Annotated in this window: 58 protein-coding genes and 1 pseudogene (2 of these 59 running past the window's edge); 27 read left to right on the top strand and 32 right to left on the bottom strand. The window is 73.8% G+C overall.

The window, feature by feature from the left end; all coding sequences use genetic code 11:
- From E4P39_RS22860 to E4P39_RS06560, 6 genes are all read left to right on the top strand, one after another.
- On the top strand, positions 1-605 hold the 3' portion of the coding sequence (locus E4P39_RS22860) for a DUF881 domain-containing protein (RefSeq protein WP_245159677.1). The gene continues 58 nt to the left of window position 1, outside the view; the window shows 605 of its 663 coding nt (coding positions 59-663); the start codon falls outside the window, past its left edge; it ends in the stop codon at positions 603-605.
- 64 nt (positions 606-669) lie between these two features.
- On the top strand, positions 670-1,092 hold the full coding sequence (gene gcvH / locus E4P39_RS06580) for a glycine cleavage system protein GcvH (RefSeq protein ID WP_135135578.1): 423 nt from the start codon (positions 670-672) through the stop codon (positions 1,090-1,092).
- 258 nt (positions 1,093-1,350) lie between these two features.
- Positions 1,351-1,869 (top strand): FHA domain-containing protein, encoded by a 519-nt coding sequence (locus tag E4P39_RS06575; RefSeq protein WP_209306402.1) that lies wholly within the window; start codon positions 1,351-1,353, stop codon positions 1,867-1,869.
- Between the two features lie 67 nt (positions 1,870-1,936).
- On the top strand, positions 1,937-2,680 hold the full coding sequence (locus E4P39_RS06570) for a MerR family transcriptional regulator (RefSeq protein ID WP_135135577.1): 744 nt from the start codon (positions 1,937-1,939) through the stop codon (positions 2,678-2,680).
- 117 nt (positions 2,681-2,797) lie between these two features.
- Positions 2,798-3,286 (top strand): bifunctional nuclease family protein, encoded by a 489-nt coding sequence (locus E4P39_RS06565; RefSeq protein WP_135135576.1) that lies wholly within the window; start codon positions 2,798-2,800, stop codon positions 3,284-3,286.
- Between the two features lie 342 nt (positions 3,287-3,628).
- The gene (locus tag E4P39_RS06560) at positions 3,629-4,117 is read left to right on the top strand and encodes a MerR family transcriptional regulator (RefSeq protein ID WP_245159684.1); all 489 of its coding nucleotides are present in this window, start codon (positions 3,629-3,631) and stop codon (positions 4,115-4,117) included.
- Here the strand turns inward: E4P39_RS06560 and E4P39_RS06555 are convergent.
- On the bottom strand, positions 4,059-4,706 hold the full coding sequence (locus E4P39_RS06555; protein WP_167761651.1) for a VOC family protein: 648 nt from the start codon (positions 4,704-4,706) through the stop codon (positions 4,059-4,061). The two genes, E4P39_RS06560 and E4P39_RS06555, sit on opposite strands and share 59 nt — an antisense overlap.
- Positions 4,707-5,087: 381 nt before the next feature.
- Here E4P39_RS06555 and E4P39_RS23175 point away from each other — a divergent pair.
- The 4 genes and pseudogenes from E4P39_RS23175 to E4P39_RS06540 all read left to right on the top strand — a co-directional run.
- Positions 5,088-5,375, top strand: a pseudogene (locus E4P39_RS23175) (cupin domain-containing protein); the annotation flags it as partial.
- A complete protein-coding gene (locus E4P39_RS23170; RefSeq protein ID WP_280790822.1) occupies positions 5,358-5,765 on the top strand; it encodes an AraC family transcriptional regulator in 408 nt (135 codons plus the stop codon). The pseudogene E4P39_RS23175 and the gene E4P39_RS23170, both read left to right, overlap by 18 nt.
- A gap of 10 nt (positions 5,766-5,775) precedes the next feature.
- Complete coding sequence (gcvP, locus tag E4P39_RS06545) at positions 5,776-8,772, top strand: aminomethyl-transferring glycine dehydrogenase (RefSeq protein WP_135135573.1); 2,997 nt, start codon at positions 5,776-5,778, stop codon at positions 8,770-8,772.
- 40 nt (positions 8,773-8,812) lie between these two features.
- Positions 8,813-9,403, top strand: a complete 591-nt coding sequence (locus E4P39_RS06540; RefSeq protein ID WP_135135572.1) for a DinB family protein — start codon at positions 8,813-8,815, stop codon at positions 9,401-9,403.
- Positions 9,404-9,412: 9 nt separating this feature from the next.
- On the opposite strand, the gene E4P39_RS06535 is transcribed toward E4P39_RS06540, so the two are convergent.
- The gene (locus E4P39_RS06535) at positions 9,413-9,616 is read right to left on the bottom strand and encodes a DUF5999 family protein (RefSeq protein WP_135135571.1); all 204 of its coding nucleotides are present in this window, start codon (positions 9,614-9,616) and stop codon (positions 9,413-9,415) included.
- A gap of 170 nt (positions 9,617-9,786) precedes the next feature.
- Positions 9,787-10,749 (bottom strand): type I pantothenate kinase, encoded by a 963-nt coding sequence (gene coaA, locus E4P39_RS06530; protein WP_135135570.1) that lies wholly within the window; start codon positions 10,747-10,749, stop codon positions 9,787-9,789.
- Between the two features lie 114 nt (positions 10,750-10,863).
- Between coaA and E4P39_RS06525 the strand changes: the two genes are divergently transcribed.
- On the top strand, positions 10,864-11,676 hold the full coding sequence (locus tag E4P39_RS06525; protein ID WP_135135569.1) for a GNAT family N-acetyltransferase: 813 nt from the start codon (positions 10,864-10,866) through the stop codon (positions 11,674-11,676).
- A 31-nt stretch (positions 11,677-11,707) separates the two neighbouring features.
- On the opposite strand, the gene E4P39_RS06520 is transcribed toward E4P39_RS06525, so the two are convergent.
- Both E4P39_RS06520 and E4P39_RS06515 read right to left on the bottom strand, forming a co-directional pair.
- On the bottom strand, positions 11,708-12,613 hold the full coding sequence (locus E4P39_RS06520) for a serine hydrolase (protein ID WP_135135568.1): 906 nt from the start codon (positions 12,611-12,613) through the stop codon (positions 11,708-11,710).
- A gap of 97 nt (positions 12,614-12,710) precedes the next feature.
- Complete coding sequence (locus tag E4P39_RS06515) at positions 12,711-13,256, bottom strand: YbhB/YbcL family Raf kinase inhibitor-like protein (protein ID WP_135135567.1); 546 nt, start codon at positions 13,254-13,256, stop codon at positions 12,711-12,713.
- Between the two features lie 162 nt (positions 13,257-13,418).
- On the opposite strand from E4P39_RS06515, the gene E4P39_RS06510 reads away from it, so the two are divergent.
- Together E4P39_RS06510 and E4P39_RS06505 are read left to right on the top strand one after the other, a co-directional pair.
- Complete coding sequence (locus tag E4P39_RS06510) at positions 13,419-14,165, top strand: beta-phosphoglucomutase family hydrolase (RefSeq protein ID WP_135135566.1); 747 nt, start codon at positions 13,419-13,421, stop codon at positions 14,163-14,165.
- Positions 14,162-16,522 (top strand): glycosyl hydrolase family 65 protein, encoded by a 2,361-nt coding sequence (locus E4P39_RS06505; protein WP_135135565.1) that lies wholly within the window; start codon positions 14,162-14,164, stop codon positions 16,520-16,522. The genes E4P39_RS06510 and E4P39_RS06505 overlap by 4 nt, the downstream gene beginning before the upstream one ends.
- 3 nt (positions 16,523-16,525) lie before the next feature.
- Here the strand turns inward: E4P39_RS06505 and E4P39_RS06500 are convergent, their stop codons facing one another.
- Positions 16,526-17,230, bottom strand: a complete 705-nt coding sequence (locus E4P39_RS06500) for a M50 family metallopeptidase (protein ID WP_209306384.1) — start codon at positions 17,228-17,230, stop codon at positions 16,526-16,528.
- Positions 17,231-17,417: 187 nt separating this feature from the next.
- On the opposite strand from E4P39_RS06500, the gene E4P39_RS06495 reads away from it, so the two are divergent.
- Positions 17,418-18,059, top strand: a complete 642-nt coding sequence (locus E4P39_RS06495) for a LysE family translocator (RefSeq protein WP_135135563.1) — start codon at positions 17,418-17,420, stop codon at positions 18,057-18,059.
- Positions 18,060-18,065: 6 nt separating this feature from the next.
- Here E4P39_RS06495 and E4P39_RS06490 read toward each other — a convergent pair whose 3' ends face one another.
- Together E4P39_RS06490 and E4P39_RS06485 are read right to left on the bottom strand one after the other, a co-directional pair.
- Positions 18,066-18,260: a hypothetical protein gene (locus E4P39_RS06490; protein ID WP_135135562.1), complete on the bottom strand. Its 195-nt coding sequence runs from the start codon at positions 18,258-18,260 to the stop codon at positions 18,066-18,068.
- A gap of 139 nt (positions 18,261-18,399) precedes the next feature.
- The gene (locus E4P39_RS06485; RefSeq protein WP_135135561.1) at positions 18,400-18,762 is read right to left on the bottom strand and encodes a VOC family protein; all 363 of its coding nucleotides are present in this window, start codon (positions 18,760-18,762) and stop codon (positions 18,400-18,402) included.
- A gap of 667 nt (positions 18,763-19,429) precedes the next feature.
- Here E4P39_RS06485 and E4P39_RS06480 point away from each other — a divergent pair.
- On the top strand, positions 19,430-19,651 hold the full coding sequence (locus tag E4P39_RS06480; RefSeq protein WP_135135560.1) for a hypothetical protein: 222 nt from the start codon (positions 19,430-19,432) through the stop codon (positions 19,649-19,651).
- A gap of 11 nt (positions 19,652-19,662) precedes the next feature.
- On the opposite strand, the gene E4P39_RS06475 is transcribed toward E4P39_RS06480, so the two are convergent.
- The gene (locus E4P39_RS06475) at positions 19,663-20,067 is read right to left on the bottom strand and encodes a hypothetical protein (protein ID WP_245159676.1); all 405 of its coding nucleotides are present in this window, start codon (positions 20,065-20,067) and stop codon (positions 19,663-19,665) included.
- A gap of 72 nt (positions 20,068-20,139) precedes the next feature.
- On the opposite strand from E4P39_RS06475, the gene E4P39_RS06470 reads away from it, so the two are divergent.
- From E4P39_RS06470 to E4P39_RS06445, 6 genes are all read left to right on the top strand, one after another.
- Entirely contained in the window at positions 20,140-21,333 is a 1,194-nt protein-coding gene (locus E4P39_RS06470) for an aminotransferase class I/II-fold pyridoxal phosphate-dependent enzyme (RefSeq protein WP_135135559.1), read from the top strand.
- Between the two features lie 55 nt (positions 21,334-21,388).
- Positions 21,389-22,165, top strand: coding sequence for a glycerophosphodiester phosphodiesterase (locus E4P39_RS06465; RefSeq protein ID WP_209306383.1), 777 nt, complete (start codon positions 21,389-21,391; stop codon positions 22,163-22,165).
- On the top strand, positions 22,150-23,040 hold the full coding sequence (locus E4P39_RS06460; protein WP_245159675.1) for a lysophospholipid acyltransferase family protein: 891 nt from the start codon (positions 22,150-22,152) through the stop codon (positions 23,038-23,040). The genes E4P39_RS06465 and E4P39_RS06460 overlap by 16 nt, the downstream gene beginning before the upstream one ends.
- Positions 23,041-23,122: 82 nt before the next feature.
- A complete protein-coding gene (locus E4P39_RS06455; RefSeq protein WP_135135557.1) occupies positions 23,123-24,499 on the top strand; it encodes an MFS transporter in 1,377 nt (458 codons plus the stop codon).
- Entirely contained in the window at positions 24,496-25,239 is a 744-nt protein-coding gene (locus E4P39_RS06450) for a thymidine kinase (RefSeq protein ID WP_245159674.1), read from the top strand. The genes E4P39_RS06455 and E4P39_RS06450 overlap by 4 nt, the downstream gene beginning before the upstream one ends.
- Positions 25,240-25,420: 181 nt before the next feature.
- Positions 25,421-25,765: an RNA polymerase-binding protein RbpA gene (locus tag E4P39_RS06445; RefSeq protein ID WP_135135556.1), complete on the top strand. Its 345-nt coding sequence runs from the start codon at positions 25,421-25,423 to the stop codon at positions 25,763-25,765.
- Between the two features lie 139 nt (positions 25,766-25,904).
- On the opposite strand, the gene E4P39_RS06440 is transcribed toward E4P39_RS06445, so the two are convergent.
- The 3 genes from E4P39_RS06440 to lnt all read right to left on the bottom strand — a co-directional run bounded on the left by E4P39_RS06440 (position 25,905) and on the right by lnt (position 28,878).
- On the bottom strand, positions 25,905-26,429 hold the full coding sequence (locus E4P39_RS06440) for an FxsA family protein (protein WP_135135555.1): 525 nt from the start codon (positions 26,427-26,429) through the stop codon (positions 25,905-25,907).
- Positions 26,430-26,491: 62 nt separating this feature from the next.
- Positions 26,492-27,265 (bottom strand): polyprenol monophosphomannose synthase, encoded by a 774-nt coding sequence (locus E4P39_RS06435; protein WP_135135554.1) that lies wholly within the window; start codon positions 27,263-27,265, stop codon positions 26,492-26,494.
- A complete protein-coding gene (lnt, locus tag E4P39_RS06430) occupies positions 27,262-28,878 on the bottom strand; it encodes an apolipoprotein N-acyltransferase (RefSeq protein WP_135135553.1) in 1,617 nt (538 codons plus the stop codon). Before lnt ends, E4P39_RS06435 begins: the two co-directional genes overlap by 4 nt.
- Before the next feature lie 740 nt (positions 28,879-29,618).
- Between lnt and E4P39_RS22205 the strand changes: the two genes are divergently transcribed.
- The gene (locus tag E4P39_RS22205; RefSeq protein ID WP_167761650.1) at positions 29,619-29,765 is read left to right on the top strand and encodes a hypothetical protein; all 147 of its coding nucleotides are present in this window, start codon (positions 29,619-29,621) and stop codon (positions 29,763-29,765) included.
- Positions 29,766-29,852: 87 nt separating this feature from the next.
- Here the strand turns inward: E4P39_RS22205 and E4P39_RS06425 are convergent, their stop codons facing one another.
- The 5 genes from E4P39_RS06425 to E4P39_RS06405 all read right to left on the bottom strand — a co-directional run bounded on the left by E4P39_RS06425 (position 29,853) and on the right by E4P39_RS06405 (position 35,180).
- Positions 29,853-30,242 carry a hotdog domain-containing protein gene (locus tag E4P39_RS06425; RefSeq protein ID WP_135135552.1) on the bottom strand — a complete coding sequence of 130 codons (390 nt, stop codon included), beginning with the start codon at positions 30,240-30,242 and terminating at the stop codon, positions 29,853-29,855.
- Positions 30,239-30,979 carry an OAM dimerization domain-containing protein gene (locus E4P39_RS06420; protein ID WP_135135551.1) on the bottom strand — a complete coding sequence of 247 codons (741 nt, stop codon included), beginning with the start codon at positions 30,977-30,979 and terminating at the stop codon, positions 30,239-30,241. Before E4P39_RS06420 ends, E4P39_RS06425 begins: the two co-directional genes overlap by 4 nt.
- A complete protein-coding gene (locus tag E4P39_RS06415; RefSeq protein WP_135135550.1) occupies positions 30,972-32,567 on the bottom strand; it encodes a lysine 5,6-aminomutase subunit alpha in 1,596 nt (531 codons plus the stop codon). The genes E4P39_RS06420 and E4P39_RS06415 overlap by 8 nt, the downstream gene beginning before the upstream one ends.
- Before the next feature lie 85 nt (positions 32,568-32,652).
- On the bottom strand, positions 32,653-34,155 hold the full coding sequence (locus tag E4P39_RS06410; RefSeq protein ID WP_135135549.1) for an amidohydrolase family protein: 1,503 nt from the start codon (positions 34,153-34,155) through the stop codon (positions 32,653-32,655).
- Positions 34,149-35,180, bottom strand: coding sequence for an L-erythro-3,5-diaminohexanoate dehydrogenase (locus E4P39_RS06405; protein WP_245159673.1), 1,032 nt, complete (start codon positions 35,178-35,180; stop codon positions 34,149-34,151). The genes E4P39_RS06410 and E4P39_RS06405 overlap by 7 nt, the downstream gene beginning before the upstream one ends.
- Before the next feature lie 125 nt (positions 35,181-35,305).
- On the opposite strand from E4P39_RS06405, the gene E4P39_RS06400 reads away from it, so the two are divergent.
- On the top strand, positions 35,306-36,727 hold the full coding sequence (locus tag E4P39_RS06400; RefSeq protein ID WP_245159672.1) for a lysine 2,3-aminomutase: 1,422 nt from the start codon (positions 35,306-35,308) through the stop codon (positions 36,725-36,727).
- Between the two features lie 66 nt (positions 36,728-36,793).
- A complete protein-coding gene (locus E4P39_RS06395) occupies positions 36,794-37,678 on the top strand; it encodes an alpha/beta hydrolase (protein ID WP_245159671.1) in 885 nt (294 codons plus the stop codon).
- A gap of 3 nt (positions 37,679-37,681) precedes the next feature.
- Here E4P39_RS06395 and E4P39_RS06390 read toward each other — a convergent pair whose 3' ends face one another.
- Together E4P39_RS06390 and E4P39_RS06385 are read right to left on the bottom strand one after the other, a co-directional pair.
- Positions 37,682-38,545, bottom strand: coding sequence for a lysophospholipid acyltransferase family protein (locus tag E4P39_RS06390; protein ID WP_135135546.1), 864 nt, complete (start codon positions 38,543-38,545; stop codon positions 37,682-37,684).
- Between the two features lie 10 nt (positions 38,546-38,555).
- Entirely contained in the window at positions 38,556-39,731 is a 1,176-nt protein-coding gene (locus E4P39_RS06385; RefSeq protein WP_135135545.1) for a glutamate--cysteine ligase, read from the bottom strand.
- Positions 39,732-40,004: 273 nt separating this feature from the next.
- Between E4P39_RS06385 and E4P39_RS06380 the strand changes: the two genes are divergently transcribed.
- The gene (locus E4P39_RS06380; RefSeq protein WP_135135544.1) at positions 40,005-40,850 is read left to right on the top strand and encodes a hypothetical protein; all 846 of its coding nucleotides are present in this window, start codon (positions 40,005-40,007) and stop codon (positions 40,848-40,850) included.
- Between the two features lie 108 nt (positions 40,851-40,958).
- Here E4P39_RS06380 and arr read toward each other — a convergent pair whose 3' ends face one another.
- The 4 genes from arr to E4P39_RS06360 form a co-directional block, all read right to left on the bottom strand.
- A complete protein-coding gene (arr, locus tag E4P39_RS06375; RefSeq protein WP_135135543.1) occupies positions 40,959-41,444 on the bottom strand; it encodes an NAD(+)--rifampin ADP-ribosyltransferase in 486 nt (161 codons plus the stop codon).
- A 156-nt stretch (positions 41,445-41,600) separates the two neighbouring features.
- On the bottom strand, positions 41,601-42,737 hold the full coding sequence (locus E4P39_RS06370; RefSeq protein WP_135135542.1) for an Rv2578c family radical SAM protein: 1,137 nt from the start codon (positions 42,735-42,737) through the stop codon (positions 41,601-41,603).
- Positions 42,738-42,786: 49 nt separating this feature from the next.
- A complete protein-coding gene (locus E4P39_RS06365; protein WP_135135541.1) occupies positions 42,787-43,269 on the bottom strand; it encodes a winged helix-turn-helix transcriptional regulator in 483 nt (160 codons plus the stop codon).
- A complete protein-coding gene (locus tag E4P39_RS06360) occupies positions 43,244-44,392 on the bottom strand; it encodes a Xaa-Pro peptidase family protein (protein WP_245159669.1) in 1,149 nt (382 codons plus the stop codon). The genes E4P39_RS06365 and E4P39_RS06360 overlap by 26 nt, the downstream gene beginning before the upstream one ends.
- A gap of 76 nt (positions 44,393-44,468) precedes the next feature.
- On the opposite strand from E4P39_RS06360, the gene E4P39_RS06355 reads away from it, so the two are divergent.
- Positions 44,469-45,386 carry a 5'-3' exonuclease gene (locus E4P39_RS06355; RefSeq protein ID WP_135135655.1) on the top strand — a complete coding sequence of 306 codons (918 nt, stop codon included), beginning with the start codon at positions 44,469-44,471 and terminating at the stop codon, positions 45,384-45,386.
- Here the strand turns inward: E4P39_RS06355 and E4P39_RS06350 are convergent, their stop codons facing one another.
- From E4P39_RS06350 to E4P39_RS06315, 8 genes are all read right to left on the bottom strand, one after another.
- Positions 45,387-46,172 carry a DUF4333 domain-containing protein gene (locus E4P39_RS06350; protein WP_135135540.1) on the bottom strand — a complete coding sequence of 262 codons (786 nt, stop codon included), beginning with the start codon at positions 46,170-46,172 and terminating at the stop codon, positions 45,387-45,389.
- A gap of 97 nt (positions 46,173-46,269) precedes the next feature.
- A complete protein-coding gene (locus E4P39_RS06345) occupies positions 46,270-49,110 on the bottom strand; it encodes a DEAD/DEAH box helicase (protein WP_135135539.1) in 2,841 nt (946 codons plus the stop codon).
- A gap of 186 nt (positions 49,111-49,296) precedes the next feature.
- Positions 49,297-50,184: a diacylglycerol kinase family protein gene (locus tag E4P39_RS06340; protein ID WP_135135538.1), complete on the bottom strand. Its 888-nt coding sequence runs from the start codon at positions 50,182-50,184 to the stop codon at positions 49,297-49,299.
- 6 nt (positions 50,185-50,190) lie between these two features.
- Entirely contained in the window at positions 50,191-51,108 is a 918-nt protein-coding gene (gene tatC / locus E4P39_RS06335) for a twin-arginine translocase subunit TatC (protein ID WP_245159668.1), read from the bottom strand.
- 25 nt (positions 51,109-51,133) lie between these two features.
- Complete coding sequence (tatA, locus tag E4P39_RS06330; RefSeq protein ID WP_135135537.1) at positions 51,134-51,460, bottom strand: Sec-independent protein translocase subunit TatA; 327 nt, start codon at positions 51,458-51,460, stop codon at positions 51,134-51,136.
- An 83-nt stretch (positions 51,461-51,543) separates the two neighbouring features.
- A complete protein-coding gene (locus tag E4P39_RS06325; RefSeq protein WP_245159667.1) occupies positions 51,544-51,747 on the bottom strand; it encodes a hypothetical protein in 204 nt (67 codons plus the stop codon).
- Positions 51,748-51,756: 9 nt separating this feature from the next.
- On the bottom strand, positions 51,757-52,746 hold the full coding sequence (locus E4P39_RS06320; RefSeq protein WP_209306382.1) for a WYL domain-containing protein: 990 nt from the start codon (positions 52,744-52,746) through the stop codon (positions 51,757-51,759).
- Positions 52,743-53,720, bottom strand: a complete 978-nt coding sequence (locus E4P39_RS06315) for a WYL domain-containing protein (protein WP_135135536.1) — start codon at positions 53,718-53,720, stop codon at positions 52,743-52,745. The genes E4P39_RS06320 and E4P39_RS06315 overlap by 4 nt, the downstream gene beginning before the upstream one ends.
- Positions 53,721-53,798: 78 nt before the next feature.
- Here E4P39_RS06315 and E4P39_RS06310 point away from each other — a divergent pair, with 78 nt between their 5' ends.
- Positions 53,799-54,968: a DUF3866 family protein gene (locus tag E4P39_RS06310; protein ID WP_135135535.1), complete on the top strand. Its 1,170-nt coding sequence runs from the start codon at positions 53,799-53,801 to the stop codon at positions 54,966-54,968.
- Positions 54,969-55,080: 112 nt separating this feature from the next.
- Here the strand turns inward: E4P39_RS06310 and pafA are convergent, their stop codons facing one another.
- Positions 55,081-55,512 carry the final stretch of a Pup--protein ligase gene (gene pafA, locus E4P39_RS06305; protein WP_135135534.1) on the bottom strand. Its footprint extends 927 nt past the window's final position, so only the last 432 of its 1,359 coding nucleotides appear in the window; the start codon falls outside the window, past its right edge; it ends in the stop codon at positions 55,081-55,083.

Below are 55,512 nucleotides of genomic sequence, written 5' to 3'. Positions count from 1 at the left end.
CCGTGGGCGACGACCCCCAGCTGGCCGGCGCGCGGGAGGAGGACCTGGTCCGCATCCTCGACGAGCTCGACGCCCAGGAGGAACGACTCCGCGAGCAGGTCGCCGAGCAGCGCAGCGCGCTCGAGCAGCTCACCAACTCCGACAGCCGCGCCGCGACCGCCCTGGAGGCGGCACGGGAACGGGCGCAGGCGATCGGGATCCTCAACGGGACGCTCCCGGCCCAGGGACCGGGCCTGGAGATGGTCATCCGCGACCCGGACGACGAGGTGCGGGTGGCTGACCTTCTCGACGCGATCCAGGAGCTGCGCGGGGCCGGCGCGGAGACGATGCAGATCGACGACGTCCGGGTCGGCGTCTCGACGGCGGTGACCGGCGACCCGGGCGGTCTCATGGTCGACGGCCGTCCCATCACCGCCCCGTACGAGATCCTCGTGATCGGCGACCCGCAGAACATGGAGACCGCGATGAACATCCCCGGGGGAGTGGTGCAGCACATCAACAACCGGGGCGGTTCCGTCACGATCACGCAGTCCGAGGAGGTCGTCGTGGGCGCGTTGCGGCCGCTCGACACGCCTCAATACGCTTCGCCGCAGACCGACGACTGAGCTCGCGCTCAGACCGCACGGCGCCCACCTGACCGACCCACCGCTCCGGGGAGACGATCGCCGCATGGCCACGCCTAACGACCGCCGCTACACCGAGCAGCACGAGTGGGCCCTCGTGCAGGGCGAGGAGGGTGCGGGGGCCGCCGCGAACGCGGGAGTCATCGTGCGGGTGGGCATCACCGACCACGCGCAGGACGCCCTCGGCGACATCGTCTTCGTCCAGCTTCCGGAGGTCGGGGAGGAGGTCGGGCCCGGCAACCCGATCGGCGAGGTGGAGTCGACCAAGTCGGTCTCCGACGTCTACGCCCCGGTCGCGGGCACCGTCTCGGCCGTCAACACCGTCCTGGCCGACGCCCCCGAGACCATCAACGCCGACCCCTACGGCGACGGGTGGCTCGTGGAGATCAGCGTCGCCGGGGAGAACGGGGACCCGACCGGGGCGCTGCTCGACGCCGCCGCCTACGAAGCGCTGGTCGACGCGTCCTGAGGGGGCTGCCGATGGGTTGCCCGCGCAGGTCGATCACTATGATCGCCCGGGGACACGGAGAGTCCGGCGACCAGCCGGACAGCCACCGGTCCGCACCCTGAACGTCCGGTTGACCCTCGGGTCGACCTGCTGGTTCCATGACCACGGCCCGCCGCCCCCGCGGTAGCCGACCCGCGGCAGCCACCCGGCCGCCGTCCGCCGGCCGCCCGCGGCCCGACCAGGACCGCGGCGGTGCCCCTCGCACTGGAGGAGACAGACGTGCACTGCACTCGATGTGGACACGAGAACCCCGAGGGCAGTCGCTTCTGCGCGCAGTGCGGCTCGGCGCTCTCCCAGGAGCGGGTCGGCGAGTCGACCAGCGTGATCCCCAAGGTCGGGGGGGAGGACACCAGCGACCAGCCCGAGATCGCCGAGGCCGCGGCGGACGCCCACGCCGGCGCCGTCGAGTCGCTGCCCGCCGGGTCGGCGCTGCTCGTCGTCAAGCGCGGGCCCAACGCCGGCAGCCGTTTCCTGCTCGACCAGGACGTCACGACCGCCGGTCGGCACCCCGACAGCGACATCTTCCTCGACGACGTGACGGTCAGCCGCCGGCACGTCGAGTTCCACCGCGAGGGCGGTGGCTTCTCGGTCCACGACGTCGGCAGCCTCAACGGCACGTACGTCAACCGGGAGCCCGTCGACGTCGCCACGCTGGCCGGCGGCGACGAGGTGCAGATCGGCAAGTTCCGCCTCGTCTACCTCACCGGTCCGCGCACCGGCGAGCCGGCCGCTCGCTAGTGACCGCGCCGGCGAGCTCACGCATGTGGGGGCAGGCCGGCCGGCCGGCCGCCGGCGAGCAGAGGACGTGACGGCGGTGCCCGAGCGCACGAGCGCGCTCGGGGACGCCGCCGATCAGCGCACGCCCCGCCTGACCATCGGCGAGGTGCTGGGCGTTCTTCGTGACGACTTCCCCGACGTGACGATCAGCAAGATCCGCTATCTCGAGTCCGAGGACCTGGTCCATCCCCAGCGGACGCCGTCGGGGTACCGGAAGTTCTCGCGTGCCGACGTGAGCCGGCTGCGCTACGTCCTGGCCGCCCAGCGCGACCAGTACCTGCCCCTGCGCGTCATCAAGGACCACCTGGACGCACTGGATCGCGGCGAGCCGCTGCCCGCGGGCACCGGTGCCACGGCACCCGCCCCGCCGGCGTCGACCGACGACGCGGGGACGACGGTCGGGCCGCCCCTCACCGCCGAGCAGTTCGCCCGGGCGGCCGGCCTCGAGCCCGGGCAGCTGGCCGACTGCGTGCAGTTCGGCCTGCTGACGACGGACGCCGACGGCCGCCACCCGGTGAGCGACCTGCCCGTGGCCCGCGCCGCGGCGGGGCTGGCCCGGCACGGCATCGAGCCGCGGCACCTGCGCGTCTACCGCACCGGTGTCGAACGGGAGGCCGGCCTGGTCGAGCAGCTCGTCGCCCCCGTGCTGCGGGCCCGGTCGGAGGAGGCCCGCACCCGCGCCACCGAGAAGCTCCGCGAGCTCGCGACGCTGTCGGCGCAGCTGCACACGGCGCTGCTGGAGGCACGGCTCCAGGAACTCCTGCGTCCCTGACTCCGGCGTACCGTGATCGGTGCGCAGATCAAGACACCCGACGTTCCCGAGCCGTCCACCAGCCGCCTGACCTGACCGACCAGCCCGTCCCCCCGGGCCTGCTGAGGGAGCCGCACCGTGCAGGAGCTTCGAGTCGTCGGCGTCCGGGTCGAGCTGCCCGGCAACCAGCCGATCCTGCTGCTCAAGGAGACGCAGGGGGAGCGGTACCTGCCCATCTGGATCGGCGCCGTCGAGGCGGCCGCCATCGCGTTCGAGCAGCAGGGCGTCCGGCCGGCCCGGCCCATGACCCACGACCTGCTCCGTGAGGTGGTCCGGGCCCTCGGTGCCACCCTCGAGGCCGTCAACATCACCGAGATGCGGGACGGCATCTACATCGCCGAACTCGTCTTCGGCGACGACCGGATCGTCAGCGCGCGGCCGTCCGACGCCGTCGCACTGGCCGTGCGCACCGGTGCACCGATCTACGGCGCGGACGACCTGCTCGACGAGGTGGGCATCGAGATCCCGGACGAGCAGGAGGACGAGGTCGAGAAGTTCCGGGAGTTCCTCGACCAGATCTCGCCCGAGGACTTCGGCGCCGGGTCGGGCTCCGGCGGTCCCACCTGACACAGGCGCCCCGTTTCGGGCAACTTGTGACCATCGGCAGCACGGTGGGTGTTCTCCACTCGAAATGATGAGCGTGGCGACACGCCGACCCGCTCAGTTGACCGACCCCCTGGCCCGGCTTACGGTCGGCGAACAACAACGGTGTGACACCTGAGGTTCAGTGGGTGCAATGCCCACCGGTTGCAAGGCCCATCAGGTGCGAGGCCGTCGACCCGGACCGCGCGAGCGGGGCGGGACCAGAGGAGGACGCTGGACGTGAGCGACCAGAACGACGGGTCCCAGGGTCAGCTCTTCAGTGACGCCGCTGTCGGGGCTCCCGCGTACGACGAGGTCGACACCGACCTGGTCGGCTACCGCGGTCCCACGGCCTGTGCTGCTGCAGGGATCACCTACCGCCAGCTCGACTACTGGGCCCGTACCGGCCTGGTCGCGCCGTCCGTGCGCACCGCGACGGGGTCCGGCACACAGCGGCTGTACTCGTTCCGCGACATCCTCGTGCTCAAGGTCGTCAAGCGGCTCCTGGACACCGGCGTCTCCCTGCAGAACATCCGCAAGGCCGTCGACCACCTGCGCACCCGCGGCATCAAGGAACTGTCCAACATCACGCTGTTCTCCGACGGCGCCACCGTCTACGAGTGCACGTCGGCGGAAGAGGTCGTCGACCTGCTCGCCGGCGGCCAGGGCGTCTTCGGCATCGCCGTCTCCGGCGCACTCCGTGAGCTGTCCGGCGAGCTCGCCGAGCTCCCGGCCGAGCGTCTCGACGGTGGTCCCGTCAGCTCGGCGGACGACGAGCTGTCGAAGCGCCGCCGCGCCCGCGCCGTCGGCGCCTGAGCAGTCGCACACTGCTCGGTCGACCGAGGGACAGGGCGGAGCGCTGGCTCCGTGTCGCCTGGCCCCGGGTCCTCATACTTTCGGGCGGCAGGACCGACCGCGGGTGCTCGTAGAACTCCACGCCGTCCGGCGTCCAGCGCACGCCCAGGAACAACCTGGGCCCGGCGGCGTCGTGGACCATGCGCACGGCGATGCCGTCGGGGTCCAGGAACTCCGTCCAGCTGCCGTCGGCGTGCCGCCCTTCGGTCCAGCGCATCCCCATCGCGTCGGCGCGGGCCCTCACCCGGGCGGCCGCGGAGGCATCAGCCGCCTCGACGACGATCGGGTGCTCGCCCCGTAGATCGGCGTCCCCGGCCGTCGTCGAGCGCAGCCGCAGGGCGACCAGGAACCGGGCGTTCCAGTCGGCCAGCGCGCATCCGGTGTCACCCTCACCGTCCCCGAACTCCCGCACGTACTGCAGTCCCAGCAGGTCGCGGTACCAGGCCGCGCTGCGCGCCAGATCGGTCACCGGGATCGTGACCTGCACGAGCCCGACGAGGTCGCCGGACCGTACGGCCGGGAGGGATGGGCCCTGCTCGAGAGCGGTCATGGGACGTCCTTCGGCTCGGAGGCGCTGATGCCCATGGACGCTAGGAACCGCTCGGCGGATGATCCATCCGCATCCGTCCCGACTTCTTCCTCGTTCGTCCAGGGGCGACCGTGCCCGGGGAAGCGCCATGGACCTGCTCAGCGCGGTGCTGAAGGAACTGCGGCTGGACAGCGCCGCCTACCGCGTCCTCGCACTGCGTGCGCCGTGGCGGCTGCGCTTCGACGGCGGACTGCGTGGCGTGCACGTCGTCGTGGAGGGCCGTTGCGTGCTGGAGCTGGACGACGACGGGGCCGGCCGTGAACTCCACGCCGGCGACCTGGTCGTCCTCCCGCGTGCGGACTCCCACATCCTCCGTTCCGCCGGACCCGCACGAGGCCGCGAGCTGTCGTCGATCGGCTGGCCCGGGCGGCCACGGGCACCCGGGTCGAGGTCGGGGACGTCGGCGAGCCGACCCTCATCGTCTGCGGCGCCTTCTTCCTCGGCGACGAGGGCCATCCCGCGGTCGCCGGCTTCCCGCGCTGCATCCACGTGCCGGGCAGCCGGGGGAGCAGCCCGCCGTGGCTGTCCGGGCTGACCGGGGCGCTCACCGCCGAGGCCACGGAGGCGGGGCCGGGGAGCGACGTCGTCATGGCGCGTCTGTCCGATGCCCTCGTGACGCGCGCGCTGCGACACCACGCCGAGACGGCCGGCGAGCCCGGCTGGTTGCGGGCGCTGGGCGACCCGGCGCTCGCTGCGGTGCTGACCGCGGTCCACGCGGACCTGGCGGCGCCGTGGACGCTGCCGTCGCTGGCGCGGCTGGCGGGACTCTCGCGGGCGGCGTTCGCGGCTCGGTTCTCGGCGACGATCGGACAGCCACCGATGCAGTACGTCCACGGCTGCCGGATACGGCGGGCCATGACGCTGCTGGGTGGCGGGAACGCGACCGCCGCCGTCGTGGCGTCCCGTGTGGGCTACGGCTCGGAGTCCGCCTTCTCCGCGGCGTTCGTCCGCTATGCCGGTGTGCCGCCGGGCGAGTACCGGCGCCGCGCACGGTCCGGCCGGGAGGTGGGCCGCTGGTAGCGTCGCAGCAATGGTCGACCGTGCCGGATCCCTTCCGTCGCTCCGTTCCCTGCAGCCCGCCGGCTCCTTCGCCGCGCGTCACATCGGCCCCCGGGGCGACGAGACCGCCGAGATGCTCGCCGCGGTCGGGTTCGACACCCTCGAGGCCCTCGTCGACGCCTGCGTCCCCGAGGGCGTCCGCGACCGCACGCCGCTGGCGCTGCCGCCGGCCATGGACGAGGCCGCCGTCCTGGCGCTGCTGCGGGAGCGGGCGGACGCCAACGACGTCTACACCTCGATGATCGGGTTGGGGTACCATGGCACGTTCACCCCGCCGGTCATCCAGCGCACGGTGCTCGAGAACCCGGCCTGGTACACCGCCTACACGCCGTACCAGCCCGAGATCAGCCAGGGCCGGCTCGAGGCCCTGATCAACTTCCAGACGGCGGTCGCCGACCTCACCGGGCTGTCGGTGGCCGGCGCCTCCATGCTCGACGAGTCGACCGCCGCCGCCGAGGCGATGACCCTGGTCCGCCGGGCCGGGCGGGCGAGCGCTGACGCGGTGTTCGTCGTCGACGCCGACACGCTGCCGCAGACCCTGGCGGTGCTGCAGACGCGCGCGGAGCCGCTCGGCATCCGGCTGCACGTCACCGATCTCTCGGCGGGCTGGCCGGCCGACCTGCCCGAGGCCGGCGCGTTCGGCGTCCTGCTGTCCTACCCGGGCGCGAGCGGCGCCGTCCGGGACCACCGGGCCCTGGCGGCCGCGGCGCACGAGGCAGGGGCCTCGGTCGTCGTCGCCGCCGACCTGCTGGCGCTGACCCTGCTGGAGGCGCCGGGGGAGTGGGGGGCCGACGTCGCGTGCGGCACCACCCAGCGCTTCGGCGTCCCCATGGGGTACGGCGGTCCGCACGCCGGATACCTCTCGGTCCGGGAGGGGCTGGCCCGCCAGCTGCCCGGCCGGCTCGTGGGCGTCTCGATGGACGCCGACGGCGACGTCGCCTACCGGCTCGCCCTGCAGACGCGCGAGCAGCACATCCGCCGGGAGAAGGCGACCAGCAACATCTGCACCGCGCAGGTGCTGCTCGCCGTCATGGCCGGTGCCTACGCGGTGTACCACGGTCCGGAGGGGCTCGCGGCGATCGCCGCCCGCGTCCACCGGAGCGCCACCGCCCTGGCCGGATGGCTGCGCGACGGCGGGCTCGAACTGGCGCACGAGCACTTCTTCGACACCCTCACGGTGTCCGTGCCCGGCCGCGCGGCCGACGTGGTCGCGGCCGCCGCGGAGCGCCGGATCAACCTGCGGCTGGTCGACGCGGACACCGTCGCGGTGGCCTGTGACGAGACGACGTCGGTCGAGACCCTCCGCACCGTCGCCCATGCCTTCGGCGTGTCGTCGGACGACGCGCTGCTGGACGACGACGGCGCGGACGCGCTGCCGGCCGACCTCCGCCGGCGCACGCCGTACCTGACGCACCCGGTCTTCTCGGCGCACCGCTCCGAGACCGCGATGCTGCGCTACCTGCGGTCGCTCTCGGACAAGGACCTGGCGCTGGACCGCACGATGATCCCGCTCGGCTCCTGCACGATGAAGCTGAACGCCGCGACCGAGATGGCCGCGATCACCTGGCCCGAGTTCGCGAACCTGCACCCGTTCGCGCCGGTCGAGCAGGCGCGCGGGTACCGCCGGCTCATCGACGAGTTGTGCGAGGCGCTGGCGGAGGTCACCGGTTACGCCAAGGTCAGCGTGCAGCCCAACGCCGGCTCCCAGGGCGAGTTCGCGGGGCTGCTGGCGATCCGCGGCTACCACCGCTCCCGCGGCGACGAGCAGCGCGACGTCTGCCTGATCCCGAGCTCGGCGCACGGCACCAATGCGGCCAGCGCGGTCATGGCCGGGATGCGCGTGGTCGTCGTCGCCTGCGACGAGGCCGGCAACGTCGACCTCGCCGACCTGCGGGCCAAGGCCGAGAAGCACGCCGAGCGGCTGGCCGCGATCATGCTCACCTATCCCTCGACGCACGGGGTGTTCGAGGTCGACGTCCAGGAGATCTGCGCCGCGGTGCACGACGCGGGCGGCCAGGTGTACGTCGACGGAGCCAACCTCAACGCGATGGTCGGCCTGGCCAAGCCGGGGCGCTTCGGCTCCGACGTCAGCCACCTCAACCTGCACAAGACCTTCTGCATCCCGCACGGCGGCGGTGGCCCGGGCGTCGGGCCGATCGGCGTCGCCGAGCACCTGGTCCCGTTCCTGCCGGGGCACCCGCTGGTGGACACCGGCGCCACGGGGCCGGCTGTGTCGGGAGCCCCCTGGGGATCGGCCGGGATCCTGCCCATCTCCTGGGCCTACGTCCGGCTGATGGGCCCGGACGGCCTGCTGCAGGCCACGGAGCACGCGATCCTGGGCGCCAACTACCTGGCTGCGCGGCTGCGGGAGCACTACCCGGTGCTCTACACCGGGGCGGACGGCCTGGTGGCCCACGAGTGCATCCTCGACATCCGGCCGCTGACCAAGGCGACCGGCGTGACCAACGACGACATCGCCAAGCGGTTGATCGACTTCGGCTTCCACGCGCCGACGATGAGCTTCCCGGTCGCCGGGACGCTCATGGTGGAGCCGACCGAGAGCGAGGACAAGGCGGAGCTGGACCGCTTCGTCGAGGCGATGGGAACCATCCGCGAGGAGATCGAGAAGGTCGGGAGCGGCGAGTACGACCGGACCGACAACCCGCTGCGGAACGCGCCGCACACCCTGGCGATGCTCGCGGGGGAGTGGGACCGGCCCTATCCCCGGACGACGGCGGTCTACCCGGTGCGCGGACTGGTCGGCAGGGGCTACCTCAGCCCGGTGCGGCGGATCGACCAGGCCTACGGCGACCGCAACCTGGTGTGCTCCTGCCCGCCGCCGGAGGCATTCGCCGAGCACGACTTCACGCCGCACGAGCCCGCGGAGAACGGGTCCACGCCGGCGCGCGGCGCCGGGGCACCGGACGACCTCGGGACGGCGCCGGACGTGGTGGGCGCGCAGGCCTGACGGCACGGACGTGTCCGCCGGTGCTGGCAGGGAGGGCACCATGAGCGAGCCAGGAGCGAAGGCGGACCTGCGGCGCTATCTCCAGCAGGGCCGCGACGCCCTGCTCTGGAAGCTCGAGGGGCTGTCCGAGTACGACGTCCGCCGCCCGCTGACGCCGACGGGCACGAACCTGCTCGGGCTGGTCAAGCACCTGGCCTACGTCGAGATGGGGTACTTCGGAGAGACGTTCGGCCGGCCGGTCGACGGGCCGCAGCCCTGGCTCGTCGAGGACGTCGAGGACAACGCGGACCTGTGGGCCACCGCGGGGGAGTCCCGCGAGCAGATCGTCGCGCTGTACCGCCGGGCCTGGGCCCACGCTGACGCGACGATCGAGGCTCTCCCGCTGGACGCGGTCGGCCGGGTCTCCTGGTGGCCTCCGGACCGCCGGGAGCTGACCCTGCACCGCGCCCTCGTGCACGTGACCGCCGAGACCCACCGGCACGCCGGGCACGCCGACATCGTCCGCGAGCTCATCGACGGCGCCGTCGGCATGCGGAAGGACAACGACAACCTGCCACCGGGCGACGAGGCGTGGTGGGCGGGCCACCGGGAGCGGGTGGAGCGAGCGGCCAGGCAGGCCGCCGGGAACTGACGGGAGCGGTCAGCCGGCGACGAGCTCCGGGGCCAGCCAGGTGTGGTGGTCGCCCACGGCCCGGCCGTCGGGCAGCAGCTCGCCGTCGTCGTCGAACAGCACGACGCCGTTGCACAGCAGTCGCCAGCCCTGCTCCGGGTGGCTGCTGATCACCGTGGCGAGGTCACGCGCCTCGCTGGCGGCGTCGGGGCAGGTCTTCGGGTGGTGGCACATGGCAGTTCTCTCCGTGCGTCAGCGGCGTTCTGCCGGGATTACGTAACGTGCTTGTCTGATTACCAGTTCGGCAACTGTGCGCCTCGGCTGAAGCGTGAGCGAGTGACGCCGCTCACCAGATCACCCGGACGGGTCGTCAGTTCCTGCCAAGTGCCCGCGTGGGGCCGTGGTCAGAGCTTCCGCAGCAGCACCCGGCGGACGGAGTGGTCGGCGGCCTTCTGCAGTACCAGCCGCGCCCGGGAGCGGGTCGGGGCGATGTTGCTGCGCAGGTTGGGCCCGTTGACCGAGGCCCAGATGTCCAGAGCGGTGGCCCGCGCCTCGTCGTCGGTGAGGCCGGCGAAGCGGTGGAAGTAGGCGGTCGCGTCCTGGAACGCCGTCCGCCGGAGTGCCTGGAAGCGCTCGACGTACCAGCTCTGGATGTCGGCCTCCGCGGCGTCGACGTAGACGGAGAAGTCGAAGAAGTCGGAGAGGAAGACCTCCGGTGCCGTCCCGTCCGCCCGGCGCCCGGCCTGGAGGACGTTGAGGCCCTCGAGCACGAGGATGTCGGGTCGGTCGACGGCCTGCCGGACGTCCGGGACGACGTCGTAGGACTGGTGGTCGTAGACCGGGGCGAAGACCTCTTCGCGGCCGGACTTCACATCGGCGAGGAAGCGCGCCAGGGCCCGTCGGTCGTAGCTCTCCGGAAAGCCCTTGCGGCCGAGCAGTCCACGGGCCTCGAGCACCGCGTTCGGGTGCAGGAAGCCGTCGGTGGTCACCAGGTCGACCCGCGGCGAGCCGGCCGAGGCGGCGAGCAGCGTCTGCAGCAGGCGGGCGGTCGTGCTCTTGCCGACGGCGACGCTGCCGGCGACGGCGATGACGAAGGGCACCTTGGCCGTCGTGTTGCCGAGGAACTCGCTCTGCGCCGCCCACAGGCGGCGGCTCGCCGTGACGTGCAGGCCCAGCAGCTCCGCCAGGGGCAGGTAGACCGTCGCCACCTCGTCGAGGTCGATGCGGTCGCCCAGGGAGGCCAGTCCGCGCAGCTCCTCCTCGTCCAGCGGCAGCCGCGTCCCTTCGGCGAGCGCGCGCCAGGAGGCGCGGTCGAACACCGCGTAGGGCGAGATGGAGCTGCGGGCACCGGCCGTCACACCGACCATCGTGCCGTTCGCGTGGGAAGGGCCCCGCCCTCGGGTCACCCGCCCGGGTGGGGGAGGGGGCCCCGACGGGTGCAGCCGAGGCTTCCTGACACCTCCCGCGTCTAGGGTGCCGGTGTGCCGACCCGTCCGGGGCTGCTCGAGTGCATCGAGCGCTACTACGCCGCCGCGCCGCTCCCTGATGCGCGGATCGAGGTCGTGGGCGCTCTCGACGTGCCGATCGGCGACCCGGCCTGGCCCTATTCCGCCCGCCCCCGCGCCGGCGGCGGGCGGGTGACCGAGGACGACGTCCGGGCGGCCCTGGCCCTGCAGGAAAATGGCGGGGTGCCGGTCGCCCTGGAGTGGGTGCCGGAGTGCTCGCCGGAGGCGGCGGCCGCCGCCCGTGCCGCGGGGCTGACCGTGGAGGAGTTGCCCCTCCTCGTCGCCGTCGACCCGCTGGAGCTGCTGTTCCCCGCCGGTGTGCGGCTCTACGTGGTGGGTGCCGACGACCCCGAGCTGCCGCACTACCAGCGCGTCGCGGCCACCGCGTTCGCCCATCCCGGCGGGCGCGCCGATGTCCGGGACGTGCCACTCGACACCTCTCCCGACGCGCGTGCCCGGACCGCGGCCCTGCGCGAGCGGATCGCGGCCGGCCGCACGGTGATGATGGTCGCCGTCGAGGACGGTCAACCGGTCGCCGTCGGCTCCCACCAGCCCGTCGACATCGGCGGCAGCGAGATCAGCGAGGTGGTCGGGGTGGCCACGTCGCCGCGGCTGCGCGGCCGCGGCCTGGGTGCCGGCATGGCCTCCGCGCTCGTGGCGCACGCCCGGGAGACCGCGGACATGGTCTTCCTCGCGGCCGGCGACGACGACGTCGCGCGGGTGTACGAGCGGGTCGGCTTCGCCCGGCTCGCCACGGCCGCCGTCGCGGACCGCCGCCCCGCCGACTGAGGGCCAGGCTCCGTCGTCGGGAGCTCGGTCGTCAGGGCTGATGCGGGAGCGGGATGGCCGCCGCGGCCGTCGTCAGCGCTGATGTCGCCTCGGCGTAGCCGACGGACCGCGGCACCTCGCTGAGCAGGACCACGATGCGGCCGCCGACGACGGCGACGGAGTGCAGGTGCCGGTTGCCGCTGACGCAGCACATCCAGCCCTGCTTCACGGCGGGCAGACCCGGGGCGGTGCCGAACAGGCCGAAGCTCTGGTCGAAGCCGTCGGCGGCCACGGGGGTCGCGGTGCGCATCCAGACCATGAGCGTCCCGGCGTCCGCGGGGTGGGCGACCGCCGGGAGCCGGGCGAGGAACTGGGCGAGGTCACGCGCCGTCGTCGTCGACTGCCCCCATTGGCCCGGGACGGCGGGGGGTGCGGTGCCGGTCAGTCCGTAGCGGGCCGCCACGGCGGTCACCGCGCCCGCCCCGCCGAAGCGCACCCAGAGGGAGGAGGCGGCCGGGTCGTCGGAGTGCCGGATCATCGCCTGCAACTGCCGGAGGTCGGCGGGACCGAGCGTGAGCTCCCCGATCCGTGCCCGGTGCAGGATGTCCTCGGCCAGGAAGAGCTTGACCATCGAGGCGGCCGGGAACGGGCGAGCCGCCGCGTCGCCGTTGTCCGCCGTGTCGCCGTTGTCCGCCGCGTATTGGGCGGAGCGCGCCTCGGCCGCCGCGGACGACGACGACCCCGCGACCGGGGTGTACTGGTGGGCCACGGCCACCCCCAGAATGCCGATGCCCGGGTATGCCGACGTGACCGCCGCTACCAGTTCCGAGCCGGGCGGGCCCTGGGCGCCGGCCCGCCCGGCGGGCACGAGCACCGCGCCGGCCAGGAGAAGGGCGAGCACGACCGACGGCAGCCGTGCACGTCTGGCGTGCTGGGCTGGGCAGCCGACCGGGGCCATGTCCCCATGGTGCGCCCCGGACGCAACCGTGCTGCAGCTTTCATGGAACCGTTGTGTGTCGATTCCGTTGCGCGCTCGCGCGGTGGCAGAGGAGTTGTCAGCTCTCCTCGTAGGTCGCGACCAGCGTGGCGCGCGCCAGCGTGTGGAAGAACAGGTTGAACCCGAGGACGGCGGGCGTGGTGTCCGCGGTGACGTCGAGGGTGTCGGTGTCGACGGCGTGCACGACCACGAAGTACCGGTGCGGGCCGTGCCCGGACGGTGGCGCCGCACCCACGTAGCCGGCGAAGCCGCCGTCGTTGCGCAGCTGGAGCGCCCCCGTGGGCAGGTTCTCGCCGCCCTGGGCGCCGGCACCCGCCGGCAGCTCGGTGACCGAGGCCGGGATGTTCGCCACGGCCCAGTGCCAGAAACCGCTCGCGGTCGGGGCGTCGGGGTCGTACACCGTCACGGCGAAGCTCCTGGTGCCCTCGGGGAACCCCGACCAGGACAGCTGAGGGGAGCGGTCCTCGCCGCCGGCGCCCATCACCCCGCTCACCTGCGGCAGCGGCAGGACCGCCCCGTCGGACACGTCACTGCTGGTGACCGTGAAGCTCGGTACCTGGGGCAGGAAGTCGTACGGGTCGGGCGGCGTCGGCCGGTCGCGCATGGCGGTTCTCTCCTCGGTCCGGGGGCATTCTTCCCGGAGCGACCCTAGGCAGGTGTGCCCGTGGCCGCCCGTCGACCGTGCGACGAAGGTGCACAGCGAGTCGATACGCGACTGCAGCCGTTCCGACACGTGCGGGCGGCTCCCCGCCGGTAGCGTCGCACCGTGCCAGCTCCCGGGCCTTTCGGCCTACCGGACTCGATCCGCGCCTGCCTCTTCGACCTCGACGGTGTGCTCACCCGCACGGCGACCGTGCACTTCGCAGCCTGGAAGCGCACGTTCGACGAGTTCCTCCGTGCCCACGCGGCAGGGACGGCAGAGTTCAGCCAGGCCGACTACAACGCCTACGTGGACGGCCGGCACCGGGCCGACGGTGTCCGGGGCTTCCTCGCCAGCCGCAGCATCGTGCTGCCGGAGGGTGCCCCGGGTGACCCCGCCGACGCCGCCACCGTGCAGGCCATCGCCACCCGCAAGAACGAGCTCGTGCTGCGCGAGCTGGAGGAGCACGGCGTCGAGGTCTACGAGGGATCGGTCCGCTACCTGCGGGCGGTCAAGGAGGCCGGCCTGGCCACCGCCGTGGTGACCGCGTCGGCGAACGGCGCGCAGGTCATCGCCGCCGGCGGTTTCGCCGACCTCATCGACGTCCGCGTGGACGGCATCACCGCGGCCCGGGACCACCTGCGCGGCAAGCCGGAGCCGGACACGTTCCTCGCCGGCGCGCGGGCCCTGGGCGTCGAGCCTGCCGAGGCAGTGGTCTACGAGGACGCGCTGTCCGGCGTGGCCGCGGGCCGGGCGGGCAGGTTCGGGTTCGTGGTCGGGGTGGACCGGGTCGGGCAGGCCGCACAGCTCGCCGAGATGGGTGCCGACGTCGTCGTCCAGGACCTCTCCGAGCTGCTCGGGAACGGCTCATGACGGAGGGGCGGGCGACCTTCCCGATCGAGCCGTGGTCGCTGACCGAGATCGGCCTGGACCACGCCTCGCTCGGCGTCCACGAGTCGGTGTTCGCGCTGGCCAACGGGCACATCGGCATGCGCGGATCGTTCGAGGAGGGCGAGCCGGTCGTCGTCCCTGGGACCTACCTCAACGGGTTCTTCGAGGAGCGGCCCCTGCCGCATGCCGAGACCGGCTACGGGTTCCCGGAGATGGGGCAGACGGTCGTCAACGTGACCGACGCCAAGCTGATCCGGCTGCTGGTCAAGGACTCCCCGCTCGACCTCAACTACGGGGAGGTCGTCGAGCACCGCCGGACGCTCGATCTGCGCGGAGGCGTCCTCCGGCGGACGACGGAATGGCAGTCGCCGGGCGGCCGCACGGTGCGCGTGACGAGCACCCGGCTGGTCTCGCTCGTCCGCCGGTCCATCGCCGCGATCCAGTACCAGGTCGAGGTGACCGACGACCTCGGCGATCTCTACGTGGCCCTGCAGTCGGATCTGCTGGCCAACGAGGCCGGTCACGGCAGCGGTGGTGACGATCCGCGGGCTGCGGCGGCGCTCGCCAAGCCCCTGCAGTGCGAGCAGGCCGTCGCCCGCGGGCGGCGGGCCGTGCTGGTGCACCGGACCAGGCGCAGCCGGCTGCGCGTCGCCGCCGGCATGGACCACGTGCTCGAGATCCCCGACACGAGCACCGAGGACATCGAGGCCAGCGGCGACCTGGCCCGGTACACGCTGGCGGCGCGGATCCCGCCCGGGGGCGTGCTCAGGCTGACCAAGTTCATCGCCTACGGCTGGTCCTCGCGGCGGTCGGACGCCGCGGTCCGCGACCAGGTGGAGGCCTCGCTGGCGACGGCCAAGCTGGCCGGCTGGGACCGGCTGGTCCGGGAGCAGCGCGAACTGCTCGACCAGCACTGGGACGAGTGCGACGTCGAGATCGAGGGGGACGACGAGCTCCAGCAGGCGGTGCGGGTGGGGATGTTCCACGTCCTGCAGGCCGGGCTGCGCGGGGAGCGCCAGCCGATCCCGGCGAAGGGGCTGACCGGCCCCGGGTACGACGGGCACACCTTCTGGGACACCGAGACCTACGTGCTGCCGGTGCTCACCTACACCGCACCGCACGCCGTCCGTGACGCGCTGCGGTGGCGGCACTCGATCCTGGACATGGCCCGGGAGCGGGCGCGTGTGCTGGGACTGAACGGGGCGGCGTTCCCCTGGCGGACCATCCGCGGCGAGGAGACGTCGGGCTACTGGCCGGCGGGCACGGCCGCCTTCCACATCAACGCCGACATCGCCGACGCCGTCGTCCGGTACTACAACGCGACCCTCGACGACGACTTCGACCGCGACTTCGGGGCCGAGCTGCTGGTCGAGACGGCGCGACTGTGGGCCTCGCTCGGGCACTTCGATCCCGAGCACGGCTTCCGCATCGACGGCGTGACCGGGCCGGACGAGTACACCGCGGTCGTGGACAACAACGTCTACACGAATCTCATGGCCCAGCGGAACCTGCGTGAGGCGGCCGAGGCGGTGCGGCGGCAGCCCGAGGTGGGTGGCCGGCTGGCGGTCACCGCGGACGAGGTCGAGGTCTGGCTGCGTGCGGCGGCGCTCATGGCGGTGCCCTACGACACCCAGCGCGGGGTGCACATGCAGTCCGACGCCTTCACCCACCACGAGGAGTGGGACTTCGGGAACACGCCGCCGGAGCGCTATCCGCTCCTGCTGCACTATCCCTACTTCGACATCTACCGCAAGCAGGTCGTCAAGCAGGCGGACCTGGTGATGGCGCTGCACTTGCGTGGCGACGCGTTCACCCTCGAGGAGAAGATCGCCAACTTCGCCTACTACGAGGCCCGGACGACCCGCGACTCCTCGCTGTCCGCGACCCAGCAGGCCGTCGTCGCGGCGGAGACCGGGCACCTGCAGCTGGCCCACGACTACTGGGGCGAGGCGGCGCTCACCGACCTGCAGAACCTGCACCACAACGCCGGGCACGGCCTGCACATCGCCTCGATGGCGGGAGGCTGGACGGTCGCCGTCGCCGGCTTCGGCGGGCTCCGTGACCACAACGGCGAGCTGACCTTCGGACCGCGGCTGCCTCCGCGCATCACCCGCATGCGGTTCCGGGTGGTCTACCGGGGCCGGCGGCTCACCGTGGCGGTCACCCCGGACAAGGCGACCTACCGGCTGGAGGACGGCGAGCCGCTGGACATCCGCCACCACGGCCGCCAGGTCACGGTCGGGCACGAGGACCTGACCCTGGACATCCCGCCGCCGCCGCAGGTGGACCGGGTGCGGCAGCCCGCCGGCTGCGAACCCCGGCGACGCAGCCGGGGATAGCGGCTAGACCAGCAGCCAGCGCCCGCCGAGGACCAGCGCGCCGACGTCGACGACCAGGAAGAACCCGACCCAGACCAGGGCCGGCAGGCCGGTGAGGCGGGCCAGCTGGTCGGCGTCGGAGTCGGGCGCGCGACGCCGTCGACGGGCCGACTGCAGCTCCAGCACGGTCCGGGGCGCGGCCAGCAGCAGGAACCAGGTTGCGAGGGCGGCGAAGGCTGCCTGCCCCTCCGGCGGCAGCCACCAGGTGGCGGCGAACACCACGCCGCCGGTGACCAGCACCGACCACAGGCCGTACCAGTTGCGGATCTGGACCAGGAGGAGCGCCAGGAGCGCCAGCAGGGCCCAGAGCAGGCCGATGGCGTGCCCCGAGGCGAGCAGGGCGGCCGCGCCCAGCCCGAAGAGCCCCGGACCGGTGTAGCCCGCCGCGCAGGTGAGGACCATACCGAGGCCCGTCGGCCGCCCGGCCGAGACGGTGAGCCCGGAGGTGTCGGAGTGCAGCCGGATCCCCGAGAGCCGCCGTCCGGAGACCAGCGCGGCCACGCCGTGCGCCCCCTCGTGGGCGATCGTGACGACGTGCCGGGTCGACCGCCAGAGAACGGGGGAGAGGACCAGCAGGGCCGCGACAGCGGCCGCCCCGAGCAGGACGCCGGCCGGTTGCTCGGGCACGGTGGCGGTGACCTGGGCCCAGAACCGCCCGAGGATCTCCACGGTCGGCTCCTCCGGGTTCATGGTGCGGGTAGCGGCTGGAGCCAGCAGTCAACCGCACCGACCTGGGGACGCCGGCGCATGCCGCCCGTGTCGTGCGGGGGACTGCGGCACGCCGCACACCTGCGGGACGTCCCGGTTTCGGGATAACCGTTCGAGGGCGGGGGAGGGGAGTGCGAGCATCTGGGGCGTGGACGTCCTGACCTCGCTCGGCGCCTTCGTGCTCGCGGTCCTGCTGATCTCGGCGTCCCCGGGGCCGGCCATGGCGTTGATCTTCCGACGGGCCGCGCTGCGCGGGCTGCGGGGCGCCGTCCCGACCGTGCTTGGCCTCGAGCTGGGGCTGTACCTGTGGGCGCTGTTCGCCGGGATCGGCTTCGCGGCCCTCGTGGCCGCGTCCGAGGTGGCCTACCTGGTGCTGCGCGTGGTGGGTGCCGCCGTCCTGCTCGTGCTCGGCTTCCGGGCGCTGCGCACCGCGTGGCGCGACCGAGGGACGCCGGTCCCGGAGGCAGCCCCGGAGCCGGTGGCCGGACGCCGCCGGTGGTGGGGCGCCTTCGTCGAAGGTGTGGTGGTGCAGCTGGCCAACCCGAAGGCCGCCGTCTTCATGATCGCGTTCTATCCGCAGTTCGTCCCGGCCGAGGGCCCGGTGTTCGCGACGACGGCCCTGCTCGGCCTGCTGCAGATCACGATCGAGACGGCCCTGTACCTCGCCCTCGCGGCCGGGGTGGCGCGGGCAGGCGCGTGGTTCCGGAGGCCGTGGATCCGGCGGCGGCTCGAGGCCGTCAGCGGAACGGTCCTGATCGGTCTCGGCCTGCGGGTCGCCGCCAGCCCGTGACCGGTATCAGTTGCCCGGCTTGACGGCCTTGCCGCGTTCCTTCGCCGCCTCGTCGGCCTCGTAGGCGCGTGGGACGGCGGAGGCGGTGCCCGCGTCGTCCGTGCCGGGTGTCGCGGGCTTGGCGGTCAGGTTGCCCGGTCCAGCGGACGGCGTGCCGGCCGGCTCGTCGCGCTCATCGGTGTCGGGACGCTGCTCGCTCACGGGTCCTCCTCGGTTCGACGGTCTTCCCGGGCCGCTACCCGCCGACAGGGCGGGGAACCGGTGCACGACGGACCGGCCACGGGCGCGGTGCTTCGAGCGCTTGCGTCACCGTGACGAAAGGTGCCCCGGTCGGCGGGCATCACCGGGTCTGGGTCAGGTTGACGACGTTCCCGTCGGGGTCCTTGATGTGCGCGACCCGCTGACCCCACGGCATGTCGTTGGCCGGGGAGGGCGCCTGCCCGCCGAGCGGTTCCACGTTCGGCAGCAGTGCGTCGACGTCGGGCACCTCGATGCTCAGCAGCATCCGGCCGGGTTCGCCGGAGACCACCGATGCGTCGGACGACAGACCCAGCTCGGAGTCGCCGAGTGCGAGGCCGACGTAGAAGACCGGGCCGTCGTCCGGGAAGCGCATCACCTCGTGGGCGCCCAGCAGGCCGGTGTAGAAGGCGAGCAGCCGGTCGAGATCGTTGCTGACGATGATCGGTCGGAGCGTGCTGGGCATGAGTCCTCCAGGTCGGTGCGAGCGGCAGCGGCGCGGTGTCCTGCAGACAAGGACCGCGCGCGGACGCCGGAATCGTCGGTCGGGCCGACCGCGGCGTCACGCGAGCCCGGCGTCGTGGACGCAGCGACCGTGTCGGGGGGCAGTCGAGGGGAGGCCTTCGATGTGATCTCCCGGCCGCGGCTTCCAGTCGAGTTGACATAATGTGCATTATCGGCGCACGGTCCAGCGGCCCGGGAAGGGGTTGACGATCTTGATCGCCCGCTTCCGGGTCGGCTCGCTGCGCCGCAGGAACCGTCGAGTCACTTCCACCCGGCTCGCACGCGCATCGACCGCGACTGGTGGCCGCCCGCCGGCCGTGTCTCGTCGCGGTCGGTGGCCGGCCGGCTCCCGGCCCCGGGCGTCCCGGTTGGGCGCCGGCCCGCAGGCTCGGCTTCCTCAGCTTCCCGCCACCACTCCCCTGTCTGTTGATCTTGCTCATTTCGATCTTGATCGATCGTCCGGTTCGGCGCACCGGAGGCGCCGGGACCGGCGCTCAGGGCTCGAACTCCCCGCTCCGCCACGCTCCCCCCACCCCGCCAGTCCGGGGCCATTGCGTCACTGTGACGCAATGGCGGTGATGTCGGTGGCTCGACGGGCGCTGGACCGTGGTGCTTCGTAGGGTCGGGGTATGCAGATCCGACGTCCGATCGCCGCCTTGTTCACCGCGCTGGCACTGTTCGGGGGCGGCCTCACGACGACCGCCTGTCAGGGGGCCGGTGACGATCAGAGCGACGGCACGACCGACAGCGGCAATCCGGAAAGCAGTGAGAGTCAGAAGAGCCTGCCGGACAACAGCGATCCCGAGCCGGAGGGCGAGGACTCGAACGACGACTCCCAGGACCCGGACTGAGCGCAGGCCCGTCAGCCGGCGCGTTCGGTGACCCAGAGCCGGTCGAGCTTCCCGGTGGTGTGCAGCAGGTCGGCCAGTGAGCGTTCCAGCTCGGCCTTCGTCGGGCGTTCGCCGAGCAGGGTCTGGACGTCCTCCAGCGCGCACCGCAGCTGGTACAGCCGATCCTGGAGGCTGTCGAGCTCGGCACGGGACACCAGCACGACGTCCCCGGGCAGCCCGGCCTTCGTCGTCGCCGCGCGCTGCTCGTAGGCCCGCTGCCGGCACGCCTGACCGCAGTACAGCCGCGGCCGCCCGATCGACCCCTGCTCCGGCAGGACGCGCCGGCACCAGCCGCACCGTCGTGATTCGCCACTCCCCCCGCGGGGGACCGGCGCAGGGAGAACGTCCGTCGATCCCGGCGCCTGGTCGTGTGCCACGCCCGGCACGGTAGACGTCAGAGCCGACAGGTTCCGCAGAACACGCCAGAACGACGCGCGGGAGGATCCAGGATGGCCGGACCCGAGTCCGCGGACGGTGCGTCCGCCGTCCCGGCGTTCGACGGCCTCACCGAAGAGGGGCTCCGCGCCGGGGGCAGCCTCAAGTGGGCGCGGTACGGCACGGCGATCGGCGCGTGGGTGGCGGAGATGGACCTCGGGACCGCCCCCGCCGTGACGCAGGCGCTGCACGACGCGGTCGACGCCGGGCGGTTCGGCTACCTCCCGACGCGGACGGCCGAGGAGATGGCGCGCGCCTGCTCCGGCTGGCACGCCCGTCGGTACGGCTGGGACGTGCCTCCGGAATGGCTCAGCCCGCTGCCCGACGTCATCGCCGGCCTGCAGGCGGCCATCGAGCACTTCACCCCGCCGGGCAGCCCCGTCGTCCTCCCCACCCCGGCGTACATGCCCTTCCGCACCGTGCCCGGCCTGCTGGGACGGGACCTGATCGAGGTCCCGATGGTCGAGCGCGACGGCCGCGCCACGTACGACCTGGACGGCATCGACCGCGCGCTGCGCGCCGGTGCCGGGCTGGTCGTCCACGTCAACCCGCACAACCCGCTGGGCCGCGTCTTCACCGCGGAGGAGCAGCTCGAGCTGGCGGCGGTGGTCGACCGGGCGGGGGCGCGGGTCTTCTCCGACGAGATCCACGCCCCGTTGGTGCACCCCGGCGCCGTGCACCGGCCCTACGCCTCCCTCTCCCCCGTCACGGCCCGCCACGCGCTGACGGCGACCTCGGCGTCCAAGGCGTGGAACCTGCCGGGCCTCAAGGCGGCACAGCTCGTCCTGTCCGACGCCGCCGACGTCGAGCACTGGGCCCGGGCCGGGTTCCTGTACGGGCACGGCGCGTCGACGCTCGGCGTCCTGGCTGCGACGGCCGCCTACGACGCGGGCAGCGAGTGGCTGGACGGCGTCCTGACCTACCTCGACGGCAACCGGCGGCTGCTCGGGGACCTGCTCGCCGAGCGGCTGCCGGAGGTCCGGTACCGGCTCCCGGAGGGCACCTACCTGGCCTGGCTGGACTGCCGGCGGCTCGGCCTGCCCGGCTCGGCGGGCGAGTTCTTCCTCGACCGGGCGGGTGTGGCGCTCGTCGACGGGCCGGAGTGCGGAGCGCCCGGTGCCGGACACGTGCGGCTCAACTTCGCCACCGGCCGAGCCGTGCTCACGACCATGGTCGACCGGATGGCGGCCGCGACCAGGGCGTCCTGAGGACGGCGCCCGGGGCGTCGCAGCCGGCTCCGGACGGTCCCACTAGCGTGACGGCGTGGCTGCCGCGCGTTATGCGTTCCTGGACGCGCCCACGCCCCTGGCGATGGCCCACCGCGGTGGCGCGATCGAGCACCTCGAGAACACGATGCCGGCCTTCCAGGCCTGCGTGGACCTGGGATACCGCTACCTCGAGACGGACGTGCGGGCGACCGCCGACGGCGTCCTCGTCGCCTTCCACGACCCCACCCTGGCGCGGGTGACCGACCGCAGCGGTCGCGTGGAGCACCTGCGCTGGGCGGAGGTCGCGGAGGCACGCATCGGCGGGCGCGAGCCGATCCTGCGCCTCGAGGACCTGCTCGGCGCGTGGCCCGATGTCCGGTTCAACCTCGACATCAAGGCGGCCGGTGTCCTGTCCTCCCTGGTCCGGCTGGTGCGCCGGATGGACGTCGTCGACCGCATCTGCGTCGGTTCGTTCTCCGACGCCCGGATCGCCGCCGCCCGTCGCCTCTTCGGGCCGGCCGTCTGCACGTCGCTGGGCCCCCGGGGGGTGGCCGCGCTGCGGCTGTCGTCGTACTCCCCGCGGGCCGCGAACCTGATGCGCATCCAGGCCGGCTGCGCCCAGGTGCCGCTGCAGCTCGGCGGGCGGGCGCTGGTCGACGAACGGTTCGTCGCCGCTGCCCACGAACGCGGCCTGCAGGTCCACGTGTGGACCGTCGACGACCCGGCGGAATGCACCGCCATGCTCGACCTCGGCGTCGACGGGATCATGACCGACCGGCCGGCCATGCTCCGCGAGCTCCTGGAGAAGCGCGGCGAGTGGGCGCCCCGGTGAGCGACGGCGGCCGGTGGCCCCGCACCCCGCCGCTGCCGGAGGATCTCGCCCGCCTGGTGCGGCCGCACGACCCCGACTGGTTCGCCCGCGAGATGGCGATCGCGGCGGCGCCCCCGTGGTGGTTCTGGCGGTTCCTGCTGCGGCGCTTCTCCTGGCTGGTCGGCATCTTCGGCTCCGTCGAGGTCACCGGCGGGGTGCCGGAGGAGCTGCGACGCGGCCCGCTGCTCCTCGCGGCCAACCACATCGGGGACTTCGATCCGTTCGTGATCGCGGTCGCGTTGCACCGGGTCGGGGTGATCCCGCGGATCATGGCCACCGGCGGCATCGTCTCCGCGCCGCTCGTGGGACCCCTCCTGGAGCGGACCGGCGCCATCCGGGTCGAGCGCGGCACCGAGCTCGCCCGGCACGCCGTCCGGGTGACGGAGGTGGCCCTGGTGCAGGGCGGCCACGTCGTCGCCTATCCCGAGGGGCGGATCGGGCTCACGCCGGACGGCTGGCCCGAGCGCGGCCGCACCGGCATGGCCCGGCTGGCCCTCGGCCTGGGCGTTCCGGTGATCCCGGTGAGCCAGTGGGGAGCCCACGAGGTGCTCCAGTACCGCAACGACCTCGGCAAGGTGCGCACGCTGGTCAGGGCGATCGTGCGGCGGCCGGCACTGCGGGTGCACGTCGGGCCGCCGGTGGTCCTGGACGACCTGCGAGTCGGCCGGGTGGGCGACGCCAACCGGGCCCGCTACCGCATCGCGGCGGCCATCACCCGTGGTCTGGTGCCGCTGCGCGACGCCGAGCGGGACCGGCCCGCCTACCTCGATCCCACGCGCCCGACGACGGCCGTCGCCGCCTTCCCCGGGGGCGTCGTCCCCGACGACCTCCCGTGAGCAGACATCGCTCGGGTGGACATCGGGTGACAGGGACCGGTCGGTGCTGGACCGGCGGACCGGCGGCTGAGAGCCTGCGCCGGTGACCACTGCCCCGCCCACGGCCGGATCGCCGCCCGCCGTCCCGCCGGTCGACCGCGCCCTCAAGCGGGAGCGCTTCGGGTGGTACTCCTACGACTGGGCGATGTCGGTCTTCAACACGTCGGTGACGACCGTCTTCCTCGCCCCGTACCTGACGGCGATCGCGGAGTCGGCGGCGGACGCCGACGGACGCATCCACCCGCTGGGCATCAGCGTGCCGCCGGGCAGCTTCTTCGGCTACGTCCTGTCCCTGTCGGTGCTGCTGCAGGTGCTCGTCCTGCCCCTCACCGGCGCGATCGCGGACCGCAGTGGCCACAAGCGCCAGATGCTGGCGACCTTCGCCACGCTGGGCTCCCTGTGCACGATGGCGATGTTCTTCGTCGCCGATCAGCGGTACCTGCTGGGCGCGGCCCTGTTCATCGTGGCCAATCTCTGCTTCGGCGCCGCCACGGTCGTCTACTACTCGTGGCTGCCCGACCTCGCCGGACCCGACGAGCGGGACGCCGTCTCCAGCCGGGGCTGGGCGTTCGGCTACCTCGGTGGGGCGCTTCTGCTGGCCGTCAGCCTCGGGCTGTTCACCCAGTACGAGAGCCTGGGGCTGACCGAGGGCGAGGCCGTCCGGATCTGCCTGGCCTCGGCCGGCGTCTGGTGGGCCGGGTTCACCGTCGTCAGCGTGACCCTGCTGCGCAACCGCCGTCCCCGCGAGGTCGTGGGCGACCCCCGCGGCGGAGCGCTGTCGGGAGGCTTCCGTCAGCTCGGGTCCACCCTGCGCGATCTGCGGCGGTATCCGCTGACGCTGTGGTTCCTCGGCGCGTACCTGCTGTTCAACGACGGCGTCCAGACGATCATCGGGGTGTCGGCGCAGTACGGGAAGGAGCAGCTCGAGCTCTCCCAGACGACGCTGGTCTCCGCGATCCTGCTGGTCCAGGTGGTCGCCTTCTTCGGGGCGCTGGCGCTCGGCCGGATCGCGGCCGTCATCGGTGCCAAGCGCACCGTCCTGGGCGCGCTGGTGGCCTGGACCGGGGTCCTGGTCGCGGCGTACTTCCTCGAGGCCGGCGCCGCGGTGCAGTTCTACGCGCTGGCCGTGGTCATCGGCTTCGTCATGGGCGGCACCCAGGCGCTGTCCCGCTCGCTGTTCAGCCAGCTGATCCCCCCGGGCAAGGAGGCGGAGTACTTCGGCTTCTACGAGATCAGCGACCGCGGCACCAGCTGGCTCGGCCCGTTCCTCTTCGCCCTCACCTACCAGTTCACCGACTCCTACCGGTACGCGATCTTCAGCCTCGTCTTCTTCTTCGTCGTGGGCGGGTTCCTCCTGGCCAGGCTGAACATGCGCCAGGCCATCGTCGAGGCCGGCAACACCCCGCCGGAGCGCGTGTGACCCCGCTGGAGACCGCTCCTCTCACGCGGCCCGGGCCCGCCGTCGTCCCGGCCTCCGGGGACCGTCGCCGGCACCCGGCGCCGGCGCACCTGACGTTCTTCCACGGGCCGATGGACTGCGGGAAGTCGACCCTCGCGCTGCAGGTCGACCACAACCAGAGCCGCCAGGGCCGGCACGGCCTGCTGGTGACCCAGGGCGACCGCTCGGCGGCCCCGCGGATCAGCTCGCGGGTGGGGCTCTCCCGCGACGCCGTCGAGATCGACGCCGGCACCGATCTGCGGCTCCTCGTGCGCACTCGCTGGGCCGACGGTGCCCGCGTCGACTACCTGATCGTCGACGAGGCCCAGTTCCTCACCGCGGCCCAGGTCGATCAGCTGGCCGAGCTCGTCGACGAGTCGCACGTGGACGTCTACGCGTTCGGGCTGACCACCGACTTCCGCACCCGGCTGTTCCCGGGCACGCAGCGGCTGCTGGAGATCGCCGACGACATCCAGCGGGTCCAGGTGGAGGTCCTCTGCTGGTGCGGGCTCCCCGGGCTGCTGAACGCCCGCGTCGTCGACGGCGCCATGGTCAGCTCCGGGGAGACGGTCGTGGTGGCCGACACCGCACCGGCCGATCCACCCGGCGATAACCCCGTCGGCTCCCCCGCCGTGCGCTACCAGGTGCTCTGCCGGCGGCACTACGTCCGGCGCGAACTCGGCCCCACCGCCGCCGGTCCGGGGCAGCTCGCCCTCCCCTGATCACCCTTCCGGGGGGCGCGGCCTGCCCGGAACCCACTCCATGCGATGATGAACAACTGATTCGACGGAATCTCGGAGGGATTTCTGTCGTTCATCTCTGTGACTCCCCGGTTCGTGGGTATGCCCACGGTCGCCGGACACATGGGTCCCGACCGATACCACGACGAGAGGACGGTGTGCCATGGGCGAGCGTTCATTGCGCGGCAGCCGACTGGGCAGTGTCAGCTACGAGACCGAGCGGAACACTGCCCCGATCGAGCGGCAGTACGCCGAGTACCGCTGCCCGTCGGGCCACCTCTTCACGGTGCCCTTCGCCGACGACGCCGAGCTCCCCGACACGTGGGAGTGCAAGTTCGACGGCGGTGCAGCCAAGCTCGTGGGCGGCGCGGAGCCGGCCCCCAAGAAGGTCAAGCCCCCGCGCACCCACTGGGACATGCTGCTCGAGCGTCGTTCCGTCGAGGACCTGGAAGAGGTCCTCTCCGAGCGCCTCGAGGTGCTCCGCGGGCGGCGTACGCGCGCCAGCTGATCCAGCTGTTCCAGAACGGCCCCGGTGGATCCCCACCGGGGCCGTTCTGCGTCTCCTGACGCCGCTCTCCGGTTGATCATCGTCTCGAGGCGCGATGACGCGCCGTCCGCCGGCGTGTCGTCGTGCACGCAGACGATGATCAACTCACCGGGGGGCGGTCCTCCGGGACGTCGCGGACGATCTCGCCCTCGATGACCAGGGGCGTCATCCGTGTGCTCCCGCCGGCGGCCGGACCGCCCAGCGGCTCCGTCCGGGCGCTGCGGACGCGCACCGGCGGGCGCAACGCCACCGGGATCCGCCCGATCACGAACCGGGTCAGCGCGGCACGCACGAGGCCCCGGGTCCCGGGCAGCAGGCAGAGCAGCCCGAGGACGTCACCGAGGAAGCCGGGCAGCACCATCAGCAGCCCACCGACCGCCACCAGGCCGGCGTCCCCGAGTTCCCGGCCGGCGGCCTGACGCGACCGGGCACGGTCCCGCAGCTCGGTCAGGGCGCGGGTGCCCTGTCGGGCCAGGAGCAGCCAGCCGAGGGCGCTGGTGGCCAGCGTGGCGAGCAGGGTCCAGCCGATCCCGATCCACCCCGCGACGACGAGGAACACGGCCAGCTCGGCCAGGACGGCCAGCCCGACGAACAGGCGCAACCGGCCTCCAACGACGCGTGCCACAGGTCCCGCCTCTCTCGCCCCGATCGGGGCGGGCGACCGGCGGCCCGCCTACCGGGCCGCGCTCACCGCCCGCCGTCGCGGGTCCGCGCCGGTACGGGCCGCGGGATCCGGCCGGGCAGCCAGTCGGCCAACCGGTCCTGCAGACCCCACACGGTCACGCGCACCAACGCTTCCCCAACGATCGAGCCGCTCATCTTGCTCCGCCCGAACCGCCGCTCGGCGAAAGTGATCGGCACCTCGGTCACGCGGGCACCGGAACGGACCGCCCGCCAGGCCCAGTCGACCTGGAAGCAGTAGCCCTCGCTGGCGACGTCGTCGAAGTGCAGCCGGTCGATCAGCTCGCCGCGGGCGGCCCGGTAGCCGCCGGTCGCGTCGGAGAGCGGCAGCCGGAGCGCCCACCGGGTGTACCGGTTGCCCACCCGGGACAGCAGGAGCCGGTGCGCCGGCCAGTCGCTCACCCCGCCGCCGGGGACGTACCGCGAGCCGAGCACCAGGTCCGCCGTCGCCAGTCCGTCGAGCAGCCGGGGCAGCTGCTCGGGCGCGTGCGAGCCGTCGGCGTCCATCTCGACGAGGACGTCGTAGCCGTGCTCCCGGGCCCAGCGGAACCCCGCCACGTACGCGGGCCCCAGGCCCCCCTTCCCGGGCCGCCGCAGGACGTGCACGCGCGCGTCCGCCGCCGCGAGCTTCTCGGCCAGCTCCCCGGTCCCGTCGGGCGAGCCGTCGTCGACGACGAGGGCGTGCGCGGCCGGCACGCTCGCGTGCAGCCGCGTGAGGATCGGCTCGAGGTTCTCGACCTCGTTGAACGTCGGGACGATGACCAGGACGCGGTCGCTCATCGCCCCCTCCCCCGCCGCAGCCGGGACAGCGCGGCGACCAGCACGGCGCCCGCCCCCAGAGCGCTCAGGGCCCACTCCGGGACGGCGCCGAGCCGCTGGGCCACCGTGACGGTGTCGCGCTGGGCGATCTCCTCGACGAACACCGCCGGGGTGAACAGCGACGAGGAGCGGGCGACCGTCCCGTCGGGTGCGACGATCGCGGAGATGCCGCTGGTGGCCACCACCGCGACCGTGCGGCCGAACTCGACCGCCCGCAGCCGGCTCATGGCCAGCTGCTGCTCGCTCTCGTCGGTGTACCCGAACGTCGCGTTGTTGGTCTGGACGACGAGCATCCCGGCGCCGGCGTCGACCACGTCGTGCACCAGGCCGTCGTAGACCACCTCGAAGCAGATGAGATCGCCGATCCGGGCGCCGGCGATGTCGAGCACCCCGACCTCGTCGCCGGCGTACTGGTCGGTGACGCGGTCGACGTCCGCGCTGATGTTCCGGACGAGCGAGCGGGCGGGTACGTACTCGCCGAACGGGACCGGATGCCGCTTGACGTACGTGTCCCCGGGGCCGTCGTCGGGATCCCACACGATCGCCGTGTTGCTGATGAAGCGCCCGGGCCCCTGGACGACGGCGCCCACCAGGATCGGCGCATCGATCGCGCGGGCGGCGCGGTCGATCTGCTGGAAGGCGTCCTCGTTGCGGTAGGGGTCGATGTCGGAGCTGTTCTCCGGCCAGAGCACCACGTCCGGCTGCGCCTCCTCCCCCGCGGCCACGTCGGCGGCGAGGTCGAGGGTCTGCTGGACGTGGTTGTCGAGGACGGCGCGGCGCTGGGCGTTGAAGTCGAGCCCCGCCCTCGGCACGTTCCCCTGGATGACGGCCACGGTGGTCGTGGGCCCGCCCTCGACCAGCGACGAGCCGGGCAGCGGCAGCCAGGCCAGCGCACCCACCGCCGGGAGGGCGAGCGCGGCGACCGCGGTTCCGGCCACCGTCCGCCACTCCCCCTGCGCCGCTGCGTCGGGGGCCGAGCGCGCCCGATGCACCGCGAGCGCCGCCGCGGCCAGCAGCGTGCCCGTCAGGGCGACGGCGAAGGTCACGAGCGGCACGCCGCCGTAGGCGGCCAGCGACAGCAGCGGTCCGTCGGTCTGACTGGACCCGAGCCGACCCCAGGGGAACCCGCCCAGGATGAACCGCCCGCGCAGCGCCTCGACGGCGACCCAGAGCGCCGCGGCCCACAGCGGCCACCACCGGAGGCGGACGACCAGGGCGGTGGCGCCGCCGAGCAGCGCGAGGTGCAGCGCCTCGAAGACGGCCAGTGCCAGCCAGGGAACGGGCCCGACGTAGATGCCGGTCCAGGAGAGCAGGGGCACGAAGAAGGCGAGGCCCATGACGAGGCCGAGCCACAGGCCCGACCGGAACCGCGAACCGCGGATGGCGAGCGCCAGGGCGGCGGGGGCGAGGACGGCCAGAGCCGTCAGGTGGTAGCCGGGGAACGCGAGGACGAGCACCAGTCCGCCGGCGGCCGCCAGCAGGGTGCGCCAGGGCCATCGACGTGCGGTCGCCGTGCCCTCGGCCGCCGGTCGAGCGGGGATGCGCACCGCCGGCCCCGCTGCTCCTGCCGGCACGCCACGCCTCCCGGGAACCTGCCGCCGGGCGTGCCCGGGATACCTCCCCGAGCCGGTCGGACGGGGTCCGGACCGCCGCGCCGATGGCCGCGGTCCCGACCCAGCATCCCACTCCGGCCCGTCCAGGCGGGCGCGTCGTCGATCCCGGCCCGGACGTGCTGCGGCTGTCCTCGTCCGGGTCAGCGCCGACGGCCGCGCGCGAGCCGGTCCGCACCTTCGGGCCGGACGGCCGGTCGCTGGGGGCGATCGGCGCGACCGTTGTCTGATGGGGCGGACGACGTGCGCGCTCCGCCGGGTGCCCGGTCGCGTCCTCCGGCCGGGCGTGGGGCCTCCCTCGGCCCGGCAGCGCACGGGGACGGCGCGCGCGGCGCCGCGTCCCGTGCTGGCCGGGGGGCCCGCACGACGCGATCCGGAGGAGCACGCTCGGTGCTCCCGGATGGAACTGCAGCGACTGTAGGAACCGCGTCGCCCGGGAGCCGGTTCCGCGGGATCCGCGAGCCGTAGTGTGACCGGATCGTTACGCAGCGCTCAGTGGAGGGCTCCGAGACGCCGCCGGTGGGCCGGCATGACGGGGGCGCTCCCGGGGCCGTGGGCCGCTCCCCGACGGCGTCCACACGGGGAGCCGGTCGCGGCCGCGTCATGTGGCACCGGCCAGGGGGTCGTCACGGGTGGCGTCCCCGTACCCGGGCTCGCGGCCCGGGGTTCCGCCCCAGGCTCCGACCACCGAAGGAGCGGTGACCGTGACCGAGTTGGCGTGGGTGCTGAGCGCGTGGGCGGTCGTCGCCGGAGGCGTCGTGGTCTGGTTCGGCGACGCCCTGGCGGTGCTGGAGGCCCGCGGGGCCGGCGTCCCGACCGGAGTGCCTGCGGCTGCTGCCGGCACGATGTGATCGCCCCGAGCAGACCGGGCCAGGGGACGCCTGCACCCAGTGCCCGTGCGGAGGCTTCCGCCGCACCTGCTGAGCGGCCGGTCCGGGTCAGGCGGCTGGGACGACGAGGGTCGCGGTGGCCTCGACGACGATCTCGGGGGTGTCGAGCATCCGGGCCGCCGACGCGCCGCGCTCGGGCTCGGCCCGGGCCACGACCTGCGCCGTGCACCGCAGCTCCCGGCTGCGGCGGCCGACGCGCGTGACCTCGACGGTCGCCTCCAGGACGTCGCCGGCGCGCACCGGCCCGAGGAAGCGGACCGCCGAGTAGCCGGCCAGCAGTCCCTCGTCGCCGTCCATCCGGATCGCGGCCTCGGTGGCGACGTCCCCGAACATGCCCAGGGTGTACGCGCCGTCCACCAGCGACCCGCCGTAGTGGGCGTGCGCGTGGGGCACGTAGCGGCGGTGGGTGACGGTCAGGCCGAGCCGGGGGTCGTTCATGCGGGCTCCTCGACGAGTGCGTGGATCAGGTAGCTGGCGACCTCGCCGGGCGTCGTCCCCCGGCCGAAGACCTTGTCGACGCCGAGGTCGGCGGCCATCGCCGGGTCGAAGCGCGGGCCGCCGACGACGAGCAGCGGGCGGGACTCCCCCATCGCCTCGCGGAAGGCGGCGGCGAGCTCCCGGGTGTTGCGGAGGTGGGCGTCCTTCTGGGTGACCACCTGGGACACGAGGACGGCGTCGGCCCGGGCGGCACGGGCCCTGGTGACCAGCTCGGGCACCGTCACCTGCGCCCCGAGATTCGTCACGGCCATCTCCCGCAGGTACTCCAGGCCCTTCTCCCCCGCGAAGCCCTTGACGTTGAGGATCGCGTCGATGCCGACCGTGTGGGCGTCGGTGCCGATGCACGCGCCGAGCACGACCAGCTTCCGGTTCAGCCCCGTGCGGATGGCGCCGTTGATCTCCGAGGACGACAACAGCGGGTAGGCCCGCTCCTCCACCACGACGGCGTCGAGGTCGACGAGGTGCCGCACGCTGCCGTAGACGACGAAGAACGTGTAGCCGCTGTCGATGGCGTGGCTGTGCACCACCATCGCCGGCTCGATGCCCATCTTGTTCGCCAGCTGCAGCGCGGCACCCTCGGCCTTCGGGCCGGCGGGCACGGGCAGGGTGAACGACGTCTGCACCATCCCGTCGCCGGTCGTGTCGCCGTAGGGCCGCACGATGCTGCCGTCAGGCATGGGAGGCCTCCTTCTGCAGCAGCTCCAGGGCCGGGTTGTAGGCGCCGGCGGCGAGCTCGACGACGCCGTCCAGACCCTTGCCGCCGTCGATCGGCCGCTTGGTGATGCCGAAGGTGCCGTCGGCGATCGCGTCCATCAGTCCGCGGCGGCGGTCGGCGATCCGCTCCAGCAGGTCGACCGACTCGCGCAGCACGGTGTGCGCCCGGCGGTCGATGAACCCGCCCTTCGGCGGATGGAAGTCCTCGGCCAGGTTGCCGGCGGCGTTCAGCACGTACTCCACGTTGCGCAGCGCGAGGTCCCGGTCGGACAGCCACGGGGTGACGACGGCCTCGGTCATCATGCCGACGAGCAGGATGCCCTGGCCGGTGAGCGCCCCGGCCAGGTTGAAGAACCCGTCGAGCAGGTAGCCGCGGAAGACGTCGCCGGTCATGTGCTTGGTCGGCGGCATCCACTTCAGCGGCGCGTCCGGGAACAGGCTCCTCGCCAGCAGGGCGTGGGCGAGCTCGAGGCGGAAGGACTCCTCGCGCTCCGGCTGGATCTCGAAGGCGTGCCCGAGGCCGAGCTGCCAGTCCTCGAGGCCGGCCTCCTTGGCCAGCGTCTCGTTGAGCAGCTGGCTGACCGTGACGGTGTGCGCCTCGTCGACGGCGTCGGCGGTGGTGAGGTAGTTGTCCTCGCCGGTGTTGATGATGATCCCGGCGCGGGCGTGCACCATCCGGCTGAACCGCTGGTCGACGAAGGTGCGTCGCGGGTTGATGTCGCGGAAGAGGATCCCGTACATCGCGTCGTTGAGCATCATGTCCAGCCGCTCGAGACCGGCCAGGACGGCGATCTCCGGCATGCACAGGCCGCTCGCGTAGTTCGTGAGGCGCACGTAGCGGCCGAGCTCCGCGCTGACGTCGTCCAGGGCGGCCCGCATGAGCCGGAAGTTCTCCTGGGTGGCGTACGTGCCCGCGTAGCCGGTGCGGGTGGCGCCCTCGGGCACGTAGTCGAGCAGCGACTGCCCGGTCGAGCGGATGACGGCGATGACATCGGCCCCGGCGCGGGCCGCGGCCTGGGCCTGCGGGATGTCCTCGTGGATGTCGCCGGTGGCCACGATCAGGTAGATCCAGGGACGGCGGGGCGGATCGCCGTGCGTCGCGACCAGCTCCTCGCGGCGCCGGCGGTTGCCGTCGATCCGCGCGATCCCTTCTGCCGCGGCGGCCTGCGCCGCCTCCCGCGCGCGCTCGACTGCCGCGCCGTCGGGCAGCTCGAACCTCGCGGTCCCCGCGCCGACCTGCTCGGCGAGTGTCTGCAGGTCCGGCGCCGTCCCGGAGGTGAGCGCGTGCCAGACGGGCAGCGCGACGCCGTGCTCGAGCCCGACCTGGTCGCGCACGGCGTCCACGACCCGGTTCACCCAGGGCACGCGGTCCTCCGTCCTCCCCTCCCCCGTCACCGGGTCGGTGCCGGTGAGCCCGGCCAGCCGCAGCACCGCCCGCTCGACGGACACGGTCGTGTGCCGGTGCGCCAGGTCGATCACCGGCTGCGCGGCGAGGGCGGCGAGCTCCCGCGCCCGCGCCACCAGGACGGGGTCGAGGTCGAGCCGGGTCATCGGGCCGTCCCCCTTCCTCCGCTTTCGGTACCGAGAGCGGGGGCGCGCTCCGCAGCTTTCGGTACCGAAAGCTGGAGTGGGCGGGTCATGGGAGGGCTCCGAGCGGTTCGCCGCTCACGAGCAGCAGGCGGCAGGCCGGCCTCGCCCGGTCGCCGAGGACGGCGGACAGGGTCTGTGCCGTCTCCCAGAGGGCGAGGGAGGCGGGCGCCCCGACGGCGAGTGGACCCTCCGGGTGCTCGGAGCGGGCGGCGTACCGGCCGCCGTGGGTGGCGGCGTCGAACGCGTCGAACGGGCGGAGGCCGGCGCCGTCGGTGCGGTGGTCGACGGCGGCGTGCACCCCGCCCCACGGGTCGAGCGGGGTGACCGGCGCGTCGCTGCCGAGCGCCAGGGCCACGCCCGCGTCGGCGAGGTCGGCGAAGGGGTTGCAGGCCACCGCGCGGGCGCCCAGGCGCTCGGCGTACATGCCGGCCGTGCCACCCCAGGCGGCGTCGAAGGCGGGCTGGATGCTCGCCACCATCCCCCAGTCCGACATCCGGGCGATGTCGGCGCCGCCGATCATCTCCACGTGCTCCAGCCGGTGCCGGCAGGCCCGGACGGCCGCCGGCCCGAGCTCGCCGACGACCGTGCCGACGGCGTCGAGCACCTGGCGCACCGCGGCGTCCCCGATGCAGTGGAACCCGGCCTGGATCCGTGCCTCCGTGCAGGCGCGCACGTGGTGGACGAGCGAGGCGGTCTCGAACCGCAGCGCGCCCGCGGTCTCCGGCCGGTCGGTGTACGGCTCGCTCAGCGCCGCGGTGTGCGAGCCGAACGCCCCGTCGCAGAACAGGTCTCCCCCGGCGCCGGCCAGGCCCAGCTCGTGGACGACGTCCAGCCCACCGCGCTCGGCCAGCTCGCCCCAGTAACCGAGCACCTGCGGGGCGGGCTCCGCGGCCAGCGCGAGCAGGGCGGCGAGGTCGTCGGCGCCGGACACCTCGGGCCCGGCCATCTCGTGCAGGCTGCCGATACCCAGGGCGGCCGCCGCGGCCAGCGTCGCCCGCTGCGCGGCCCGGCGCTGTTCCGGACCGACCGCACCGTAGGCGGCCCGGCGCGCGGCGTGGTGCGCGTCGAGGCGGAGCCGGCCGTCCGGTGAGTAGCCGGGCAGCTCCGCGATGCCCGGCACGAGGTCGAGCAGCCCCGTGGAGACCGTCGCCGAATGGACGTCGACCCGGGCCACGTAGACCGGCCGGCCGCCGACCGCGGCGTCGAGATCGGCCCGGGTGAGCCCCCGTCCCTCCGGCCAGCCCGTCTCGTCCCAGCCGGTGCCGAGCACGATGCCGGCGGGTGCCGCCGCAGCATGGTCGACGATCTGCCGGAGCGCGGCGGCAAGGCTCGAGCTCGAGTGGAGGTCGAGACCGCTGAGAGCCAGGCCGGTCGCGGTGGCGTGGACGTGGGCGTCGACGAAGGCGGGGGTGAGCAGGGCTCCCTCCCCCGCGATCACGCGGTCGGCGGCCGGCGCGCTGCCGGCCGGGCCGAGCCAGGCGATACGGCCGTCGACGACGTGCACCGCGCGGCCGGGCCGGTCCTCGATCGTGACGTCGGTGATCAGCATCCGGTCACCCGCGGATCGAGAAGGGCCCGCACGCCCGGGGTCGCGCGGTACAGGTCGAGGGCCAGCGCGGCGTGGCCGGGCGTGTAGCCGTTGCCGACGAGCATGGTCACGTCCGCCGCCATCCCCTCCGCGCCCAGGGCCGCCGCCGCGAACGACGTCGCCATGGAGAAGAAGACCACGGTGCCGCCGTCGGCCGTCGCGAGGATCGCGCCGTGCTCGGCGCCCGGGACGTTGACGCAGACGACGGTGACGTCGGCGGGGTTCCGCACCGCGGCCGCGACGGACAGCGGGTCGGTGGCGTCGGCGACCACGACGCGGTCGGCCAGTCCGGCGGCACGCAACGCCGCGGCCTCGGCCTCGTGCCGCACCAGCCCGGTGAGCTCGGTGGCCCCCGCCGCGCGGGCGGCGGCGAGGCTCAGGCAGCCGGACTTGCCGGCGGCGCCGAGGACGGTGACCGAGCGCGCTCCGGTCCGCGCCACGACGCGGGCGGTCGCGGCGGGCGCGCCGCAGACGTCGAGGACGGCCAGGGACACCGCGTCGGGCAGGTCGTCGGGCAGCGCGGCGGCGATCGAGCGGGCGAAGAGGATGGCGGTGCCGGCGGCCGGGACCTGTTCCGAGCGCCCGTCCCATCCGGACAGGTCGTCGGTGATCGCCAGCGGCGTGAGCGTCAGGGAGACGAGGGTGGCGACCCGCTGGCCGACGGCGAGTCCGAGCGGCGACTCCGGGCCGACGGCGTCGACGACGCCGATGAGCATGCCGCCCGACCCGGTGACCGGGTTCTGCATCTTGCCGCGGGCACGGACGATCTCCAGGACGGCCGCCCGGACCGCCTCGCCGTCGCCGCGGCAGGCCTCGGAGAGCTGGCGGAACGAGGCGGCGTCGAGGTTCAGTCGCTGTACCGAGACGCGCACCTCGTCGGGCCCGATGGCCGGGTCGGCGTCCAGCCGCTGCGCCGCCTGCGGCAGCACACCGACCGGCTCCAGCACCCGGTGCACCCCGAGGGCCCGTGCTGCCGATCGACGCACGTGTCTCTCCCGTCTCATCCGTCCGACGCAGAAGAACCTAGTGCCTCATAGGGTCTAGGCCGAAAATTCTCCCGTACGCTCACCCGTGTTGCGGAACCACGTCGATGCGCCGAGGAGGGGACAGCGTGCTCGAACAGCCCTACGAGTATTCGGCGCACGAACTCGTCGAGCCCGACTGGACGCGGCTGCCCGGCTTCGCGGAGGTGACCGCCGAGCAGTGGCGCAGCGCCCAGTGGCAGCGCGCCCACTGCGTGAAGAACCTCCGTCAGCTCCGGGGCGTGTACGGCGACCTCCTCGACGAATCGTTCTACGCCGACCTCGAGGCCGATCAGGCCGGCCCCGCCACCATGTCGCTGCTCCTGCCCCCGCAGATGCTCAACACGATGGTTCCCGGGCACGTGCCCACGACGGCGGCCATGCTGGCGGACCCGGTCCGGCGGTACATGCTGCCCGTCGCCTCCGACCGGCTCGACGGCGCCGCGGCGAGTCACCCGTACGCCGCCCGTGACTCGCTGCACGAGCACGAGATGTGGGCGGTCGAGGGCCTGACCCACCGCTACCCCACCAAGGTGCTGGCCGAGCTGCTCTCGACCTGTCCGCAGTACTGCGGCCACTGCACCCGCATGGACCTGGTGGGCAACTCGACGCCCGCCGTCCCCAAGCTGAGGTTCGAGCTCAAACCGGTCGACCGGCAGACCGCGATGCTCGAGTACCTGCGCGCCACCCCTGGCGTCCGCGACGTCGTCGTCTCGGGCGGGGACGTGGCCAACCTGCCGTTCAGGAACCTCGAGGCGTTCGTCGCCGGGCTGCTGGAGATCGAGTCGGTCCGCGACATCCGGCTCGCGTCGAAGGCGCTCATGGGTCTCCCCCAGCACTGGCTGCAGGACGACGTCGTCGAGGGCATGACCCGGCTGGCGACGACGGCGCGGGCCCGCGGCGTCTCCCTCGCCGTCCACACGCACGTGAACGCCGCCCAGTCGGTGACGCCGCTGGTCGCCGAGGCCGCCCAGGCGATGCTGGCGGCCGGCGTCCGCGACGTCCGCAACCAGGGCGTGCTGCTGCGCGGCGTGAACGACTCCGCGACCCGGCTGCTCGACCTGTGCTTCGCCCTGCTCGACGGCGCCGGCATCACGCCCTACTACTTCTACATGTGCGACATGATCCCCAGCGCCGAGCACTGGCGGGTCTCCCTCGCCCTGGCGCAGACGCTGCAGCACGACATCATGGGGTACCTGCCCGGCTTCGCGACGCCGCGGATCGTCTGTGACGTGCCCTACGTCGGCAAGCGCTGGGTGCACCAGGTCGCGGAGTACGACCGCGAGCGCGGCATCAGCTACTGGACGAAGAACTACCGCACCGGCATCGAGCGCTCCGACGAGGCGGCGCTGGACCGGCGGTACACCTACTACGACCCGATCGCGACGCTGCCCGACAGCGGGCGGCAGTGGTGGGCCGAGCGGCAGCGCCGGGCGGGTGGGTGGATCGCAGCCGCCGAGGTGCGGGCCGCCCGCTCCCGGGCCGCCTCGGTCGCCGACCAGCTGAACTGACCGTCGTCGGGCATGCCAGCCGTCGTGGTCGAATGACGGCCGGCGATGCGGACGACGGGGAGAAGCGTGGCGAGCTGGCAGATGCGCGCGGTGGCGCTGGTCCTGCGCGCGACCCGTCGGCGTACGTGGACGACCGCGGAGCACGCCCGGCGGAAGATCGACGCCCCGAAGCGGGAGACACCGCCCCCCCGCGGCCTGATCCGCCGCCACGACGTCTCCGTGCGCACGGTCGTGGGCTTCCCCTGCTGGACGGTGCGGCCGCGGACGGAGCCCGTTGCCGCCGCCGTCTACCTGCACGGCGGGGCGTACATCGCCGGCATCGCGCCGCAGCACTGGGCGCTGATCGGGCGGCTGGCGGACGCCGGGGTGCGGGTCGAGGTGCCGCTGTACGGGCTGGCCCCGCAGCACACGTACCGGGAGGCCTATCCGTTCGTCGCCGCCGTCTGGCAGGAGCTGGCGCGGGAGCCGCCTCCGGGCGGGCTCGTCCTGGCCGGTGACTCGGCCGGCGGCGGCCTGGCGCTGGGGCTGGCCCAGGAGCTGGTCGCCGAGGGCGGGACCGTGCCCGATCGGCTCGTGCTGCTGTCGCCCTGGCTGGACCTGACGCTCGGCCATCCACAGCTCCCGGAGTACGAGCGCCGCGACCCGTGGCTGGCCCGCCCCGGCCTGGTGGAGGCCGGCCGGGCCTGGGCGGGTGGGGACGATCCCCGGACCGCGCGGCTCAGCCCCGGCAACGGGCCGATGGAGGGCCTCCCGCCGACCTCGGTGCTCGTCGGCACCCGCGAGATCGGTTACCCGGACGCGGTGGACTTCGCCAAGGCGGCGTCCGCCGACGGTGTGCGGGTCGACCTGACCGCTGTCGAGGGCGCGGTGCACGTCTATCCGCTGGTGCCGGCGCCCGAGGGCGCCGCGGGTACGCGGGCCGTCGTCCGGGCGGTCGCCGGGCCGGCCTGACGATCAGCGCCTGCGCGCCGCGACCGCCTTCAGCCGGGCGACGAGCGTGCGCTTCGCGGCCTTCGGCTCGCGGCCGGCGGCGCGCAGCTTGTCCTTCACCGCGGCCTCCTCCGGGGTCGGGGCGGTGCCACCGAGATGCACCGGCAGCCACCAGCGGTCGTCGGGGCCGGCGGGGACGTCGGGGTAGCTGCGCTGGGCCTCGTCCAGCAGCGCCTCCATCGCGGCCCTGGTGCGCCGGAGCAGCGGCTGCACCTTCTCCCCCGGCTCCGCCACGATCGGCTCGCCGAGGATCACGGTGACCGGCACGCCGCGGCGGAACACGACCTTGTGTCCCTTGGTGGCGATCCGCTGTCCGCCCCACACCGCGGCGGGGATGATCGGCACCCCTGACTCGACGGCCATGCGGGCCACGCCGGCCTTGATGTCCTTGACGGTGAAGCTCGTGCTGATGGTGGCCTCGGGGAAGATCCCGACCACCTCGCCGTCCTTGAGCGCGCGGACGGCGGACTCGAACGCCGCGGTGCCGGCCTTCCGGTCGACCGGGATGTGCTTCATCGCGCGCATGGCCGGGCCGGCCAGCCAGTGGTCGAAGACGGCCGCCTTGGCCATGAACCGGACCAGCCGGTGCTGCGGCAGCGCGCCCAGGCCGAGGAACGTGAAGTCGAAGAAGCTGACGTGGTTGCTGCTGATGATGGCCCCGCCCGTGGGGGGCACGTGCTCAGCGCCGCGGACGTCGAAGCGGAAGGCGAACAGCCGGTAGACGACCAGGCAGAGCCGGATGATGAACCGGTACGGCCGGTCCCGCGGGTCCGGCGAGGCGCCGAACAGGTCGCGGCGGACGACTTCGCCCCAGCTCGCCGTGTACATGAGCCGGACCCTAACCGGTGGCCCGGGAGGCCGCCGGGGTCTCCCCCGCCGTGAGGGCGACCGCCGCGCGCACCACGGCGGCCAGGTCGCCGGTCTCCCGGTGCACCCGGCGCTGGAGCTCGGACCCGGTGCCCCGGCCGACCAGGGTGGCCAGTCCCTCGGCCACGCGCTGCGCGTCGCCCGCATCGGCGAGCGCCGGCCGGACGTGGTCGAGCAGCGCGGCCAGGACGCTCCGCGCCGGGGCGGGCCGTCCGGTGAGCGGGTGGATCAGGTCGCCGGTGAGCCCGGAGCGCGCGGCCCGCCAGCCGGCGAGGCGGAGGACCTCCGTGCTCATCCCGGGCGGCGGTGTTCCCGCCTCGGCGTCGCGGGCGGCGGTCTCCACGAGCGCGCGGACCAGGCCGGCGAGGGTGACGGCGTCCTCGACGTGCAGGACGACGTCGGCGGTGCGCACCTCGACGGTGGGCCACTTCTCCGAGAGCCGGGCGTCGAAATAGACCATTCCGGTGTCGAGGACCGTGTCGGTGGCGAGGACGTCGTCGACGAGCCGGTGGTAGGCGGCCGCGTCCGCGACCACGTCGATGGGCCCGGCGGAGGGCCACCGACGCCAGGCCTGCGAGCGGTAACTGGCGTAGCCGGTGTCCGCGCCCTGCCAGAAGGGCGAGTTGGCGGTCATCGCGGTCAGGACGGGGAGCCAGCCCCTGATCCGGTTGAGGACGGCGACGCCCTCCTCGTCGTCGGCGACGGAGACGTGCACATGGCAGCCGCAGATGAGCATCTCGCGGGCCGTGGCGCCGAAGACGTCGAGCATGCGGGCGTACCGCTCGCCCTCCGTCGGGACGGGTTCCACGGGCAGCGGCGAGGTGGCGAGGGCGGCGACGCGGGCCCCGACGGCCCGGGCCGCGGAGTCGGCGCGGCGCCGCCAGTGGCGCAGCTCGGCGTCGACCTCGGCGAGGGAGCGGCAGACGTCGGTGCCGAGCTCGAGCTGCTGCGCCTTGAGTTCCGGCACGAGGTGGGCGGCGGTGGACTCGTTCGCCGGTTCGTCCTCCCGCTCGGCACGGTCGTGCTGCTCGACGTTCTCGCCCTCCCCACGCCGGGCGGCGACCTCCAGGGCGTCGGGCCCGAGCGGGACCGGCCGGCCCGAGGGGTCGACGACCAGCAGCTCTTCCTCGACACCTACGGTCCGCACCCGCCCATCGTTCCCAGAGGACGGCGTGGACGCAGGACGGATCCCCCGGATCACCCCGGACGAGGGATCCTGAATGGTTCTGCCGTTATCCCCAACAGCCCTCCGGCCTTCTTCTACGGGACCTCCGGTCCCGCTCCCCCTGGTCACCTCCCGACGCCGGCCTCGCATCCCGCGATTGGCGCTGCGGCGCCCGGAGGGCGCCGGTCCCCTGGTTCGGCAGGTGACCACAAGTCGAGGGCGCGAATTTGTTAGGGATAACGGTAGTATTCCGTTATGCGAGGTGGGTGGCAGCAGCCGCTGCCCGAGATGCCCTCCCCTCCCGCGGCGCGCGCCTGGCGCCGGCTGGATGCGCCGGAGGGGTACGCACCGCAGTGGCGGCGGCTCGCCGAGGCCGCCCTCGAGCTGGGGCTCGGTCCGGAATCGCTCGCCGAGACGGGCCTGGACCCGCTCGCGGCGGCCCGCGGCTGGAAACCGGCGACCGTGGCGCTGTACACGAAGGTCGCCCGCTACGGCGGGATCGCCCTGCCGTCGGTTCGCACGCCGGAACCCGATCCGCCGGAGCTCGATCTCCGGGAGCTGACCCGGGTGCGCACCGACGATCCGGAGCATCTGCGGGCCGTGGCCTGGTGCGCGATCGCGCTGGGGTGGCCGGCGCCGGTGGCGCAGTTCCGCTCGCTGCGCCGCGATCAGGTCCACGCCACCGCGCGGCGGCTGCTGATCTCCACCGACGACGGCGTATGGGCGGTGCCCGGGGCGCTGACGGCCTGGCATGCCTGGGAGGCGGTCCGGGCGCGCTTCCCGGCGCTGGCCGACAGCCCCTGGGTGCTGCCGGCGCTCCGCCGGGGGCCGGGACTGGACTCGCGGATCGGCGGGCGGCTGTCGAACCAGGCGCTGCAGGTGACCTTCACCAAGCACGCCGTCCGCACCGCGCAGCACCTGCGGGCGACGGGAACGCCGTCCCGCCGGGAGCAGGTCGAAGAGCTGGCCCTGGCCTACCGGGACCTCTCCTACGACTCCTACCGCCGGCTCGCGCTCGCCGCCGGCGCTCCGCCGGTCTCGTCCCGGGGGGTGGTGCGGGCGGCCCGGGCCGTGCACCGTTCGTCACGGCTGGTGCGCTGAGAAGCTCCCCGGACGGTGACGGTGTGAGGGGGCCGGCCGGCGCGCCGCAGAGCTGTTTGCCGTGGCGGCACAGCAGAGCCGTGTCATCCGCGGCAGCGAGGACCTTTCCTAGTCCTCGATGACGTCCAGTCCCTGCTCCCGCAGCAGCGCCAGGTGGTCCAGCATCCCCTTCAGCACCTCCGGGTCGTGACCCTCCCAGCCGTCCACCTCGCCGACGACGCGCAGCGGAGAGCGGGTGCGGTAGGACTGCGTGGGGTTGCCGGGGAATCTCTTGTCGGTCACGTTCGGGTCGTCCTCGAAGGGGCCCAGGGGCTCCACGACATAGATGCGTCCCCGTTCGCCGCTCCCGGCCAGCGCCGTCGCCAGCTCCGCTCCCCAGACGGCCGTGTCCACGAGCGCGGTGAAGTAGATGTGGTTCGACACCCGGCCGTCCTGGAAGTTGGAGCCGTAGCCCGGAACCAGCTCGTCGCCGGCCTCGAGCGGGGCCTTCGTCCCGTGGAAGAAGGGCCCTTCGATGTGCTCGCAGCGTTCGTAGGTCACGGGGACGTGGGTGCTGCCGTTCTCGCCCGTCGCCGCCTTCTCCTCAGGCGTCACGGTGGGCCGCCTCGCGCCGGCGTCACCCGGACCATGCGCCGCGGGACGGCCGGGGCTCGTCCATCCTCACCACACGAGCCATGATGCCGGAGCAGTGCCGCGTGCCGGTGGACGCGCATCGGGCGATGGCCCGCATCTCACCGTCGCCGTCAGGGGTCAGAGCAGGGACAGCTGCTCCCAGGGGTCGACAGGCGCCGCGCCGCGGACCGACACCTGTTCTGCCCTGGGTCGCACGCCGGCCATGCCGCCGATCGGCAGGCTGCCGGCGGGGAAGCCGACCTCCTCGTCGCCGGGCACGCCCGTGGCGATCGCGTCCGTCGCTCCTCGGGCGGAGCCACCGGACTGCCGGTCAAGGCCGTGCGTGCGGAGCAGCGGCGCGACCCGCTGCTGCAGCCAGGTGCGGTACTCGGCCGGCACGTAGGCCCGCCGGGCGTAGAGCTGCTCGTAGCGCGGCACCAGCTCGGGATGGGCATCGCGCAGCCACGCCATGAACCACTCGCGGGCTCCGGGACGCAGGTGGAGCGGGATGACCGTCACGCCAGTGGCGCCGGCCGCGGCGATCGCTCCGAGAGCGGCGTCCAGGTGCGCCGTCGCATCGGTCAGTCCGGGGAGCACGGGTGCGAGGAACACGCCGCACGGGAGCCCGGCGTCCGTGATCGCCCGGACGAGGTCCAACCGGGCCCGGGGCGTCGGAACACCCGGCTCGAGGGCGGAATGCAGGGCGTCGTCCCAGATCGCCATCGAGACCCCCAGGCCGACCGGAACCTGCCGTGCCGCCTCGACGAGCAGCGGGATGTCGCGGCGCAGCAGCGTGCCCTTGGTGAGGATCGAGAACGGTGTGCCGGAGTCGGCCAGCGCCCGGATCACACCGGGCATCAGCTTGTAGCGGCCCTCGGCCCGCTGGTACGGGTCGGTGTTCGTGCCCAGGGCGACGTGCTCGCGCTTCCACGAGGGCCGGGCCAGTTCCCTCTGGAGCACGTCGACCAGGTTCGTCTTGACGACGATCTGCGAGTCGAAGTCGCGACCTGAATCGAACTCGAGCCATTCATGAGTGCGGCGAGCGAAGCAGTACACACACGAATGACTGCAGCCTCGATATGGGTTGATGGTCCACGGAAAAGGCATCGCCGATTCGCCGGGCACGTGGTTCAGCGCACTTCGGGACCGCACCTCGTGGAAGGTCAGTCCGGGGAACTCGGGCACCTGGATGCTGCGGAGCAGTCCGCGGATGCTCGGCATCCCGGGCAGCGCCGACGGATCCTCCAGATCCAGACGTTGCGCCTCCCATCGCATGCGGCAATCCGAACACATGTTCGACGCGGTGTCCACTGCCGCCGACGGATCAGATCGGGGGTCGGTCCTCGTAGAAGGTCGAGAGGACGACCGTCGTCCGGGTGGTGACGTTGGCGGCCGCCCGGATCTCCTGCAGCAGGTGCTCCAGGGCGTCGGGCGAGGCGACCCGCACCTTGAGGATGTAGCTCTCGATCCCCGCGACCGAGTGGCAGGCCTCGATCGCGCTCAGGTGGGCCAGGCGTTTGGGCGCGTCGTCGGGCTGGGCGACGTCGATCGGCGTGATCGAGACGAATGCCGTCAACGGCAGCCCGAGCACCTTCGCGTCCAGCGTCGCCCGGTACCCGGTGATCAGGCCGCGCTGCTCCAGCCGCCGCACCCGCTGGTGGACGGCCGACACCGACAGCCCGACCCGCTCGGCCAGGTCGGTGTAGCTGGCGCGGCCGTCCCGGGACAGCGCGGCCAGCAGCGCGCGGTCGACGTCGGCGGAGGCCCCGCCGGCGCCCGGCTCAGCCGGCGAGCTCGGCGAGTTCACGGGGACCGTCGTTGAGCGTGCGGACGCCGTCCTCGGTGCAGACGACGATGTCCTCGATGCGGGCGCCGCAGCGACCGGCCAGGTAGATCCCCGGCTCGACCGAGAAGGCGATGCCCGGCACCAGCGGCAGGTCGTTGCCCGCGACGATGTAGGGCGCCTCGTGGGTGTCCAGGCCGATGCCGTGCCCGGTGCGGTGGATGAAGTGCTCACCCCAGCCGGCGTCGTCGATGACGGTCCTCGCCGCGGCGTCGATCTCCTGCGCCGTCACGCCGGGGCGGACCGCCGCGGTCGCGGCCTCCTGCGCGGCCCGGAGGACGGCGTACCACTCGGCCACCTCGGCGTCGGCGGCGCCGCCGACGACGTAGGTGCGGGTGCAGTCCGAGCGGTAACCGGTCGCGGTCTCGCCGCCGATGTCGACGACGACGAGGTCACCGGCTCCGATCGTGCGCCCCGACAGCTCGTGGTGCGGGCTGGCCCCGTTCGGCCCCGAACCCACGATCGTGAAGTCCACGCCGACGTGCCCTTCCGCGAGGATCGCCGCGGCGATGTCGGCACCGACCTCGGCCTCGGTGCGGCCGACCCGCAGCCACTCCCCCATCCGGGCGTGCACCCGGTCGATGGCGGCCCCGGCAGCGGCGAGCTCCTCGATCTCCGCCGCCGACTTGACCATCCGCAGCCGGTCGAGCACGGGGCTGGCGAGCTCCAGCGCCGAGCCCGGCAGCGCCCGCTGCACCCCCAGTGCGTGCTCCGCCCACGTGCGGGCACCGACGCCGACCCGCACGGGGGCGGTCCCGAGGCGCGCGGTCGCGGCGCCGGCGAGCAGCGCGAAGGGATCGTCGGTCTCGTCCCACGCCAGCACCTCGAGGCCCAGCCCGCCGGCCGGACCGGCGTCCACCATCGGTGCCTCCAGGCGGGGCACCACCAGGAACGGCTCGCCGGACCGCGGCACGGCCAGGGCCGTCAGCCGCTCCATCGCATGCGCGTTGTAGCCCGAGAGGTAGCGCAGATCGGAGCCCGGCGTCAGCACGAGCAGGTCCACCCCGGCGTCGTCCGCGAGGTCCCGCGCGGCGTGCACCCGGTCGATCGTCACGAGCGCGTCGGTCGAGGAGGTCGCGGTCACCACATGCGCAGAGTAGCCACGGGGACCGCCGATCTCCGAGACCGGAACCCGACCGCTACCGTCCGCGGACGTGGTCACCATGCTGCTGGACGCCGCCTCGCTCTACTTCCGGGCCTTCTACGGCGTACCGACGAGCGTCACGACGCCGGACGGGCGGCCGATCAACGCCGTCCGCGGCTTCCTCGACATGACGGCGCGGCTGCTGACCACGCACGGACCCGACCGGCTGGTCGCCTGCTGGGACGACGACTGGCGGCCGGCCTTCCGCGTGGACGCGCTGCCCTCGTACAAGGCGCACCGGGTCGCCCCCGAGGGGGGTGAGGAGGTGCCTGACGAGCTGAGCCCGCAGGTGCCGATCCTCGTCGACGTGCTGGCCGCCGCGGGCATCGATCGCGTCGGCGCCCCCGGCTACGAGGCCGACGACATCATCGGCACGCTGGCCACCCGGGCGTCGGGGCCGGTCGACATCGTCACCGGCGACCGGGACCTCTTCCAGCTGGTCGACGACGCCCGCGGCATCCGGGTGCTCTACACCGCCCGCGGGATCGGCGACATCGAGCTCGTCGACGAGGCCGCCGTCACCGCCAAGTACGGCATCCCGGGCCGGGCGTACGCCGACTTCGCCGTGCTGCGCGGTGATCCGAGCGATGGCCTGCCCGGTGTCTCGGGGGTCGGCGCCAAGACGGCGGCGGCGCTGATCAACTCCTTCGGCGACCTGGCCGGGATCCGGACGGCGGTGGCGCGGACCGTCGTCCCCAGCCCACCGCTGACCGCGGCCGTGCTGAAGAAGATGCACGCCGCCGGCGACTACCTCGACGCCGCACCCGTGGTCGTGGCCGTTGCCTGCGGGATCGATCTGCCGCCGATCGAGGGCGCCCTCCCCCGGACCCCGGCGGATCCCGCCGCGCTCGCCGGCCTGGCTGCGGCGCACGGCCTGGAGTCCTCGCTCAGCCGGCTGGGTGCTGCCCTGGGCTGGGCGTCCGACGCCCTCGGCTGATCAGGGCTCGGTCCACGAGTACTCGGCGAAGTTCTCGTCGGTGATCGTGATTTGCAGGGTCACCTCCTCGTTGGCGGAGGTCACCCCCGTGCACCGGTAGGTCGCACCGGTCTCGACCCGCATCTGGTCGCGGCAGGTCAGCTCGATGGACACGTCGTACTCCTCCTCGAACTGCGCGGCGACGTCGCGTTCGACGGCTGCCCGGTCCAGCACCGTCGGGCCCAGGAGATCGGCGAGCACGACCGCGAGGACGAGCAGCAGCGCCAGGGTGACCAGGCCCAGGACGAGCCGGAGTCTCGACTTCTTCGCCTGGGTCGCACCGGACCAGGGCGCGTACTGCCCGGGCGGTCCGTACTGCTGCGGCGGATACGGCTGGGGCGGCGGGCCGTAGCCGGGCTGTCCCAAGCCGGGCTGCCCGTAGCCGGGCTGGCCGTACGGGGGCTGGGAGCCGTACGGGGGCGGTCCGTAGCCGGGCTGGCCTGATCCCGGCTGGCCGTAGCCGGGCTGGCCGTAGCCGGGCTGGCCGTAGCCGGGCTGGCCGTACTGCCCGGAGCCCGGCTGCCAGGGTTGCTGCTGGGTCGGCGAGCGGTACTGCGGTGGCGGACCGTAGCCCGGCGGCGGGCCCGCCGCGGTGGACCCGTGCGGCTGCTGGGGGCCGGGCTCATCAGGGGACGCCGGCGGCCGCACGTAGGGCTGCACCGGCTGGGTGAGCATCTGGTCGGGATCGGTCTGCGACGGGTCGGTACCGGCATCCCGCTCGTCGCCGTCCTGCGGCGGGTTGGTCATCGTTGCTCCCCGGTCCGGCCCCTGCCCACGACCTCGGGCCGCGTGCGGGAGAATTGTGCCTCACCCGGGCCGGCCGCCGCGCTCGGCGAATCGCTGGTCAGCCGCTCACCGCCACGGCGACCACACCTCGGCGCACCCGGCCGACAGCGGCGCGCGCGACGTTCGCCACCGGGTCCTCCGCCACCTTGGCGAGCTGATCCAGGAGGTCGATCAGCTGCCGCGTCCACCGGACGAAGTCGCCCCCGGTGAGCTCGGTACCGGCCTGCTCCGCGCCGGCCAGCACCCGGTCCAGGGCCTGCCCGTCGGCCCAGCGGTAGGCGGCCCAGGCGAACCCGAGGTCCAGGTCGCGGGTGATGCGGACGCCGTGATCGCCCTCGACCTCCTGGAGCCGGGCGCGGATCCGCCGCATCTCGGCGATGCCGGCGGCGACCTTCCCGGCCGGTACGGCGGGCAGCGCGGGGCTCTCCCGCCGGGCCTCGAACACCACCGTGGAGACGACGGCCGCCAGCTCGGGCGGCGTCAGTCCCCGCCACACCCCCGCCCGGAGGCACTCCGCGACCAGGAGGTCGGCCTCCGACCAGATGCGAGCCAGCCGCCGGCCGTCGTCGGTGACCACGGGGACGTCGTCCGCGGCGCCCATCACCCCGGTGTCGGCGGGGACGAGCGGCGCCGCCTCCGGCACCAGATAGCCCAGCTCCTCGAGGACGTCGCAGGTGGCGTCGAACTGCCTGGTCAGGGACCCGGTGCGCTCGGTCATCTTCCGCTGGAGCGCGGCGGCCTCCCGCACCGACCGGAGCCACCGGTCGGCCCCCCGGACGCGCTCCTCCCGGTCGGGCAGGGCGTGCACGGGGTGGGCCCGCAGCGCGCGCCGCAGGTCCTCGAGCACCGGATCGTCCGCGGCCGCGGAACGGTGCTTGATCCGGCGGGCACCGAGCTCGTTCTCCACGCGGGCGTTGCGCAGCGTCGACGCGAGGTCCCGGCGCGCGTGGGGGCTGCGGTGGTTGAAGTTCTTGGGCACCCGCATGCGGGCGAGCGAGCTGACCGGGCTCGGGAAGTCGACCGAGCTCAGCCGGCCGGCCCACTTGTCCTCGGTGAGCACCAGCGGCCGCGGCTCGGCGAGGTCGGTGATGCCGGGGTCCAGCACGACGGCGAGCCCCTGGCGCCTGCCCGCGGGCACGCGGATCACGTCCCCCGGGCGGAGCGCGGCCAGCGCCTCGGCCGCCTCGATCCGGCGCTTGGCCTGCGAGTCGCGGGACAGCTCCTTCTCCCGCTCCGCGATCTGCTGCCGCAGCTGGGCGTACTCGCCGACGTCCCCCCGGTCGGAGTGCATCTCGGCGGCCGCCCGCTCGGCCTCGTGCTCGTGCCCGGCGGCGGCCCGGGCGAGTCCGACGACGGACCGGTCGGTCTGGAACTGGGCGAACGACGAGGCGAGCAGCTCCCGCGCGCGGGCGCGGCCGAAGGAGCTCACCAGGTTGACCGCCATGTTGTAACTCGGCCGGAACGAGGAGCGCAGCGGGAAGGTGCGGGTGCTGGCCAGCCCCGCGACGGCGGCGGGGTCGACGCCGGGCGCCCACACGACGACGGCGTGGCCCTCCACGTCGATCCCACGGCGCCCGGCCCGGCCGGTGAGCTGGGTGTACTCCCCCGGCGTCACGTCGACGTGCGCCTCGCCGTTCCACTTCACCAGCCGCTCGAGGACGACGCTGCGGGCCGGCATGTTGATGCCCAGCGCCAGCGTCTCGGTGGCGAACACGGCCTTCACCAGGCCGCGCACGAAGCACTCCTCGACGGTCTCCTTGAACGCCGGCACCAGCCCCGCGTGGTGCGCGGCGAGGCCGGCCAGCAGGCCCTCCCGCCACTCCCAGAAGCCGAGGACGTGCAGGTCCTCCTCCGGCAGCGAGCCGGTGCGCCGGTCGATGATCTCGGCGATCTGCGCCCGCTCGTCCTCCCCGGTGAGCCGCAACCCCGCGAGCAGGCACTGGTGGACGGCGGCGTCGCAGCCGTTGCGGCTGAAGACGAAGGTGATCGCGGGGAGCAGACCGGCGCGGTCCAGCCGCTCGACGATGTCGGAGCGGGCCGGCGGGCGGTACCGCGGCCGGTGGTTGGCGTCCCGGCCGCGCGGTCCCCCGCCACCCCAGCTGTCGATCCGCCGCTCGTACTCGCGGACGTGCCGGACCAGCTCGGGGTCGACGACGGACGCGCCGCGCTCGCGGGTGGACCGTCCCCGCGGGGTGTCCTCCAGGTCGCCGGCATGGGCGGCGGGCCGCAGCGCGAACATGTCGAAGACGCGGTTGCCGACCAGCATGTGCTGCCACAGCGGCACCGGCCGCACCTCGCTGACCACGACCTTCGTGTGGCCGCGCACGGTGACCAGCCACTCGCCGAACTCCTCGGCGTTGCTGACCGTCGCCGAGAGCGAGACCAGGGTGACCGACTGCGGGAGGTGGATGATCACCTCCTCCCAGACCGCGCCGCGGAACCGGTCGGCCAGGTAGTGCACCTCGTCCATGACGACGTAGCCGAGGCCGTCGATCGCCGGCGACTCGGCGTAGAGCATGTTGCGCAGCACCTCGGTGGTCATCACGACCACGGGCGCGTTCCCGTTGATGGCGTTGTCGCCGGTGAGCAGGCCGACCTTGTCCGGGCCGTACCGCTCGACGAGGTCGGCGAACTTCTGGTTGGACAGCGCCTTGATCGGCGTCGTGTAGAACGCCTTGCGCCCCTCGGACAGGGCCTTGTGGACGGCGAACTCGCCGACCACCGTCTTCCCCGCGCCGGTCGGGGCGCAGACCAGGACGCCGGAGCCCTCGTCGAGCGCCTCGCAGGCCTCGACCTGGAACGGGTCCAGGGTGAAACCGAGCTCGGCGGCGAAGCCGGACAGCGTGGGATGGGCGGTCCGGCGCCGGGCGGCGGCGTACCGCTCAGCAGGGCTGGCCATGCCTCCACGTTAGGCGCGGGCACCCCGAACGGCGCGGCTGACCCACCGCAGCGTCCGACGGCCCCACCCTGATGATCGCGAGAGCCGCCCTGCTACCGCCGGAGCCACCGTGCTCGGCGGTTCCCGCGGTTGTGCGGCGGCTCCGACGGCCGGGCGGGCACCTCAGACCCGGACGGCGGGAGCGCGTCAGGCGCGGCCGGTGCCGACGATCCGCAGTGCGCCGGGCACGCACTCGGCCACCGCGGGCAGCGGCGCCACGAGCTCGCCGTCCGCGTACGTGGTCACCCCGGGTGAGGACAGCTCGACCCGCGCCGCCCGGTGCACCGTCACGGCGGCGTTCTCGACGTGCGTGCCGGCGGTGAGCCTCGGTCGCTGGCGGACCAGCTCGAGCCGGGTCAGCGGACCGACGACGGTGACGTCGAACAGCCCGTCGGCCGGGTCGGCGCCCGGGCAGACCTTCATCCCGCCGCCGTACCAGGACGTGTTGCCGACGGCGACGAGCGTGACGGGGACGGTGCTGGTCTCGCCGTCCAGCACGAGGGTGAGCCGCCGGGGCCGCAGCGCGGCCAGCTCGGCGAGGATCGCCACGTCGTACCGCCGGCGGCCGCGGGGCCAGCGCAGCCGGTTGGCGCGGTCGGTGACGGCGGAGTCGAAGCCGCAGCACAGCACCGTCGCCCACCACCGGTCGCCGGTCCGGCCGGCGTCGACGGTGCGGACGTCCCCGGCTCCCAGGTCCTCGGCCACCGCACGGGCGGCGGCGACCGCGCCCTGCGGGACCCCCAGCGCGAGCGCGAGGTCGTTGCCCGTTCCGGCGGGGACGACGGCCAACGGCGTCGTCGTCCCGGCGACCGCCTGGAGCGCCGCGTGGGCCGCGCCGTCGCCACCCACCGCGACCACCGCGCCCGTTCCCGCGGCGACCGCCTCGGCGGCCTGCCGCTCGGCCTCGGCGCCGGTGGTGGCCGGCAGGACCTGCGGCTCGAGCCCGCCGGCACGGAGGGTCTCGAGCACCGCGCGGGAGAGCGCGCGGGCGCGGCCGCGGCCCGCGGCAGGGCTGATCAGGACGGCGACATCCACGCGGCCTCAGCCGCGGGTCGTGGAGTCGAGCGGCGACGGGCGCGTGTCCAGCGGGGACGGGGCCGTGTCGATCTGCGACGGCTCGTCCTCGCCGACACCGGGAAAGGCCTCGGCGGCCTCCCGCCGGGCCCGCCGCTTGTCCACGACGCGGGCGATCTGGATGGCGCCCTCGAACAGCACGACCATCGGGCCCGCCATCAGCAGCATGGTGAACGGGTCCTGCGTCGGCGTCACGAAGGCGGCGAAGACGAAGGTGAGGAAGAAGATCCAGCGCCGGCTGCGGCTGAGCACCTCGTAGCTCAGGACGCCGACGAGGTTGAGCGCGACCGCGACCAGCGGCACCTCGAAGCTGACCCCGAAGGCGATGAGCAGCGAGAGCACGAAGCCGATGTAGTCCTGCGCGGTGAGGGCGACGACGACGCCGTCACCGGCGAGGGAGAGCAGCAGCTCCAGGCCGGCGGACAGGGAGACGTAGGCGAGCACCGCCCCGAGCGCGAACAGCAGGCTGGAGACGGCGACGAACCCGATGCCGTAGCGCTTCTCGTTGCGCTTCAGCCCCGGCGTGATGAACGCCCAGAGCTGCCACAGCCAGAACGGCGCCGACAGCACCGCCCCGGCCAGGAAGGCGACCTTGAGCCGGATGAAGACGCCGCCGAAGACGTCGGTGATGAGCAGACCGCAGCCGGTGTCGCCGTCGCCGAAGCGGAGGTCGGCGTCGAGGCCGCAGTACGGGGCGCGGATGAACTCACCCAGGCCGTGCTCGTACCACCAGAAAGCGACCGCGGTGGCGACGAGCAGCGCCACCAGCGCCTTGGCGATGCGGTTGCGGAGCTCGGTGAGATGCGCGACGAGCGTCATCGTCGCCTGCGGGTCGCGGGCCGCCCGGCGGCGACGGACGCGCGCGCCCCGCCCGGCCTCGCTCACCGTCGTCCCGCCCGGAGCTGGGGGGTCAGCGAGGTCCGTCGACCGCGCCGGACCGGTCGGCGCGGGCGCGCAGCTCGGCGGCGCGGATCTCGGCCGCACGTGCCTCGTCCTGCAGCTGCGCGGTCAGGTCGGCGTCCTTGCTCAGCGGCGGAGCGAGCTCGGCGCGGACCGGCGTGACCTGGGCGGCGTCCTTGCCGGCGACGTCGTCGCTCTTCATGCCCTTCATCTCACCCTTGAAGATGCGCAGCGACTGGCCGAGCGAGCGCGAGGCGGCAGGCAGCTTCTTGTAGCCGAAGAGCAGCAGGATGATCAGGACGATCGCGATGATCTCCAACGGGCCGAGTGAGCCCATGACTGTCCTCCGAAGGTCGACTGCACCGGCGATCCTACGCCGGAGGGTGTTCGGATCCGGGCGCGCGCGCGGATGTGGGCAGGTCAGCCCGCGTCGTCGTCCCGATCCCGGCGCGCCTCGGCCGCCGCCGCTGCGGCCTGCACCTGCTGCAGCACGGGGCGCACCTCCCGCTCGAAGGACGCCACCTCGCGCCCCAGCCGGGCGAACGCGCCGAACACCCCGTACGCCACGCCGCCCAGGACGACGAGCGCGAGCACGACGACGACGATCCACACGATCAGGAGCACGGCGCGATCCTAACCGGCGGTGCCGGCGGCCGGCTCCGCCTCGTAGCGCGCCAGCGCCGCCCGCGCGTCGGCGGCGACCTCCGCGGCCAGGCCGGCCGGCTCGTCGACCAGTGCCGCGCCGCCCAGGGAGGCCACGAGCTGCCGCGCCCAGGCGAGGTCGGCGGTGCGCACCGTCACCGCGAGGCCGCCCGGCGGGTCGTCGACCGGGGCCACGGAGTCCACCGGGTAGTAGTCGGCGACCCAGCGGGCGTGCCGGGCCAGCCGTAGGCGGACGGCGGGCGCACCCGGCTCGGGCTGGTACACGCCGTCGTCCAGGTTCCGCTCGTGCGCCTGCGGCGGTGGCGCGGACCGCTCGTCGAGGACGGCGACGTCGTCCACCCGGTCGAGACGGAAGAGGCGGACGCCCTCGACCCGCCGGCACCACGCCTCGAGGTACCAGTGGCCGTCGACGAGGAGGATCCGCATCGGGTCGACGGTGCGCTCGGTCCGCTCGTCGCGCGTGGGCACGTAGTAGTGCAGGTGCAGGGCGCGGTGACGCTCCAGCCCCTCGCGGACCACGGCCAGCGCCTCCTCGCGGGCGTCCACGCTGACCGCGACCGGGCTGACCGTGCCCCCCGCGTGCCCGACGGCGACCGACACCTTGTCCAGGGCCCGGCTCACCGCGTCCCGCTCGGCGAGTCCGGGCAGCTCCAGCAGGGTCCTCAGGGCGACGACCAGCGCGACCGCCTCGTCGGTGGTCAGCCGCAGCGGGCGGACCATGCCGGCGGTGAACGTGACCCGCACGCGGTCGCCCTCGAAGGCGAGGTCGATGAGGTCGCCGGGGCCGTATCCGGGCAGCCCGCACATCCAGAGCAGGTCGAGGTCGCTGCGCACCTGCTTCTCCGAGACCCCGAAGTCGCGCGCGGCCTCGGCCAGCGGCACGCCGTCCGGCCGGGACTGCAGGTAGGGCACGAGCGCGAGCAGCCGGGTCATCCGGTCGGAGGTGCCGGTGACGCTCACGCGGACTCCGCCATCGCGGCCAGCCGGGTCAGCCGGGCGATCACGGCGTCCCGCACGTCGGGGGGCGACTCGACGAGCACATCGGCGCCGAGGGCAGCGAGCTGGTCGGCCAGCTGCCCGGGTTCGGTGGTGCGCAGCTGGAGCCGGTCGGTCCCGTCCTCGGCCGCGCCCAGGGGCGTGGCGTGCCGGCGCAGTCCGATGGCGGTGCCCGGCCGGGCGCGCACGACCACCACGTGCTCCTCTCCCCCGACCTGCCCGGCGACCACGTCGGCGAGGTCGAGACCGGCGGGGGGCTCGAACGCCCCGGCGGGGCCGGTCGGCTTGGGGGCGCCGACGACGCGGGACAGCCGGAACACGCGCGGGGCGGCGCGGTCGAGATCTTGGCCGACCAGATACCAGCGGCCGTGCCAGGCGACGACGCCCCACGGCTGTACCCGGCGGCGGGCGGGGACGTCCTCGTCCGGCCGCTGGTAGCCGAACTCGAGCAGCCGGCGGTCACGGGCGGCGGCGTAGCAGGGCTCGAAGGCGGGTTCACCGGCGTCCAGGCGGGGCTGGAGCGGGATGGTCCGCGAGCTGTCGACGTCGACCCCGGCGGCCTTGAGCTTCACCAGCGCGCTGTGCGCGGCCCCGGCCAGCTGCGCGGACTCCCACAGCCGCAGCGCGAGCCCGACCGCGGCCGCCTCCTCACCGGTCAGGTGGATCTCCGGCAACTCGTACTGGGACCGGGCGATGCGGTAGCCGTCCTCGGTGTCGAACGCGCTGGTGCGTCCGGTCTCCAGCGGCACGCCCATCTCGCGCAGCTCGGCCTTGTCCCGCTCGAACATCCGCTTGAACGCCTCGTCGGCCTTGTCGGAGCGGTCGTCGGCGTCGTAACCGGGCACCGTGGCGCGGATCTTCGCCGCCGTCAGGAACTGGCGGGTGCTCAGCAGTGCGATGACCAGGTTCACCAGTCGTTCCGCCCGCTTGGCCGCCATGGGTCCAGGCTAGTCAGCCTGCGGAGCCGCCCGGACCGCCGGTGGGCCCCTCCGACCGTCCGTCGTTAGCCTGCCCTCATGAGCTCTTCGGCGGTCCCGGCCTCCCGCATCCGGTGGCGACGGGGGCGGGTGACGGCGACCGGCAGGTCGGGACGCGACTCCCTCGAACTCACCGTCGACGTGCCGGGTGACGGCGAGGTGCGGGCCCTCGCCTACCGCTCGCTCGTCGGCTCCCCCGAGATCGGGGACGACGTCCTGCTCAACACGACCGCGCTGGCGCAGGGTCTCGGCACCGGCGGGACGGCGCTGGTGATCGCCGTCCCCGACCGGCTGCCGCCGGACCCGGAGGGCACGGGACACCTGGTGAAGGCCCGGTACACGCCGCTGCAGGTGTCGGTGCAGGGCGTCGACGAGCAGGACACCGAGCACCACGCGCTGATGGTCGACGCCGACGACCTCGGCGGCATGCCGGTCGTCGTGGCCGACCTGCACTCTGCCCTCCCCGCGGTGCTGATCGGCATGCTCGCCACGGACCCCGACCTGAAGGTCGCCTACGTCATGACCGACGGCGGGGCGCTGCCGGCCGCGTTCTCGCGGACGCTGGACGCGCTCGCGCCGTCCCTGGCCGGCGTGGTCACCGTGGGGCAGGCCTGGGGCGGGGATCTCGAGGCCGTCACGCTGCACACCGGGCTGCTCGCGGCCCGGCACGTGCTGCAGGCGGATCTGGCGGTAGTCACCCAGGGGCCCGGCAACCTGGGCACCGGCACGCCGTGGGGCTTCTCCGGCGTCGCCGCGGGCGAGGCGTGCAACGCCGTCACCGTGCTGGGCGGTGACCCGATCGGCGCCCTGCGGATCTCCGATGCCGATCCGCGGCCCCGTCATCGCGGCGTCTCCCACCACTCTCTGACGTCGTTCGGCCGGGTGGCGCTGGGTGGCGTCACGCTCGTCGCGCCCCGCGGCCTGTCCTCGGAGCTGGGCGGGCAGGTGGACGAGGACCTCGCCGGGCAGCCGAAGCGCAATCCGGTGGTGTGGGTGGACACCGACGGCCTGGACACCGCCCTCGGCCTCTCCCCCGTCCCGCTGAGCACGATGGGCCGCGGCTATCCCGAGGAGCGCGCGTACTTCCTGGCCGCCGCCGCCGCCGGCCGGTTCGCCGCCCTCCGCGTGCCCGTCCCGGGCGACGAGGAAGCCACGCCGGAGGAGGCCGAAGCCGAGCGGGACGCCGTGGACGCGGACCCGCAGACCTGACCATGGGATGTCGTCCCGAGTGGGCCCCGGAGGGGTCCGCGCAGGGAGGACGCAGCGGCTCAGCGGCAGCCGGGACGGTACCTGGCCGCGGTGTCGTCCGGAGGACGACAGATCACATCGTCGCGATGAGCTTGTCGACGCGCTCGTCCACGGACTTGAACGGGTCCTTGCACAGCACGGTGCGCTGGGCCTGGTCGTTCAGCTTGAGGTGCACCCAGTCGACGGTGAAGTCGCGGCGCTTCTCCTGGGCCTTGCGGATGAACTCGCCGCGCAGGCGCGCGCGGGTGGTCTGCGGCGGCACGTTCTTGGCCTCGAAGATCCGCGGCTCGTGCGCGACGCGGTCGACCTGGCCGGCCCGCTCGAGCAGGTAGTACAGCCCCCGCGTGCGGCTGATGTCGTGGTAGGCGAGGTCCATCTGCGCGATCCGCGGGTGGCTGAGCGGGAGGTCGCGCTTGGCGCGGTAGCGCTCGATGAGGCTGAACTTGGTGGCCCAGTCGATCTCGCGGTCGATGAGGCTCAGGTCCTCGGAGTCGACGGCCTTGAG

Origin of the sequence: Blastococcus sp. CT_GayMR19, from assembly GCF_004570385.1 — a bacterium.
Taxonomy (GTDB): Bacteria; Actinomycetota; Actinomycetes; order Mycobacteriales; family Geodermatophilaceae; genus Blastococcus_B.
This window is presented reverse-complemented; position numbering and strand designations above follow the sequence as displayed.

Coding starts and splice junctions, on each gene's coding strand:
- gcvH (WP_135135578.1), top strand. CDS start 670: ATGGCCACGCCTAACGACCGCCGCTACACCGAGCAGCACGAGTGGGCC.
- E4P39_RS06555 (WP_167761651.1), bottom strand. CDS start 4,706: ATGACCGCTCTCGAGCAGGGCCCATCCCTCCCGGCCGTACGGTCCGGC.
- gcvP (WP_135135573.1), top strand. CDS start 5,776: ATGGTCGACCGTGCCGGATCCCTTCCGTCGCTCCGTTCCCTGCAGCCC.
- E4P39_RS06540 (WP_135135572.1), top strand. CDS start 8,813: ATGAGCGAGCCAGGAGCGAAGGCGGACCTGCGGCGCTATCTCCAGCAG.
- E4P39_RS06535 (WP_135135571.1), bottom strand. CDS start 9,616: ATGTGCCACCACCCGAAGACCTGCCCCGACGCCGCCAGCGAGGCGCGT.
- coaA (WP_135135570.1), bottom strand. CDS start 10,749: ATGGTCGGTGTGACGGCCGGTGCCCGCAGCTCCATCTCGCCCTACGCG.
- E4P39_RS06520 (WP_135135568.1), bottom strand. CDS start 12,613: ATGGCCCCGGTCGGCTGCCCAGCCCAGCACGCCAGACGTGCACGGCTG.
- E4P39_RS06515 (WP_135135567.1), bottom strand. CDS start 13,256: ATGCGCGACCGGCCGACGCCGCCCGACCCGTACGACTTCCTGCCCCAG.
- E4P39_RS06505 (WP_135135565.1), top strand. CDS start 14,162: ATGACGGAGGGGCGGGCGACCTTCCCGATCGAGCCGTGGTCGCTGACC.
- E4P39_RS06485 (WP_135135561.1), bottom strand. CDS start 18,762: ATGCCCAGCACGCTCCGACCGATCATCGTCAGCAACGATCTCGACCGG.
- E4P39_RS06480 (WP_135135560.1), top strand. CDS start 19,430: ATGCAGATCCGACGTCCGATCGCCGCCTTGTTCACCGCGCTGGCACTG.
- E4P39_RS06470 (WP_135135559.1), top strand. CDS start 20,140: ATGGCCGGACCCGAGTCCGCGGACGGTGCGTCCGCCGTCCCGGCGTTC.
- E4P39_RS06445 (WP_135135556.1), top strand. CDS start 25,421: ATGGGCGAGCGTTCATTGCGCGGCAGCCGACTGGGCAGTGTCAGCTAC.
- E4P39_RS06435 (WP_135135554.1), bottom strand. CDS start 27,265: ATGAGCGACCGCGTCCTGGTCATCGTCCCGACGTTCAACGAGGTCGAG.
- E4P39_RS06425 (WP_135135552.1), bottom strand. CDS start 30,242: ATGAACGACCCCCGGCTCGGCCTGACCGTCACCCACCGCCGCTACGTG.
- E4P39_RS06420 (WP_135135551.1), bottom strand. CDS start 30,979: ATGCCTGACGGCAGCATCGTGCGGCCCTACGGCGACACGACCGGCGAC.
- E4P39_RS06415 (WP_135135550.1), bottom strand. CDS start 32,567: ATGACCCGGCTCGACCTCGACCCCGTCCTGGTGGCGCGGGCGCGGGAG.
- E4P39_RS06410 (WP_135135549.1), bottom strand. CDS start 34,155: ATGCTGATCACCGACGTCACGATCGAGGACCGGCCCGGCCGCGCGGTG.
- E4P39_RS06390 (WP_135135546.1), bottom strand. CDS start 38,545: ATGTACACGGCGAGCTGGGGCGAAGTCGTCCGCCGCGACCTGTTCGGC.
- E4P39_RS06380 (WP_135135544.1), top strand. CDS start 40,005: ATGCGAGGTGGGTGGCAGCAGCCGCTGCCCGAGATGCCCTCCCCTCCC.
- E4P39_RS06370 (WP_135135542.1), bottom strand. CDS start 42,737: ATGCGATGGGAGGCGCAACGTCTGGATCTGGAGGATCCGTCGGCGCTG.
- E4P39_RS06355 (WP_135135655.1), top strand. CDS start 44,469: ATGCTGCTGGACGCCGCCTCGCTCTACTTCCGGGCCTTCTACGGCGTA.
- E4P39_RS06350 (WP_135135540.1), bottom strand. CDS start 46,172: ATGACCAACCCGCCGCAGGACGGCGACGAGCGGGATGCCGGTACCGAC.
- E4P39_RS06345 (WP_135135539.1), bottom strand. CDS start 49,110: ATGGCCAGCCCTGCTGAGCGGTACGCCGCCGCCCGGCGCCGGACCGCC.
- tatA (WP_135135537.1), bottom strand. CDS start 51,460: ATGGGCTCACTCGGCCCGTTGGAGATCATCGCGATCGTCCTGATCATC.
- E4P39_RS06315 (WP_135135536.1), bottom strand. CDS start 53,720: ATGGCGGCCAAGCGGGCGGAACGACTGGTGAACCTGGTCATCGCACTG.
- E4P39_RS06310 (WP_135135535.1), top strand. CDS start 53,799: ATGAGCTCTTCGGCGGTCCCGGCCTCCCGCATCCGGTGGCGACGGGGG.